The following is a 57,671-nucleotide window of genomic DNA, read 5'->3' as shown; positions in this document are numbered from 1 at the left end:
TAAACCACCTTCCGGATGCCTGCCGGGAAAACAAAAAACGGTATGACCCGATCCCAGGCCCGACGCCAGGCAGCTACCACGGTCGGGTACTGCTTGCCCCAAGGCCCTGCCTCAAAAGCGTTCAGCTCTTGTTCGGCTGCATCGGCATTGATCGCCTGATAGATCGGCTTCAGTGCCTTTGCCAGCGCTCGACGTTTGTCCCAAGCCGCGTAGTCCAGGCTGTTGCGGATCAAATGCACGATGCAGGTTTGCAGCGTCGTGTCAGGAAAAACCGCTGCCAAGGCCTCGGGTATCCCTTTCAAGCCATCTGTCACTGCGATCAGCACGTCTTCGACGCCTCGAGTTTTAAGGTCATTGAACACTTTCATCCAGAACTTGGCACCTTCGGTGCTCTCGATCCAGATACCCAAAATGTCGCGCGATCCGTCAGGCAATACCCCCAACGCCAAATAGATGGCCCTGTTGGAGACCAATCCCTCGTCGCGAATCTTGACCCGCAGTGCATCGAAGAAAATGACTGGATACATGGGCTCAAGAGGGCGTTGTTGCCAGGCACCCACCTCCTCCAGCACGGCGTCGGTGACCGAACTGATGAAATCATGCGACACATCGGTTCCATACTGCTCGGCAAGGAAGGCACGAATTTCGCGCACGGTCATGCCACGGGCGTACATGGCAATGATCTTGTCATCAAAGCCAGTAAAGCGGCGTTCATGTTTGGGAATCAGGATCGGCGCGAAACTGCCGTCACGGTCTCTGGGGATTTCCAGGCGAAGCGGGCCATTGTCGGTGAGTACCGTCTTGCCGCTTTTGCCGTTGCGCTGGTTGGTTGAATCCTCAGGGCGCTCCGCGCCCTGAGGATAGCCAAGGTGGTGACCCAGCTCGGCACCCAATGCACGCTCGATCAGCGCCTTCTTGAATGCCATCGAAGCGTCCTGAATGGCTTCGGCGCTCATCGGGCCCTTGACGAACTGATCAATCAGATCCTGAGGAATTGAGGGTAGCTCCCTCGATGTTGCACTGGCAGCTTTCTTCTTGGTCGGCATACATGCACCTCTAGCGACATGTTATGCCCGAACACAAAATTTCTGACAGTCTCCATGGGCGATTCAGAAGTCCTGCTGCAAAGCACTTCGATTTCGACGAGGTACATTTCCGACGCTCAGCAGCGCGAGATTGAAAGGCTGCGCAACCGAACAATGAAAGAAACCAAGAGAGCACTAGCAGGCAAGCTGAACCTCCGCCCTGCAGGACTTCTTGAGCTCGCCATCGCAGAGAAAATATCCGCCAGTTGCAAGAAGGAGGCGGTAACGAAAGGCAGCGAAAGATTGGCCGTAACCTACGCTCAACGAGAGCCCACATTCCAGCAAGCCGATAATCAATGTTCACCCGTGGACGATAAGTCGTTCAGGCTCGAATCCCACCAGGGACACCACGGTCGTAATCAAATCAATTGAGCCGATACGGCAACCACTAGGACATGATAGGAACAACGGTATTCCAAATGGTATTCCAAGACAAAAAACAAACTGAAAATACCTTTTAAAATCAAAATATTATTAAATTGATTCAGATTACCCCGGCCCACCAAATACGAAGCACCACCAAAACCCGCCTCGTGCGGGTTTTGCTGTTCTGGGCTCCTGAAAACACACCGCCGATGGAACCTTCGGATTTTTCCCGCAAGACATCGCGCCCTTGGTGAACTGGTGCTCATCAATCGACACGACTAGCCTTGAAACGTCGCTGCAAAATCAGCGACCGGGTTTAGCAGCTCGGTTAATATCAAGGCATGCAATGCCACCATCCGTTCAAGCGAGCATCCGCGTTCGCTAGTCCGCGTTATGGCGGCTGTGCGTGGGGCACTTTCGAGTGCGCTGGGTTCCTTGATTCCTGGTCTGCTAACCCGCGTACAGTCGCCACCCTTTTCGTTTAGCAGCGATGTCTGGCGACTCCACCAATCAAGGAGTTGCAGTCATGAAAAAGCACAGCCCCAACCCTCCATGCCCCAGCCAATCCGGCACGGATATCTTCTGTATCGCCCAAAACATCGACCCCGAAACCCTGCTCGTACAGGCCTGCGAAACCCTCGCCTCACTGAACGCGCTCACTACCGACCTGGCTTTCGAGTTCGATGGCGCCTTTCGCCATAAACTCCTCGCCTCCCAGCAATTGAGCGTCCTCGGTGAGTTGCTGGTGACGCGCGCATTGGACATTCTTGTGCCAACGGCAGATTCAGAAGCTACGGGAAGGTCCGTTTCCTGACAGGAAACATGACGATCCGTTTGAGCGCCCCAAAAGTAAGAAAAAGGTGAGGGTCTATTTTCTTTTAAGATAAACCCCACCTTTGTTGAAACATAAGGATGTGTGCCGCAGTGAACAAGAATTCCTACGCCTACCTGATACCTGTCGTGCTGGGCGTACAGCTTCTGTTGGCCGTGCTGTTTATATGGCAGTTCACCATCTCACCCGCCATCCACTTCAAACCGGTCGCGGAGAAAGCCTGTGTATCCGTATCTCTCGTCCTGACCCTGGCTGCGTCCGTGATTGTCTGGCGGGTAAGAAAACCTCAGCTGCGGCTCGAAAAAAAATGGACCCTGCTTAAGGCGTTTGCCGGGATGTTCATCCTATGCACGCTGTTCTCGGTGACGCTGTTTTCGTTGGCCATATTATGTTCGGGCGGCACCCGCAGCAGCTATACGGCTCACTACGAATATTCGTCGGGCGGCAGTAAAAGCTGCAGCGGAATCACGGTCTTCGATGCTGAGCTGAATAATACGATTAAAATCTGCCGCCCCACGTGGATCGGTTATCGCGATGAAGTGAGGGTGGTGAAAGTCAGCAATGACCTGGGGATCGTTGTGAAAGAGGCCGTTATCCTTTGAGCGAGAAAGCCCTCCAGACCCTGATCAGCAGCGATGCCCAACGCTGGCACCTACTGGACATCGTCCGCTCCCTCGCCCTCCCCGACTGCTGGATCGGCGCCGGCTTCGTACGTAACGCCGTATGGGATCACCTCCACGGTCGCCCCCAATCACCACTGACCGGTGACGTCGACGTACTGTGGTTCGACGCCACCTGCACCAGCCCCGACGAAGATCGCCGCCTCGAAGCCCTCTTACACGCAGCCGAACCCTTCATCGACTGGTCCGTCAAAAACCAGGCCCGCATGCACCTGCGCAACGGCGACGCGCCTTACCGCAACGCCAGCGACGCCATGCGCTTCTGGCCCGAAACCGCCACCGCAGTAGCCGTCAGAAGAACCGCAGTGGACGTATGCGAAGTTTCAGCCCCTCTCGGCCTGGAAGACCTGTTCAATCTCCAACTCAAACCCACGCCCCGCTTCACCCAGGAAAAACACGCCATCTACCAACAACGCATCACCTCCAAACGCTGGCTAACCCAATGGCCACTGCTGAAACAATCCTGACCCTACAAAAACCTCACATTCATTCACGAATTATTAAGAATCGCCCTCGTATACTCACCGATCGCCCGGACTGTTCCCCCGAACGGCCCCCTGCCCCGGTAGCCAGAATCCATGACGCGTTCCGCTCCTCTGCTGCTCCTGCTCGCTGCGCTGTTGTTTTTCTTTGCCCTTGGCAATCACGAGTTGCAAGGCTCGACCGAGGCCCGTGTGGCCGGGATCGCCATGGCCATGCACCTGGATAACGATTGGGTGGTGCCGCGATTGTTCCGTGAACCCTTCCTGGAGAAACCGCCGCTGAGCCTGTGGCTCGACGCCGGGGCGATTCGCCTGTTTGGCGGTACCACTTGGGCAGTGCGCCTGGCGTCGGCGTTTGCCGGGCTGTTCAGCGTGATGCTGCTGTACGGAATGCTGCGCAAGTTTGGCCGGCCCAAGACGCTGGCGTTTGTCGCGGGCCTGATGCTGGCGACCATGGCCAGTTACTGGAGCAATGTGCGCGGCGTCGGTGAGGATTCGCTGCTCACCCTCGGGGTTACCATGGCGCTGCTGGCGTTCTATCAGGCCGCTCGGCCCGCGTCGGAGCGTGACAGTTCCAACCTGGGCACCTGGTTACTGTTCACCCTCGGGATGGTGATCGCCACCTTGAGCAAAGGGGTTCTGGGCCTGGCCATGCCTGGCGTGGTGATCTTCGTCTATCTGGCCAGCACCAGCCTGATGGATAAACGCTTCAAGCTCGGCGATTGGGTCAAGCCAGGGCTGTTCACGCTGCTGGCGCTAGTGCCGCTGATGATCTGGCTGGGTTTCCTGTACCAGCGCGACGGGTTGCAGGGGGTACGTGAAGTGCTGCTGACCAACAGCGTCGGGCGCTTCAGCGGTTCGTTTGTCGAAGCCGGTCACTACGAGCCGTTCTATTACTACATCGTCAAACTGCCCGAAGCCTTTTTGCCCTGGAATATCCTGGTGTACCTGGGGCTGTGGCACTTCCGCAAGAGCCTGGTGCGCAACCGCTACCGGCTGTTTTTCAGCGTGTGGCTGGTGGCGCAGTTCACCCTGCTGACGTTTGCCTCCAGCAAGCGCACGGTTTATCTGATGGCCTTGACGCCCGCCGCAGCAGTGCTGGCCGCCGAGTATGGCGGCGTGCTGCTGGGCTGGCTGAAAAGTCGCGGACAGGTTTCCAACATTGCCGAACACGTTTATGCACATCGCCGTGGCCTGTTGGGTGGCTTCTTTACCGTGGTGGTGGCCTGCTACCTGATTGCCGCCTTTTGGTTCGCGCCCAAGGCCGATTTGCGCCAGTCGTTTGTGCCGGTGATCAGCCAGATCCAGGCGATGCAGGCGCAGGGCAAGGAAGTGGTGCTGTATCAGGCCAACGAGCGAATCGCCGGCGCCGGGGTGTTCTACATGCAGGCCTATTTGACGATTCTGCAAACGCCGGAGGAACTCAAGAGTTACCTCGCCGCCAAGCCCGGCAACGTAGCCCTGGTGGACAATACTGACCGGCTGAACGTCCCGGTGACGGTGGTCAAGGAGATGGCGATCAACCGTCAGCCGTACTATTTCGTCGAGCAGTAGGGCCTGTCACCACAGCGCCAGGTCGTACGTGAGGTAGACCCGGTAGTTGTCACGATCGCTCGCATAGGTCGAGCGATACGTGGCCTTGCGCAACTCGATGCCTACGCCTTTGAAGGTGCTGTCCTGGATCACGTAGCGCAGGTTGGTGTCCGACTCCCACTCGCGGGCTTCGCGGCCCTTGAAGTCACCGTTCTGGCCCTTGTAGTAACGGGTCATGAAGGTCAGGCCCGGCAGCACGGCGGCAAAGTCGTAGTCATAACGCAGCATCCAGGTTTGCTCACCGGCCTGGATGAATTTGCCGACGCCGGCGTTGCTGAAGGAATACACGGTCGACACGCTGGCGTAGGGCAACGCGGTATCGCCGGTGACTTTCTGATAACCCACGCCCAGCGCCTGCGGCCCTAGCCGGTAGGTGAACAACCCGCTGAACATGTCGCTGTCGACCTTGCCATTGCGTGCCTCGCCCGCTTCGTTGCTGATGAAGTAACGCAAGTCGCTGGTGAGGCTGCCGGCACCCACTGGCTGTTTATGCACCAGGCCAAAGAACTGCTGGCGATAGAATTCACGCATTTCGCCGTAGTACCAGGTACCGCTCAGCTTGGGCGTGAAGGCGTAGGTAGCGCCGGCAAAATCAAAGTCGCTGCCCTTTTTGCCGCTGTAGCCCTGGGGATAAATATCCACGCTGTCGGTCGAGTTTCGCAGCTTGAACTTGTCCAGATGCCCGGCGTGCACGTACAGGTTACGGACGCCGCTGTACTCGACTTGAGTGCCCTGGAATGTTTGTGGCAACAGCCGGCCATCGTTGTACACCAGCACTGGAATCTTCGGCAGCAGCGTGCCGGTTTTCACCACGGCTTCACCGATGCGCATCTTCGCGGTCACGCCCAGGCTTGAGAATTCGCTGGCCGCGCGGCCATCGTCGTGCACCGGCAATAGCCCGGTGCCAGCATGGGCGCGGCTGGAGTCGAGCCGGATCCCCGACAACCCCAGCGCATCGAGGCCGAAACCCACCGTGCCTTCGGTATAACCCGATTGCAGGTTGAGCAAAAAGCCCTGGGCCCACTCCTTGCGGTCCTCGCCGCCGTCGCGGTAACCGTCGTTGAAATAGTAATTGCGCAAGGTCAATTTGCCGTGGGAATCCTCCCAGAAACCCTGGGCCATCAATGCCGGTGACAGGCTCGCCAGCAAGCCCGTGCACACCACTCCTCCCCTCGTGAAAAGCTCACGCATAACCGTCTCCCGAATGCCGTATTGTGATTTTTTATGGGCAGTTGCTGCCTGCGATACGCTGGACGGCGCGTCGCATTGCGGCGGACACTAACGGCTCCTCGAACGCCCGGCAACGTTATGCGAGAAGCGCATCAGGCTATGCGCAAAGCCCTCAAACCACAGGAAAATCACGGTGAATCTCAAGCAGCTCGAAGCCTTCAAGGCGATCATGTCCACCGGTTCGACCATCGGTGCGGCGACCCGCATGGGCCTGTCGCAATCCGCGGTCAGCCGGTTGTTGAGCCAGTTGGAAGAAGCATTGGGTTTCGCGTTGTTCCTGCGCAAAAAAGGCCGCTTGATGGCGACCCCGGAGGCTGAAGAACTGCTCGCCGAAGTGGCCGGCCTGGTCGACGGCATGCAGCGTATCCAGCGCCTGGCAGATGAGATGCGCGTGGGCCGTTCGCGCAAGAGCCTGATCAAGGTCGGGGTGCCCACCAGCATGACCCAGGAGCTGCTGCCGCGGATCGTCGCCGAGTTTCTCAAGGGCCGGGAAGACATCGTCGTCGAGCTGCTGACCGGTTCCTACGACATGATCGAACGGGCCGTGCTCGACCGTTCCGCCGACCTCGGTTTTGTGCGCTTGCCTACCGAGATTCCCGACTTCGAGATTGAACCGGTGCTGGAAACCGAAGGCGTGTGCGTGATGCCCGCTGACCATCCGCTGACCCGCCACGCCTGCATCGAAGTGCAACACTTGCGGGACGTGCCGCTGGTAATGCTGGGCCGGCAACGGGCCCTGCGGGCGGAGTTGAACCAGGTGTTTCGCGCAGCCAACCTGACGCCACAGGTGCGGGTGGAAGTGCACTCGGTGGGCGCCGCGTGCAGCTTTGTCGCCGAGGGGCTGGGGGTGTCGATCGTCAATGGTTTGCTGGCCAGCCACTTCATGCATTTGCCGATTGTGGTCCGTCCGTTTCGACCGGCATTGCCCTATGCATTCGGCCTGGCGTTTCGCGCGGATGAACCCAGGTCCAAGGTGGTGACGGCGTTTGCCGAGCACCTCAAGCACCGCCTGGCCGCACAAAACGCATAGCCCAACCCAGCCCGCGCATAACGTTGTCGCCGTTAAAACTTTGCCCTAGTGTCCGCTCCACAAGTGTCACCCGACACAACAATAACAGCGCACACCGGGGCAACCAGCATGACCGAACCGCAGATCGTCCGTACCCACTCGCCCACTGAAACGCCGGTGGAAAAACCCGCGCAGCGCAAGCAGATCAACCCGGCCATCATTCTGTTGAGCATCGTGCTGCTGGCTGTCGCCTTCACCTACGCGGTGAACTCGGGCAAGTTCCAGCGCCAGAACGGCCTGGTGGTTCCGGGCTCCTATCAGGTGCTGGAAAAGCACGACTCCCTGGGCCAACTGTTCTCCCTCGAACCGCGCAAGGCCAGCGATATGGTCGCTCGGCCGGTATCGTTGGTCGAGGGCTTCATGGCCATTCCCCAAGGCATCGAAAAACGCGCCGCGCTGATTTTCATGGTGCTGTTCATCGGTGGGATGTTCGGCGTGTTGAACAAGGCCGGTGTGATTGATGCCGGTCTTGAACGCCTGCTGGGGCTGACCCGGGGCAATATCTACGTGCTGGTGCCCAGCCTGATGCTGGTGTTTTCCGCCGGCAGCACCTTCATGGGCCTGGCCAAGGAATTCATCCTGATCGTGCCGTTGATGGTGGCCATGGCCAACCGCCTGGGGCTGTCGAACCTGATCGGCCTGGCCATCGTGACCATCTCGGTGAAGATCGGCTACCTGGCCTCCATCTCCAACCCGGTGGCGCTGTCCGTGGCACAGCCGATGGTGGGGCTGCCGATTTTCAGCGGCCTGAGCATGCGCGTCCTGGCCTACTGCACGTTCCTGCTGGTGGGCATCGCGTTCGTACTGTGGAGTATCCGCAAGCACGGGTTTGATGCCAGCGCGCAGATCACCTTCGAACGCAAACCGCTGCCCCTGCGCCACCTGCTGAACCTGATCGTGCTGGGGGCCGGCATTAGTTTCCTGGTATACGCCTCGAACCGCTGGGAGTGGAAATACCACGAGCTGTCGGCGTTCTACCTGCTGCTGACCGTGGCGTTCAGCGTAATCGCCGGCCTGGGTGCCAGCACCGCCGCCAGCGCCTTTGTCGACGGCATGAAAAAGGTGCTGATCGCCGGTGTGTTGATCGGCCTGGCGACCGCCGTGGAAATCATCCTCAGCACCGGCCAGGTGCTCGACACCATCGTCAACAACCTCGCCAACCTGGTGGGCGATCATGGCCCGGTGGTCTCGGCCTACGGCATGTTCTTCGCACAGCTGGGCCTGGATGTACTGATCCCGTCCACCTCGGGGCAGGCGGCGGTGACCATGCCGATCTTCGGGCCGCTGGGACAGCTCTCCGGCGTCAGCCCGCAAACCACGGTGTTCGCGTTTTTGATGGGCAACGGCCTGACCAACATGATCACCCCGACCTCCAGCGGCCTATTGGTATTGCTGGCCACCGCCAACGTCGGCTGGGGCCAGTGGGCACGCTACATCCTGCCGCTGTTTCTGATCTATGCGGTGCTGGCGATGGTGTTGTTGGCCATTGCCGTAGGCACCGGGTACTGAACCCATGAGTGTTTTTCCCATGCAGACGTTGCACAACCAGATGATCGCCATGCGCGACGGCATCCACCTGGCCACCGATATCTACTTGCCCCACGGTCCAGGCCCTTTTCCGGTGGTGATCGAACGCACCCCGTACGACAAGAGCAAACCATCGCGCTCGGAAATCCAGCTCGACGGCCAGCACATCTCCCGCGAGCAAATGGCCGCGCGGTTCACGGCCCAGGGCTTTGTCGCGATCTTCCAGGATTGCCGCGGGCGCTATGCCTCCGAAGGCGTGTTCACCAAATACACCGCCGAGGGCGAAGACGGTTGCGACACCCTGGCCTGGATCGTCGAGCAGCCGTGGTGCAACGGCAAGATTGGCAGCATGGGCCTGTCCTACGCCGCCCACACGCAACTGGCGATGGCCTGCCTGCATCCGCCGGGCCTCGCCAGCATGGTGCTGGACAGCGGCGGCTTCGCCAACGCCTACCAATGCGGGATTCGCCAGGGCGGCGCGCTGGAGCTCAAGCAGGCCACCTGGGCGTTTCGCCAGGCCAAGGAAAGCCCGGCGGCACTGGCGGATCCGAAGATCCTCGAAGCCCTGGAACAGGAAGACATCCACCAGTGGTTCAAGCGCATGCCGTGGCACGCCGGGCAATCGCCCCTGCGGCATGTGCCGGAGTACGAAGCCTATCTGCTGGAGCAGTGGGCCCAGGGCGACTTCGGCCCGTACTGGCAAGCGCCGGGCATCTACGCCGAGGGGCATTACCACGATCTGCCGGATATCCCGGTGCTGTTCATGTCCAGTTGGTACGATGCCTATGTCAGTTCGACCCTCGCCAACTACGCGGCGTTTTGCGCCGGCAGTACGGCGCAGCATCAGTTGATCATGGGCCCCTGGCTGCATGGTGATCGCAATATCACTCACAGTGGCGATGCGCAATTTGGTGCACCAGCGGCTTTCGACGGGCAGGTGGCGAAAGACTGGTTGAGCTGCCGCCTGGACTGGTTTGAACGCACCCTCAAGGGTTCGCCGCTGCCTGCACCCGCGGCGGTGAAGGTGTTCTTGATGGGCGGTGGCACCGGTGAGCGCGATCAACAGGGGCGCTTGCAACATGGCGGGCACTGGATCGACAGTCATCAATGGCCGCTACCGGATAGCCGGCAACTCACCCTGCACCTCACCGCACAACGCCACCTGCAACCTGAACCACCGACCACCGAGGGCCAGCTCAGCTACTGCGCCGACCCGGCCGATCCGGTGCCGACCATCGGTGGCGCCCTGACCTCCGGCGCGCCGATTTTTGTCGGCGGCGCTTTCGACCAACGCGAGCGGGCGGACTTCTTCGGTACCCGTGGCGACCAGCGCCCCCTGGCCGAGCGCAGCGATGTCTTAAGCTTCCAGACCGAGCCACTCAGCCACGACCTGATCGTCGCAGGCCCGCTGCGCGTGGAACTGTGGATCGACAGCGATGCGCCCGACACCGACTTCACCGCCAAACTGGTCGACGTCTACCCGGACGGCTACGCCATGAACCTCACCGACGGCATCCTGCGGGCCCGCTACCGAAACACCTGGGAGCACCCCACCCTGCTGACCCCAGGTGAGCGGGTCAAGGTGGTGATCGAACCCTTCGCCACCTGCAATCTGTTCCAGCGCGGCCACCGGTTGCGCCTGGATATCGCCAGCAGCAACTTCCCGCGCTTTGACGTCAACCCCAACAGCGGCGAAGCACCCGGCCAGGCAAAACATCCCAGGGTGGCGCGCAACACGCTACACCTGAGTACCGATTGCCCGTCACGCCTGATACTGACCGTGGTCGAGGCCTTGAGTAACTAACTACCGCCATCCACACGCCGAGACTGCGCACCCTCAGGGACCATTGACTCCCTGAGGACCGGCCATGCCCGCCCAGCCCCCGAACACATCACCACTTACCACCGAACAACTGAACGGCTACCTGCTGCAAATCGGTCATCGTCTACAGATTTTCCCCAACGGCCACGCACCGGCAGCGCAGTCTTCTGCCGAGTTGCTGGAGGTGCAGGCATTGCACACCGCCCTGGCAGAAGAAAGCCGCTGGAGCCTGCAGAACGCACAAGTGCATTACACCGTCCCCGGCGACTGGGTGATCCAGGGCGAGCCCGGCCGGTTGAACCGCACGCGCATCAGCCAGGCATTGCACAAGAAGCTGGCCGCCCTGGAAATCGAACGGCGGCCCAACGGCCATCTACGCAAGAACTGGATACTCGACAGCCACCAGCCGATGCTGGAGGCCGAGGCCAGGCTGAAGGTCAAGGATCGCCTGCTCAGCCCTGCCGACCAGCTGCTGGTGACGAATATCGTCAGCGGCCCCGAGCTGCGCCCGGGTATCCATCGCCTGACGTTTCGCTACCGCCAGCAGGCCATCGAGTTCGCCGGGGTGTTCATACTCACCCGCAGCCAAACACCGGTAACCCACCTGGAGATCGAGGACGGCGATGTGTTGCTGTTCACCCCTTCCAGAGGCCTGGAGGCTTTCACCTCGCTCAAACACCTGGATCGCACGCTGCAAGAGCGCATGAAGCAGTCGGCCTGGCGCCAGGAACTGCTGCAACACTTGCCGCGCCGTTACCAGCACTTGCGCGCGGCAAGTATCTGGCCGCTGGTGCCAGAGCCTATCGACAGCCTCCCGCTGAACGAACACACCTACAACGCCCTGCAGGACAAACAACATCAGGACATCGCGTTTGCCCTTGGCCTGGACGGCCACCCCGCGCCAACAGACGTCGCCAGAATGACCCTCGAACTGGACCAGGCGCTGCGCTGCTCGCCTTGGGACTTGTCCTCGCGCCTGGAACTGCGCGCGCAACAGCTACTGGAAAAACTGCTCCACGAATCCGCTCCCGACTGGTACCGCAGCGCCAATGAGGCCCAGCGCAAAACCCTCGCCGAACACCTGCGCACCTATGAACACCTCAGCCTGCAAGTGCTGGCGCTGCTCGGCCCGGCGGCCTCGCCGGAGGCCATGGCGCGCCTGCAATTGCTTGAGCACCTGGACGACGACCTGGATATCCAGGGCCTGATCCCCGAGCAACTGCAGATCAGCACTGAGCGCACCCTTAAGTCGGGCAACTCGTACAACCAGCACAACAACCTGGTGCAACTGGCGGTACGTGGCTTGCACCGTGGCGATGAACACGCCGGTTCCGAGTTTCTCGAGCACACCCAACTGACCTACGCCCAGCAGCCATTGCCGCCCGAGTTCCAGGACGTCACCCCGGCTTACCTCGCCGAGCTGCTGGCCAAGGTTCAACCAAGCCTGACCTTCGCCGAAGAACAAAAGCGCGCCCACAGTTTGCCCGCCGTACAGGAAGCCATGCAGCAGATGCTCGACAGCCGCCTGCACGCGCTGGCCTACAGTGCATCGTTGCAAAACCATATCAGCGCGGACGACTACGCACTGCTGCAAACCCTGAGTGAAGGCCCCTCGCCCACACTCACTGCCTGCTGCCTGTTCCTGCACAAGGCTCCGCTCAAGGACCTGTGGGTGCTGCGCCAGACCGATGCAACGGGCGCGGTCAAACGCTTGCTGCTGTGCACGCCTCACGCGCCACGCGCCGAACAGTTCCAGGCCTTTGGCAGCGAGCGGGAATTGCAGGCGCATATCCTCGGCTGGAGCCAGGAGATAGCGTTCGCTCCCGGTTCGCGCAGCATGAAAGACTACCTGCTTGAACAGTTGGTCAGCCGGATCCGGCCCAAATACAGCGCGATGCTTTCCGCCCTGGGTTTTACCCCGGCCAGCCTTGAGTATTTGATGATCAGTTTCGGCGCGCCCTCCACCTATGAGGCCTGCCTGGTGGAAATGAGTACCACGACGCTGGCCATGCAGGCCGATGAATACCAGTATCAGATGCCCAAGTGGCTGAGCCAGGCATCGGCAGCCGACCGACAGAAACTCGCCGATCTCAAGGAACAGGCACTGGGCGCGGCACAGGCCTACGCCGCAAGCCCGGGTAGCCCACAACAGTTTCCCGACTTCGACAGTTACTTGCACAAGGCGGCAAAAGCCGCCCTCAACCAACTGCTCGGCAACCCGATCCCGGCGGTAGACCCAAACCTCGTGGGCGTGATCACCCCGCGCGAACGCGTCAGCTACACCACGCTGTACCGCAATGGCTACGACGCCAGCCTGGGCTTTATCAACCCCGACGCCAGCACCACCGCGCAGTTCAAGGGACCGCCCGGCGTCGACCTGAGTCGACTCACCGCGCAAACGGTGAGCAACTCGGTCAGAGGCACCTGGATCGGTGATCGCTATGTCGCCGAGGTCGAGAAAACCCTGCTGGACCCGCAAGGCCCCCACTATGCATGGCGCCGCAACATGGCCCTGGAGGTTGCCCAACTGCACATGCGCGTCGCCGCACTCGAGTGCTGCCTGCAAGGCTGCCTGGCAACAGGCGACCTGGCCTGGCTGGAAAAAAGCATCGACAGCCTGGCCGATAACAGCGATGCCGTGCGCAATCGGTATCGGCTCTATCCCCTGCACATCAGCGGGCAAGTGATCGATGGCTGCTACCTGTTCCACCACGCCAACGACCTGCCCCTGCTCTACACCCCGCACGCACCGGATGGCATCGCCTTCAGGCCGCAACGGGAATTCAACGAGCGCCTGAAAAACCTTGAAGGCATGGACACCTACTACATCAGCCGGGTCGCCAGCGTTGAGCGCGCGGCGTTCGAGCCGAGGTTGCATGCGTTGGTGGCCGGCCTACCGGCACAGCTCAAGGGGGTGTATTCCAAGCCGGTGTTCGACGAAGTGCCTCGCACCGCACTGCCGCTCAAGAACCTGCATTACCACACCTACGACAAAAAGCTGCGTCACCGTATCGACGAAGTCAAAAGCACCACCACCGGGCGCTTGCAGATGATCATGGAACTGGTCAGCGTGATCGGCGAAATCACCATTGCCGTGCTGACCGCGCCCTTCCCGGCACTGAGCCTGGCCTTGGGCGGCTTGCTGGTGTTCAAGGATTCGATGCTCGCCCTGCATGCCTACAGCCGCAACGACACCGCCGCCGCGCTGGGACACTATCTGGGTGCGCTGCTCAATGCCGGCGGGACGTTGTTGACCGACCTGCGGCCCCTGCTGTTCGCCCCCGTCAAGCTCGCCCGTCCGCCGTTGCGCCATATTGCCCGGGTGACCAAGGACCAACAGGCCATGAGCTTGATCAAGCAACTACAACCGCAACCCCCATTGCCCCAGGGCATGCAGCCCGTGCTGTTTGCCGGCGACAGCCTGTGGGCCTCGCACACCCCGGACAGCCTGGGGCGATTCCTGTTGTTTCGCTACGACAACACCAGCGGGCAATTGCGCTCCACCGGCAAGCTGGTGAACCAGACGGTGGACGGCCAGTGGCAGCGCTCCGGTGTCATCGGTGGCATGCCTGGCCCGGAAAGGCTCGGGCAGCCCTATGAATTGTCGGAAAAGTTTCGCCGGGACGTAGCGGCCGTCATCGCCCCCGAGGACAGGTCGGCGCTGTTCCTGCAGATCGCCTACCTGGATCGAGACCTCAATACCCACAGCATCTGGATCTCGCGTCGGCAACTCGCCCCGGCACTCAAACAGCACCTGGACAATGTCAGGGCCCTGACGGATGACGCCGACGCGTTTTTTGCACGGTTGCCCGCCGTGGTTCCCCGGGCCGAAACCCTGAACCCGGCGCCAGACATTGCCCTGCGTGATTTGCTCAAGCTGCTGATCGATGACGCGCACAACCTGGTGGTAGGCGAGGCACCGTTTTCCACCGCAGCTAAACAGGTGCTGATCGAAAACATGCAATACCTGCGCGAACTGAACGTGACGGTTCTCTATATCGAGCCGCTGTGGCGCGACATTCATCACCTGAAAACCCACTCACGGTTTTCCAGTGGTTTCTCCAAACGGGCCGAGGGCCAGCTCAAATCCATCGACAAGGAAAATTACCGCGACCCCGAAGGGTTGTACGGCCACTGGATGCTGGTAAACACCGCGCAACAGCACGGGATTGAGGTTCGGCCGTTGAACGCCTCAAGCTCCTACGACCTGGAAAACACCCTGTGCCTGTTTGATTCACGCCCGGCCCCGATTCGCGCCAACCGGCTGACCAACTTTTACTCCCACACCCTCATCAACGATGACCAGGCGAAAAAACCGGGCGAGCGCTGGATAGCGTTGGTTGATCAAAAACGCATGAGCACCTATCGCGGCACGCCGGGCCTGGCCGACCTGCAAAAGAGCATTGCCCTGCGGGTCGACGACGCCTTCGACCAACCCACCCGAGTCATCGCGGATGTGGCCGGCGGCATTCCCGGCGATGCCCTGGCCAAGGGCGACCTGAAGCTGTCGTTGCACACGGCACGCCAACCGGCGCCGCACCCGGGCCCCTCGGTGGAGCGCTCACATGCGCTACGGCCAACGCGCCCTCTGCCTGTTGAGGCGCCGCGCCACTTCAGCACCTTTGACCTGCCCCATGAACACCTGGGCCTGATCAGCGAGGAAATCACCTTGCCGATAGGCACGCGTGAAGCGCTCTTCGCCACCGCCTACAGGGAGACCGCCAGCAGCCGTCGCGCGGCGCAAACCACGTTCGACCAGACCCGCAAAAAACTTCAGGATCAGGCCCAGGCGTTTTTTACCGAACACACACCGCCTGCTCGAGGAGCACTGCCTGCGGTCGACCCGGCCCTGGATGAGGCGAAATTTATCGATCAACTGCTGGACACCGCCGATGGCCTGGTAGTCGGCGAAGCCCACGCCGGTACGTCGAGCAAAGGCTTCCTCAGCCGGCACATGGAATACCTGAAGGGCCCGCGAGAAGTGAAAACCCTGTACATGGAGCAACTCACCACCGAGCTGCATCAGGCCGACCTGGATATCGTCCACAGCCTGGGCTTTATGCCAGATGAACTGTGGAGCTACCTCAACGCATTGGACAAAGGCCACGGCGTACCGGCCGACAGCCCCTACGGTTTTGTCAGCCTGGTGCAGGTGGCGATGAAGCATAACGTGCGGATCCGCGCACTCGACTGTGTCGCCAGCTTGCGGGTGGACGGCATGCCCGCCTCCAGGACATCAATGTTCAACTACTTTGCGACCCAGGTGATCCGCGCCGATCAGCTTCAACAGGGGCCACACAAGTGGGTCGCACTGGTGGGCGAAACGCACGCCAATACCCATCGCGGCGTGCCGGGCATTGCCGAGCTCAACAACGGCATCAGTCTGCTGCTGGACGATGTGCCTCCCGGCTCGGCCAGCGGCTTTGTGCGTGAGCCCGCCAGCGTCCAGGCGCTGCCGCGCGAGCAGCAATGGCCACTGGTGCGCTACGACTTCAAGAAAAACGTCGAAGTCGCCGGTGCGCCATTGCCGCTACCTGCCACGCCCGCACCCCCCCTCAGCCTCGAACAACGCCTGCGGCGCAAAGGCGACTACCTGCTTCAGCGCACCCTGGACGACGGGTTGGAGATGGTCCATAAAAGCCGCGACGGCGTACTGGTCCACACCGCGTTGCAGCAGGATGCCAGGGGGCACTTCGTCAATCGCTGGAACCTGGATGACCGCCGTTTCAGCAGCAGGGAAGCGTTGATCGACATCATCACCACCAGCAAAAGAATGCGCCAAGTCCACTGATCCTCGCACCGCCCTCTGCATGAGGGCGGTGCGACCGCTCGTCGCTCACGTTCCATAAATCCTGCCCTCACGAAAAAACCGTTTCAGCTCTCGCCAGGGCTGCCGATACCTCCTGACTACCCATCGGCTGGTCGCTACTTCCAGCAACCGGATGTACCCGCAAATCTGTTCCTGGAGGAATGCGATGAATAGTTGGTTCGGCAACATCAGCGTCAATATGAAACTGGGCCTGGGCTTCGGCCTGGTACTGGTCCTCACCTCGATCCTCGCGCTCACCGGCTGGACCAGCCTGGGCGGCCTGATCGACCGCAGCAACTGGATGAGCGACATCACCCAGCTCAACGCTTCGCTGACCAAACTGCGCATCGTGCGCCTGCAATACATGTTGGCCAACGGCGACGAAGCCGTGGCGCAAAACGTGCAGACCAACCTCGACAGTTTTGTGGCCCAGCAACAGAAGCTGCTGGACAGCTTCAAGAGCCCGGACAACCTCAAGCTGCTCAATGAGCAAAAAGCGATCATCACCGCTTACCAGCAGTCCTTGAACAAAATGCGCGAGGCCTACCGCAACGGTAACGCCGCGCGCCAGGTCATGGGCGACAAGGCTGACATCGCCAATGCGCAGATCAGTGCCTTGGACGCCAGCGTGCGGCAGATGCCCGAGAGCACCGAGCGCTTTGCCCAGTTCGAGGCCGTGACCAGCGCCAAGGAACAGTTCCAGTTGGCCCGCTACGAAGTGCGCGGCTACACCGGTAACGTCAACGCCGAGACTGAAGCCCGCGCCGCCGCGCAGATCGAGAAAGCCATCGACGGTCTGAAAGGCCTGCACGCAGCGTTTGGCGCCAGCCAACAGCCTGCACTGACCGCCCTGGAAACCGCCCTCGGCGCCTATCGCAGCGCGGTGCAGAACTACAAGGCGGCCAACGCCAACATCGTCTCGGCCCGGGCAGAAATGACCACCCAGGGCACCGACATTGTCACCATCAGCGACAAGCTGTACGACATCCAGCTGCAACGCCGCGACGCCGAAAGCGCCCAGGCCCGCAGCCTGCAACTGATCAGCACATTGCTGGCCTTGCTGGTGGGCATCGTGGCTGCGGTGATCATCACCCGCCAGATCACCCGCCCACTGCGCGAGACCCTCGCCGTGGTGGAGCGCATCGCTTCCGGCGACCTGAGCCACAACATCCAGGTGACCCGCCGCGACGAACTCGGCGTGTTGCAGCAAGGCATCCAGCGCATGGGCACCACCCTGCGTGAACTGATCAGCGGCATCCGCGACGGCGTGACCCAGATCGCCAGCGCCGCCGAAGAGCTGTCGGCCGTGACCGAACAGACCAGTGCCGGGGTCAACAGCCAGAAGATCGAGACCGATCAAGTGGCCACCGCCATGCACGAAATGACTGCCACCGTGCAGGAAGTCGCACGCAACGCCGAACAAGCGTCCCAGGCTGCCTCGGCCGCCGACGGTGAAGCCCGTGCCGGTGACAAGGTGGTGGCCGAAGCCATCGCCCAGATCGAACGCCTGGCAGCTGAAGTGGCACGCTCCACCGACGCCATGACGCACCTGCAACAAGAGAGCAACAAGATCGGCAGCGTGATGGACGTGATCAAGGCCGTGGCCGAGCAGACCAACCTGCTGGCGCTCAACGCCGCCATCGAAGCCGCCCGTGCCGGTGAAGCCGGTCGCGGTTTTGCGGTGGTCGCCGATGAGGTGCGCGGCCTGGCCCAGCGCACCCAGAAATCCACCGAAGAAATCGAAGGCCTGGTGGCCGGTTTGCAGAACGGCACCCAGCAAGTGGCCGCCGTGATGAACAACAGCCGCAGCCTCACCGACAGCAGCGTCGAACTGACGCGCAAGGCCGGTGTGTCACTGGAAAACATCACCCGTACGGTGTCGAATATCCAGTCGATGAACCAGCAGATCGCCGCAGCCGCCGAGCAGCAGAGTGCCGTGGCGGAAGAGATCAGCCGCAGCATCGTGAATGTGCGGGACGTGTCGGAGCAGACTGCAGCGGCCAGTGACGAGACGGCCAAGTCGAGTGTGGAACTGGCGCGTTTGGGCGGGCAGTTGCAGCAGATGGTCAGCCATTTCCGGGTGTAAATCCCAGGTACAAAAAAGCCGCCCCGGTCGAAACCGGGGCGGCCCACTTCTCAGACCTTAACGGTCATCAAAGCTGTCCCGCAGGAATTTCCACACGTGATAAACACGCAGGGAGTTCACTACGAGGTCCCACGTACGTCGTGCAAACTTGGACATACTCGGCCCTCCATCAGTTGGGCCTACCTCCAGCGCACTTACCGGAACACGTGAGCCTTCGGACGCAGGTCAATGCTTCCAGTGAGGCGGCCGGGCTTTGGGTCCTCCCGCATGAATCCGGCACGGATTACTAGCCCGTGGCGTTCGGTCCATAAATTCGCGCGCGTACCCAGCCCACCTACAAACGACATACACAGAACGGGGGCGATACTAACCAACATCCCGCTCAAAGGTGTGACCTGGGAGAACTAATCCACCGGTAACGCTCCAAGAATTTATTGCCAGTTTTTGCAGTCGTCCTTAAATAGCGTAGATCTCAAAGAACTGAAAACACCGAGTGTCACCAGGCCTTGCGTGATGCCTGAACCGACAGTAGTATCCGGTCAGCAGGTCAATGCTTCCGGTGAGGCGCAACCCCAGCCGCGAACTGGGATTGCAATAAAAAACCGCCCTACTAAGGCGGTTTTTTATTGCCTGCGATTTATGCGCGCAGCCTCAGCTGCTGACTTCTTCAACAAACACCAACCGGTTCCCAGACGGGTCGCTGATGCTCATCTCGCGGCTGCCCCACGGCGTGTCTTCAATACCGGGCTTGGCGTTGCGGTAATTCCTGGCCAGCAATTGTTGCTGGTACGCTTCCAACCCTTGAGCCTGAATCCGCACCGCCGCACCTGGCGTGCAATCGCCATGGTGCTCGGACAAGTGCAGCACGCAGTCCCCCAGCGACACCTGCAGGTACAGCGGAAAGTTGTCTTCAAACCGGTGCTGCCAATCGACCTTGAACCCCAGGAAGTCGACGTAGAACTCCAACGTTTTGGCCTCGTCGAAACTGCGCAAGATGGGGGTGACTTTTCCTAAGTGCATGGCGATTGCTCCGTATTTGAGAGCGGCCACTATACGGCCGCAAATCCCTTTCGCAAATCCCCACTGCGCGCCAGGAATCGTCCGGACCGCTGCCCATTGGCCTGCCCGTCTCTGTAGCTGAGCACGCCGTTGACCCACACACCGTCAATCCCTTCCGCCGCGCGCTGCGGCTCTTTGAAGTCCGCCACATCCCGCACCCGCAACGGGTCAAACAGCACCAGGTCGGCCCAATGCCCTTCACGGATTTCACCGCGCTCGGCCAAGCCAAAGCGCGCTGCCGACAAGCCAGTCATCTTGTGCACGGCGGTGTGCAGCGGGAACAAGCCAAGGTCCCGGCTGAAATGCCCCAGTACCCGGGGAAACGCGCCCCACAGACGTGGATGAGGAAACGGATCTTCCGGCAAACCATCCGAGCCAATCATCGACAGCGGATGTGCCAGGATGCGCTGCACGTCGGTCTCGTCCATCCCGTAATACACCGCCCCGGCGGGTTGCAGGCGGCGGGCGGCGTCCATCAGCGGCACCGCCCACTCGGCGGCGATATCCTGCAGATCCCGCCCGCCCATTTCCGGATGCGGCGTAGACCAGGTGATGGTGATGCGAAAGGCATCGGTGACTTGCTTGAGGTCCAGGGTCGAAGAGCTGGCCGCATACGGGTAGCAATCGCAGCCCACCGGATGGGTCTTCGCCGCGTGTTCCAGCGAGGCCAACAACTGCGGACTGCGCCCCCAGTTACCGGCGCCCGCGCACTTGAGGTGGGAAATGATCACCGGCGCCTTGGCATGCCGGCCGATCAGAAAAGCCTCGTCCATCGCCTCCAGCACCGGTTCGAATTCGCTGCGCAAATGGGTGGTGTACACCGCGCCATACGCCGTCAGTTCTTCACTCAACTGCAGCACTTCATCGGTCTCGGCGTTGAAGGCGCTGGCGTATGCAAGCCCGGTGGATAAACCCAGGGCACCGTCCGCCAGACTCTCCTGCAACTGCGCGCGCATCGCGGTGATTTCACCCGGCGTGGCGGTACGGTGCAGGTCGTCCATATGGTTGCTGCGCAGCGCGGTGTGGCCGATCAGCGCCGCCACATTGACGGCCGGGTGGGCGTTTTCCACCGCCGCGCGGTAATCGCTGAACCGTGGGTAGGCAAAGGCCTCGGCGGTGCCCAGCAGGTTCATCGGGTCCGGCGGATCAGCCTGCAAGCTCACGGGCGAGGCGCTGATGCCGCAGTTGCCGACAATCACCGTGGTCACGCCCTGGCTCAGCTTGGGCAGCATCTGCGGGTGACGGATCACCACCGTGTCGTCGTGGGTGTGCACGTCGATAAACCCAGGCGCCAATACGCGCCCGGTGGCGTCGATTTCATGCTCGGCGCTGTCTCGGGACAGGTCGCCGATCTTCTCGATACGCCCCTCGTGCACCGCCACATCGGCGACATAGCCGGGGGTGTTGCTGCCATCAATGATCAGCGCCTGGCGGATCAGCGTGTGGTACTTCATTTCAATCTCCAAGCGGCAGGCTGTCAGGGCCGCCGCGATAATCGTCCAGGGCCAGCTTGATCCGTCGCAGGCGTTCCTGGTTGTCGTCCGGCATGGCCAAGGCCAGCTCGGTAGCGAGCACATCGATGGCCAACAGCATTCCGTAGCGCGCCGCCGTTGGCTTGTAGATAAAACTGGTTTCGGCCGGTTGCAGCGGCAGCAGCACGTCGGCCAACTGCGCCAGCGGGGAGTCCGGCAGGGTGATGGCGATGATTTTTGCGCCGTAGTTGCGCGCCAGCGCCACCACGCCCAATACCTCCGGGGTGATGCCGGTCAGCGAGCAGACGATCAGCGCATGCTCCGGCCCCAGGGTGGCGGCGGTCACGCGCATCATCACCGGGTCGTGGCAGGCGTTGATCGAGTAGCCCAGGCGCACCAGGCGCACTTGCAACTCGTCGCTGCACAGGCTCGACGGCCCGCCCATGCCGAACGCGTGGATCATCCGCGCATTGCCCAGCAGGCTCACGGCGTCGACAAAGCTGCGCTGGTTGAAACCGGACAGGTGCCGGCGCAACGTCGCCTCGATATCGCTGAGAATCTGCCGGTGAAACGCCGACTGCTCCGGCAGGCCCGCCGGGTCGAGGAACCGGCTGCCAACGCCGCTGGCCTGGGCCAGTTGCAGGCGCAGGTCACGCAGGTCGCGGCAGCCGACGCTGCGGGCAAAACGCGACAAGGTGGCGGTGCTGACCTCGGCCCGTTGGGACAATTCTTCCAGGCTAGCGGACGCTGCAAAGCCGACATCATCGAGCATCAGCTTGGCGATACGCCCTTCGCCGGCGCTGAAGGAATCCTGGCGGGCGCGGATCTGGTAGAGGATGTCCATCGGTTCGGCTCCGGGTTACAAGATGCAGGACAAACCATAAGTCAGACCGAAGGCGACCACCGAAATCAGGGTCTCCAGCACGGTCCAGGTCTTGAAGGTCTGGATCACCGTCATATTGAAGTATTCCTTGATCAGCCAGAAGCCGCCGTCGTTCACGTGGGAAAAGATTACCGAACCCGCGCCGGTGGCCAGCACCAGCAATTCCGGGTGTGGATAACCCAGGCCCATCGCAACCGGTGCGACCACGCCTGAGGCCGTGGTCATGGCCACGGTGGCCGAGCCGGTGGCGATGCGCATCAGCGCGGCGAACAGCCAGCCCATCACCAAAGGCGACAGGTTGAAGGCGTGGGCCAGGCCGAGGATTTCATTGGTGACCCCGGCGTCCACCAGAATCCGGTTCAAACCACCGCCCGCACCCACCAGCAAGGTGATGCTGGCCGTTGGTGCCAGGCACTCGTTGGTGAACTTGAGGATCGATTCGCGGTTGAAACCCTGGGCCAGGCCGAGGGTCCAGAAGCTCACCAAGGTCGCCACCAGCAGCGCAATCACCGAGTTACCGATAAACAACAGGAACTGGTTAAAGGCGGTGCCCGGTGTGGAAATCAGGTTGGCCCAGCCGCCGATCATCATCAGCACCACCGGTAACAGGATGGTGCCCATGGTCAGGGCGAAACTCGGCAGGCGGGAGCGCGGCTCGCGGTCGATGAACTGGCGCTCCAGCGGGTTTTCCGCGGGCAGGTGAATGTGCGGCACGATAAATTTGGCGTACAGCGGGCCGGCAATGATCGCGGTGGGTATGCCGATCAAAATTGCATACAGCACCGTCTGCCCGACCGAGGCGTTATAGGCCAGCACCGCCATCATCGCCGCCGGATGCGGCGGCACCAGCGCATGCACCACCGACAAGCCCGCCACCATCGGCAGGCCGACCATCAGGATCGACACGCCCACCCGCCGCGCCACGGTAAACGCGATCGGCACCAGCAACACAAAACCGACCTCGAAAAACAGCGGCAGCCCCACCAGGAACGCGATACACACCATTGCCCAGTGCGCGTTACGCTCGCCGAACCGGTTGATCAGCGTACGCGCCACCTGCTCGGCGCCACCGGACTCGGCCATCATCTTGCCGAGCATGGTGCCCAGCGCGACCACCAGCGCAATATGCCCCAGCGTCTTGCCGACCCCCGCCTCGTAGGAGCCCATTATCGTGTCCGCCGGCATCCCGGCCAACAGCGCCAGGCCGATAGACACCAGGGTGATGACGATAAACGGGTTGAGCCGGTAACGCGCGATCAATACGATCAATGCAATGATGGCGATGGCGGCGTAGATCAACAGCCAATACCCCGGTGATGCGGCCATGCGGTACTCCTCGGAAAGGGTCACGTCGAATAGGTTGTGAAAGTCATAAATCATTACCGAGGTGGATTTTCAATTTTTATGAAAGTAATTTTCGCCCACAGACACGCCCTGTCGCACAGGGATATGCCCTGGGTCAGTGGATGAAAATTCGGGGGGCGTTCTTACATGAAGATCGCCGGGCTGGAAACTCAACTGCGCAGGCCGAGTCTTAGACTGCACACCGACTCATGACCAGGAAAACCCAGAATGAATCGTAACCACCTGCTTGTCCCTTTCGCCGCCGGCGCGCTGTTGCTGGCCTTGGGCGGCACGGCTTCGGCCGATGAGAACGCGGCGCTGAAAAAATGCATGGACGGCGCCAACACCACCGCCGACATGGTCGATTGCAACGCCAAGGAAACCAAGGTGCAGGACGCGCGCCTGAATACCGCCTACAAAACCGCGATGACGGCGATGGAAGGCAACCGCAAGCAGCAATTGCAGGACGTACAGCGCCAGTGGCTCAAGTTTCGCGATGCCAATTGCGGCTTCATCGGCTCGGCCACCGGCGGCACCATTGATCAGGTCAACGGCTCCGGCTGCGTGCTGGACATGACCCAGACCCGCGCCCAGGAATTGGAAAACCTGGTCGGACCATGATCGTTCCCACGCTCTGCGTGGGAATGCATCCTGTGACGCTCCGCGTCACGATTTTAAGAGCGGATGCGGAGCGTCCAAAGCGGCGTTCCCACGCAGAGCGTGGGAACGATCATTGCGCTTCAACAACGGTCAGTCGTGCTGCACCCGCGCACGCTTGAGCAGTTTGCGGCAGCGCTCGGACAGGTGCAGCACCCGCAAATGCTTACCGGCCTTGGCGTAGCGCTCCCGCAAGGTCATCAACGCGGCAATCGCCGAATAGTCGACGAAGCTCAAGTGACGACAATCCAGCGTCACCTGGGCCGGGTCGTTGGCCGGATCGAACCGGTTCAGGAACGGCGTGGTCGAGGCAAAAAACAGCGTGCCGTGCACCCGATAGAGTTTGCTGCCGTCCGCTTCCATATGCTCGTCCGCGTACAGCTCACGCGCTTGCTGCCAGGCGAAGTTCAGCGCCGCAATCACAATCCCGCACAGCACTGCGGTCGCCAGGTCGGTGAACACGGTAATCACCGTCACCGCCATGATCACCAACACATCGTTCAGCGGCACCTTGTTGATCACCCGCAACGAAGCCCAGGCAAACGTCTGCTGAGACACCACGAACATCACGCCTACCAGCGCCGCCAGCGGAATGCGCTCGATCAGCGGTGACAGAAACAGAATGAACAACAGGATCATCACCCCGGCAAACACACCGGAGAAGCGCCCGCGCCCGCCGGAGCTGAGGTTGATCACGGTTTGACCGATCATCGCGCAGCCGCCCATGCCGCCAAATAAGCCCGAGACCATGTTGGCTGCGCCCAGGGCCACGCTTTCGCGGTCGGGGTAGCCGCGGGTTTCAGTGATTTCGTCGGTGAGGTTGAGGGTCAGCAGGGTTTCCAGCAGGCCGACCATGGCCATCAGGATCGCGTAGGGCGCGATGATGTGCAGGGTTTCGAGGGTCCAGGGAATCTGTGGCAGCGCGAAGGTCGGCAGGCCGCCGGCGATGTGGGCCATGTCGCCCAGGGTGCGGGTCGGCAGGCCGAGCAGGTACACCGCCAGACCTACGCCGAGGATCGCCACCAGGGCTGGCGGTACGGCGCGGGTCAGGCGCGGCAGCAGGTAGACGATGGCCATGGTTGCCGCGACCAGCCCGGTCATCACGTACAGCGGCGTGCCGCTGAGCCAGGTGTCACCGCTTTTGAAATGCTCCAGCTGCGCCAGGGCAATGATGATCGCCAGGCCGTTGACGAACCCGAGCATCACCGGGTGCGGCACCATGCGCACCAGCTTGCCCAGGCGCAACAGGCCGAAGGCGACCATGATCAACCCGCCCAGTAATACCGTGGCCAACAGATACTGCACGCCGTGCTGCACCACCAGCGCGACGATCACCACCGCCATCGAGCCGGCGGCCCCGGAGACCATGCCAGGCCGGCCGCCGAACAGCGCGGTGAGGGTGCAGATGATGAATGCGCCGTAAAGGCCCATCAGCGGGTTGAGATGAGCCACCAGGGCAAAGGCGATGCATTCGGGCAGCAAGGCAAAAGACGTGGTGAGTCCGGCCAGGGCGTCGGCGCGCAGACGGGTGAGGTTCATTGAAGTACCGGGGAGTTGCGGGGGATAAGGCTGGGGATGGTACGGAATTGGGCGGGGTGGGGCTAGTGTTGGGTAAGACCGTTGGACCGTGTCGCCCCTTTCGCGAGCAAGCCCGCTCCCACATTTGACCGCATTCCAAAGTTGGAACTCGGTCAAATGTGGGAGCGGGCTTGCTCGCGAAAGGGCTAGCCTCGGTCTCAAGCGAACATCAAACCATCTCGTTGCGAATCCACTCAACTACGGAGGTCCGCTTCGGCGCCCACCCCAGCAATTCCCGCGCATGCTTGCCGCGCACCCGGCTGTTGGAGCCCAGGCCATAGTTGGCCATTTCATAACCCCACTCGGCCTCGGCATCCGCCAATGGCCAATCCTGTGGTTTACCCAGCTTCAGCGCTTCGGCAATCGCGGTGGTCATGTCGACAAACGCCGCTTCGCCACTCTCCACAAAGTAGAAAGTGCCCGGCACATTCTTTTCCAGCGCCAGCAGGTACAACGCAACCACGTCTTCAATGTGCACGTTGGACCAGATGTTCTGCCCGGTGCTCACATGCCGCACTACACCGCTTTTGCGTGCCTGCTTGAGCAAGCGTGGCAACTGCACGCTGTCGCGCTTGACGCCCAGGCTGTGACCGTAGATCAGGGTGTTGCAGATCACTGCCGAGTTCACGCCATCTTTGGCGGCAGCCAGGATCAGGTTGTCGATGGCCACGCGAGCAGCCTTGTCGACAGTCGGAGCCGGCAGGTTGTCTTCAAAGTAGATGACATCGCTGGACTTACCGCCCGACGCATCGCCGACGATGCTCGAACCGCTGGTGTGCAGGAAGGTTTTGTTGGAGCCGCGCAACGCGGCCAGCAAGGTTTCCACGGCGCCGCGATGGTCACTGCTGGCGGCGTTGATCACCGCGTCAGCTTTCTTCGCCTGCTCGGTCAACAGCGCGCTGTCATCCAGCGTACCGATTACCGGCGTGATGCCCAGTGCAGTCATTTCCGCAGCCTGTTCGGTGCTGCGCACCAGGCCGGTGACGTTATGGCCGGCCTTGACCAGGCCAGTAGCGATGGAACCGCCGATAAAACCGGCAGCGCCGGTGATGAATACGTTCATGGAGGTGTCTCCCTGCGTGAGTAATTGATGGCGTCAGTATTGCGGACCTATCCATTCCGAATAAGTCCGCATTGCCCAATTCACTCTTGCGCAGGGGTCACGAATCAACGGGCGTAGCTGGACAGCTTGCCTTGGATAAAGTCCAGGAAGCACTGGATGCGCAAGGCCAATTGCGAGTTGCGGTAGTACACGGCATTGATCGGCTGGCGATAGCCGCTGTTGAACTCTGCCAGCACCGGTATCAGGCGCCCGCTTTTGATGTCCTGGGCGGTCATGAAGTCCGAGAGACAGGTGATGCCCTGCCCTTCCAGCGCCAGTTGGCGCAAGGTTTCACCGCTGGAGGCGGCGACGCCCGGCTGGATCTGCCAGCGATCGCCGTGCACATGGCGCAGCGGCCAGTGGTTCAGGGTTTCGGTCTGGGTGAAACCGAGCAAGGTGTGTTCGGCCAGTTCGGCAACGGTGCTGGGCGTACCGTGCTGTTCCAGATACGCCGGGCTGGCGAGGATATGCAGCGGGCTGCATCCCAGTGAGCGGGCGTGAAGGGTCGAGTCGGCCAGGGCACCGATGCGAATCGCGATGTCGGTGCTTTGCTCCAGCAGGTCGATGATCAGGTCGTTGCTGTTCAGCTCCAGCTGGATGTCCGGGTACAGGCCACGAAACTCGGCGATGTACGGCACGATCGCATGCAGCATGAACGGCGACGCCGCGTTGATCCGCAGGCGCCCCGACGGAGTTTGCTGGCGCGACGACAGGCGTTCTTCCAGGTCGTCCATCTGCTCGAGGATCACCTTGGCCCGCTCAAAGAAATACTTGCCCTCTTCGGTCAGGTCCATGCGCCGGGTGGTGCGGTTGATCAGGGTGGTGTCGAGCTTGGCTTCCAGGCGCGACAAGGTGCGGCTGACCGCCGACGGCGTCTGCCCGACCTGTTCGGCTGCGGCGGAAATCGACCCGCATTCAATCACGCAGACGAAGATCTGTAGCTCATCGGATCGGGCTTTCAACGTGAATCCTCTTTATAGCGGCTGCACGGATACTAGCCGCATTACAGACTCAGGTTAAACACCTGTGCCAGATGCTGTTCATAACGCGCCACGTCGGCTTCGATGGCCGGGCGTTTCATCACGTCCACACAGAGGAAGGTCGGCAGGCCGATCATGCCGAGGAACTCGTTGGCCTTGTGGAACGGGAAATACACCGCGTCCACGCCCTTGGCTTCGAAGAAGTCGGTGGGGTCGTCGAACGCTTGCTGAGGAGCGTTCCAGGTCAGGGACAGCATGTATTGCTTGCCCTGGATCAGGCCACCGCTGCCGTATTTCTGCGACGAGTCGGAGCGGGTGCGGCCGTCGCTGGCGTACAGGCTGCCATGGCCTTCGGTGAAGACTTCATCGATGTACTTCTTGACGATCCACGGAGCGCCCATCCACCAGCCGGGCATCTGGTAGATGATCACGTCGGCCCAGAGGAATTTGGCGACTTCTTCGGCCACGTCGTAGCCGGCGTCGATGTGGGTTTCCTTGACGTCGATGCCGCCACGGTCCAGTACCGCCAGGGCGGCTTCATGCAGGGTGCTGTTGTAGCGACCGTCGGAATGGGCGAATTTCTTACCGCCGTTGAGCAGGAGTACTTTTTTCATAGGGGGTGCCTAAAGATTAAAAATGTCTGAAGGCAGGGTAACGGGGTCGGTGCTTTGGAATAAGCGTCCCGGCGGCAAAATACATTTGACCAAGGCGCACGAATCAACGGCATATTGTTAACCACTGATCAGCAGATGACCTCCCAGCGCGGCCATGCCGATAAAGAACACCCGCTTGAACAGCACGGCACTGATGCGCTGGCGCAGGGCCTGGCCCAGCCACATCCCGAGCAGCGCGGGAACCAGCGCCAGCAACGAGGCGTTCAATTCGCCGCCGCCCAGGCTGCCACGCCAGAACAGCCCGGCTGCCAGCGCCAGGGTCGACACGGTGAACGATAGCCCCAACGCTTGCACCAGCTGATCGCGGTTCAAGCCCAACGCTTGCAGATACGGCACCGCCGGTATCACGAACACCCCAGTGGCCGAGGTGATGACCCCGGTCAGCACGCCGCACAGCGGGCCCAGCCAACGCTCGGTGGCCGGGCTTACCTTGAACGTCGGCAGCAACAGCCCGCTCAAGGCATACACCAGCAGCGCGCCGCCCAACGCCCGCACCACCCAATGCCCGCCATCCATGCCCAGCCACACCGAGCCCAGCCCGGTGCCGAGGAAAATCAGCAGGAGCATCGGCCACAGGCGTTTGATCAACGCGCTCAGGTGACCGCCGAAGGCCAGTTGCCAGAGGTTGGTGACGGTGGACGGGATGATCAGCAACGCCGCAGCCTGCGCCGGTAACATAGCCAGGCCGAGCATGCCCATGGCGACGGTGGGCAGGCCCAGGCCGATGACGCCCTTGACCGTACCGGCCAGCAGGAAGGTGCCGACCACCAGCAATGTCAGGGCCGGGCCGAGGTTTTGGTAGAACGCGAGTAAGGTATTCATGGGTCGATTTTGCAGGTTTGGGTGATGTCTGAAAATTCGCCATATACTGAGGCAGCCTCTTGTTTTGCATGAGGCAGATGGCCTCTTCGCGAGCAAGCCCGCTCCCACATTTTGAAAGGGTTCACAGATCTAAATGTGGGAGCGGGCTTGCTCGCGAAGAGGCCCGTACAGACACTGAGATCCCCAGCACATGCACTTTGACCTGATCGACCTGCGCCTGTACCTGCACATCCTCGACACCGGCAATATCACCGCCGGCGCCGGCCGCAGCCATTTGTCCCTGGCGGCGGCGAGTGCGCGGATCCGGGCGATGGAGGCCTCGCTGGGTATCGAGTTCCTGGAACGTGGCCGCCGTGGCGTCACCCCGACTGCTGCGGGCAAAGCCCTCGCCCGTCACGCCCGCCTGCTGTTGCAGCAAGCCGATCACCTGCAGCAAGACCTCGCGGGATACGCCAACGGCGTCAAAGGCCAGGTGCGCCTGCTGTGCAACACCACCGCCCTGAGCGAATACCTGCCGGAACTGTTGGCGGACTTTCTGCACGAGCACCCCAACCTCGACATCGACCTGCAGGAACTGCCAAGCCTGCGCATCACCCACGCCTTGCGCCAGGGCGCGGCAGACCTGGGGATTATTTCCGACGCAGTAGATACCCACGGCCTGCAAACCCTGCCCTTTCGCGACGACCCGCTGGTGCTGATCATGCCGCTGGATCACCCGCTGGCCGGGCGCACCGTGAGTTTTATCGACAGCTTGCAGTATGACTACGTGGGCCTGGCCGCCGACAGCGCGCTGGCGGTGTACCTGGAGGAACAGGCATTGCACGCAGGCTTTCGCTTGCAGACACGCATCCGTGCAGATGGGTTTGACGGGCTGATTCGCATGGTCGCCCGGGGCGCCGGGCTGGGGATCGTGCCCCTGGCGGCGCTGGAACGCTGGCCGTTGGAGCGGCGCTTCAAGGCCCAACCCCTGAGCGAGGATTGGGCCTGTCGCAAACTGCTGTTATGCGCCCGCGAGTTCGAGCAATTGCCCGGTTACGCCGCCCAACTGCTAAACGCCCTCTCCCCCTGTAGGAGCGAGCTTGCTCGCGAAGCACGTCAACGATAACGCGGGCTTTCTGATTTAACCCGGCGCCCTCGGGTTTTTCGCGAGCAAGCTCGCTCCTACAAGGTTTTGGCGACCCTTGCGGAAGAACACGTAGTACACCGCCGACAGAATCAGCAGGAACGGCACCCCGAACACCAGCGTCATCTTGAACGCATCGGTGAAAAACGTGGTGATCATCACCGCGCCCATCAGCACCAGGCCCAGCAGCGTGCTGTAGGGAAACAGCGCCAGCTGGAACGACAGCTTCGCCCCGCCGTGACGCTTGCGGTAGCGGCGGAAAAACAGGTGCGTGAGGAAGATCATGAACCAGGTGAAGATCGCGCCAAACATCGAGATCGCCATCATCAGGGTGAACGAGCTTTCCGGGTACACCACGTTCAGCAGGGTCGCCAGGGCAATGCCCGAGCTGGACAGCAACAAGGCGTTCAACGGGATCCCGCTCTTGCTCAAGGCGCCCATGGACTTGGGCGCAAAACCGGCGCGCGACAGGCTGAACATCATGCGGGTGGTGATGTAGAGCTGGCTGTTCATCGCCGACAGCGCAGCGATCAGGATCACGAAGTTCATCACCCCGGTGGCGCCGGGAATGCCGATGGTCTGCATCACCGTGACGAACGGGCTCTGGGCGTGGCCAGCCTGGTTCCACGGCACGATGGCCAACATCAGCGCCAGGGTCAGCAGGTAGAACACCACCAGCCGTACGATGGTCGCGCGGAAGGCTTTTTTCACCGCCTGCTCCGGGTCGGCCGCTTCACCGGCGGCCACCGCGATCATTTCCACGCTCAGGTAACTGAAGATCGAGACGATCACCGCAATCCACATGCCGCTCAACCCGTTCGGGAAAAAGCCGCCGTGGGCCGCGTAGTTCTGCACACCGTAATCCGGATTGCCGGAGCCGAACACCACGTACACCGCGAGGATGATGAAGCCAACGATGGCGCTGATCTTGATCGTGGAGAACCAGTACTCAAAGTTGCCGAAGGTCTTGACGCTGATGGCGTTGAGTACGATCAGCACGCTGGAAAACGAGACAATCCACACCCATTCCGGCACGTTGGCAAACCAGTACTTCATGTACATCGCCACCGCCGTGACCTCGGCGCCCACCGCCAGCACAATCGCCGCCCAGTACGCATAGCGCACCAGGAAACCGGCCAGCGGGCTGACGTAAAATTCGGCATACGCGCCGAAGGAGCCCGAGGTGGAATGCGCCACGGTCATCTCCGCCAGGCAGCCCATCAACAGCAAAGTGATCAGCGCACCGATGGCATAGCTCACCAGCACGCTGGGCCCGGCATAGCCGATGGCGTAGGCGCTGCCCATGAACAGCCCGGTGCCGATGGCGCCACCGATGGCGATCATGCTCATCTGGCCGGAAGTGAGCTGGCGCCTGAGGCCCAGTTCGCGATTGGTGATTTCGGCAAAGCCTTGGTCTGGCGTGGTCACGTGGCGTGCCCCTTTATTATTGTGATTGCACTGCTTTTCTGGATGAAACACTGTCCCCTGTGGGAGCGGGCTTGCTCGCGAATGCGGTGTGCCAGTCAATACATCAGGGACTGATGGACCGCATTCGCGAGCAAGCCCGCTCCCACATTTTTTGCTCTGCGTTTACTCAGGTGACGCTGTGGCGAACCTTGAACTGCGGCTGGTCCCAGGTTCTCTGATCGAGAATCTCACCCAGGATTTCCACCGCATCCCACACTTCAGCAAAGCTGGTGTACAGCGGGGTAAACCCGAACCGCATGATCCGCGGCTCACGATAATCACCAATCACGCCACGAGCGATCAAGGCCTGGATAACCGCATAGCCTTCCGGGTGTTCGAAGCTGACATGGCTACCCCGTCGGGCATGCTCACGCGGGGTGATCAGGGTCAGGTCGTGGGCGGCGCAACGGCTTTCCACCAACTCGATAAACAGGTCGGTCAACGCCAGGGATTTAGAGCGCAAGCTGGCCATATCGGTCTGGGCGAAAATATCCAGGCCACACTCCACCATCGCCAGCGAGGTAATCGGCTGGGTGCCGCACAGGTAGCGGGCGATGCCCTGGCTCGGGGCATAACGCGATTCCATGGCGAACTGTCGGGTATGCCCGAACCAGCCCGACAGCGGCTGCGTAACCACATCCACCAGCGCCGGGTTGACCCACACAAACGCCTGGGAGCCGGGCCCGCCGTTGAGGTATTTGTAAGTGCAACCAATCGCATAATCGGCACCGGCCTGATGCAGGTCGATCGGCACCGCGCCCGCCGAATGCGCCAGGTCCCAGATCGCCAGCGCGCCACATTCATGGCTCAAGGCAGTCTGGGCCTGCATGTCGTACATGTAGCCGGTCTTGTAGTTGACGTGGGTGAGCATCACCACGGCCGTGTCCTGGTCGATGGCTTTCGGCAGTTCGTCCGGGCTGTTGACCAGGCGCAGGGAGTAGCCCTGTTGCAGCAGTTCGGTGAGGCCTTCGGCGATGTACAGGTCGGTGGGGAAATTGCTCGCTTCGCTGACGATCACCTTGCGGCTTGGCGCGCGTTCGCGTTGCACGGTCAGCGCGGCGCTGAGCACTTTGAACAGGTTGATGGAGGTGGTATCGGTGATCACCACTTCACCGTCGCGGGCACCGATCAGCGGTGCCAGGCGATTGCCCAGGCGCTGGGACAGGTCGGCCCAGCCGGCACTGTTCCAACTGCGAATCAGCCCATTGCCCCACTCCTCGGCGATCACCGCTTGCGCCCGTTCCAGTGCCGCTACCGGGCGCGCACCGAGGGAGTTGCCGTCGAGGTAGATGACCCCGGCCGGCAAGGCGAATTGGTTGCGCAATGGCGCCAGCGGATCCTGGGCGTCGAGGGTCAGGCAATGGGTGCGGGTGGTCATGGTCAGTCCTGTTGTTGTAGTAACAATGAGCCAAATAATGAACGAAGCTTTAGAGAATTTTCGTGCAAAGTGGTGGGCAACAGGTTAATTAAGCTGTAGGAAATTCGAATTTAACCCCCAAACACGCGGATTTATTCTAACCATGATTCTCGACGCCACCGACCTGCGCCTTCTGCATTTCCTGCAACAGGATGGCCGTATCAGTAACCAGGAACTGGCGGAGAAAGTCGCCCTGTCGCCGTCGGCCTGCCTGCGGCGTTTGCGCCTGCTGGAAAGCGAGGGAATCATCAGTGGTTATCGGGCGGTGTTGAACGCCGAGCAGTTGGGGATTGAGCTGGAGGCCATCGTCCACCTGTCGTTACGCCAGGATGTGGAGGATTGGCACGAGACGTTTATCAAGAAGGTACAGGGGTGGCCGGAGGTGGCCAGTGCGTACGTGATTACCGGGGCGAGCAATTATGTGCTGCGGGTGCAGGCGCGCAACCTCAAGCACTTTTCGGATTTCATTGTGAACCACCTGAACCGCACGGCGGGGGTGATGGATATTCGCTCGGAGATCGTGTTGCAGAAGATCAAGGATCGGGATGATCTGCTCGACCTGGTTGTTCGCAAATAGGCCAAACGATACAGAGCCAATGTGGGAGCGGGCTTGCTCGCGAAGGCGGAGTGTCAGTCACCGGAAATATTGACTGATCCACCGCATTCGCGAGCAAGCCCGCTCCCACATTTTTTTACCGCGTTCAGTCTTCGAGGGCGCGCACTCGCTGCATGCGCTTTTGTTCTACCGGCGCCGCCGCAGGCTGCAACTCAAAGTCAAAATCAATCTGCGCAAACTGCCCTTCCACACCAAATTCCTTCGCCAGGTTCGCGTCCTCGCTGAAGCGAATTTCGGCGATCAACTCATCCCGCGTCGCATAGGCAAAATCATCATGCAGGTACGGATCATCCGACAGGTTGATCTGCGTGGTCAGGTGCCGATGGCCCGGCGCCGAGATGAAGAAGTGGATATGCGCCGGCCGCTGGCCATGGCGCCCCAACTGGTCCAGCAACTGCTGGGTCGGGCCGGTCGGCGGGCAGCCATACCCCGACGGCACGATGCTGCGAAAACGGTAGTTGCCCTGGGCATCGGTCTCGATTCGCCGACGCAGGTTGAACTCCGACTGCGTGCTGTCAAACCACGAATACGTACCACCGGTATTGGCCTGCCATACATCGACAATCGCCCCCGCCAACGGCTTGCCATTGGTGTCGCGCACCTGGCCCTGCATGAACAGCGGCACGCCCGGGTCCTGCCCGTCGTCCAGCCGCGCCTCGAACTTGGACAGCGGCGCACCGGCCACATACAGCGGGCCTTCGATGGTGCGCGGGGTACCGCCGGATTTGCCGGCTTCCTCGTCCGCCGCGTCCATCAGCATGTCCAGGTAATGCTCCAGGCCCAACCCTGCCGCGAGCAAGCCGGCTTCCTGGTTCTTGCCCAGTTCGTTGAGGTAGTTGACCGCCTTCCAGAACTCTTCCGGGGTCACTTCCAGGTCTTCGATGATGTTCACCGTGTCCCGCAGGATCCGGTAGATCAGCGCCTTGGCCCGTGGGTTGCCGCCGTCGTTAAGGTTGCCGCTGGCTTCTTCGAGAAACTGTTGGGCGTGAGCAGTCTGAGAAAGTCGGATGGACATGGTGCAATCCTCATCTTGTAATTATTAGGTGAAAAAACAGACTCAGCGATCATCCTCACGGATCGACGATGGATGCCGGCACAGGGCATTCACTTCGATGGCCATGTAAGGATAAAGCGGCAGTTGCATCAACAGGTCATGCAGTTCCTGCACGCTGTCGACATCGAACACGCTGTAGTTGGCGTACAGCCCGGCGATGCGCCACAGGTGGCGCCATTTGCCTTGCTCCTGCAGCCGCTGGGAGAAGGCTTTTTCTTCAGCCTTGAGGCCGGCAGCGCACTCGGGGTTCATGTCGACGGGCAGGTTCACGGTCATTTTTACGTGGAACAACATCGCAGGTGTCCTCTTGTTAGTTATCGCGACGGAAGAACGCCAGGCGCTCTTCATCGATGGCCAGGCCCAGGCCCGGAGCGGTGGAGACATGCAGGTGGAAATCGCGGTACACCAGCGGCTCGGCGAGGATGTCTTCGGTGAGCAGCAGCGGGCCGAACAGCTCGGTGTCCCACGCCAGTTTGTTCAAGGTGAGAAAGGCATGGGCCGAGGCCAGGGTGCCGATACCGCCTTCAAGCATGGTGCCGCCGTACAGGCCGATACCCGCCGCTTCGGCAATCGCTGCGGTGCGCAATACCGCACGCGGCCCGCCGTTTTTGGCGATCTTCAGGGCGAACACCGAGGCCGCGCCTTCGCGGGCCAGGTTGAAGGCATCTTCCACGCATTCGATGGACTCGTCGGCCATGATCGGCGCCGGGCTCGACAGGTTGAGCCGCACCATGCCGCCGCGGTTGTTGCGCGAGATCGGTTGTTCGATCAGGTCGATACCGTTGTCCCCCAGCACCTTGCAGGCGCGCAGGGCCACGGCTTCGTCCCAGGCCTGGTTGACGTCGACCCGCACACTGGCGCGGTCGCCCAGGGCTTTTTTGATCGCGATGACGTGGGCCAGGTCCTGGCTGACTTCACCGGCGCCGATCTTCAATTTGAAAATGCGGTGGCGGCGCAGGTCGAGCATCTTCTCGGCCTCGGCGATGTCTTTTTCGGTGTTGCCGCTGGCCAGGGTCCAGGCCACCGGCAAGGCGTCCCGCACGCGGCCGCCGAGCAATTCGCTGACCGGCAGGTTCAGGCGTTTGCCGAGGGCATCGAGCAAGGCGCTTTCGATACCCGACTTGGCAAAGGTGTTGCCCCGGATGCTGCGCTCCAGGCGCAACATGGCGGCATTGATGTTGCTCGCGTCCTGGCCGAGCAGCAGCGGCGCGAAGTGCCGGTCGATGTTGATCTTGATGCTGTCGGGGCTTTCATTGCCGTAGCTCAGGCCACCGATGGTGGTGGATTCACCAATGCCTTCGATACCGTCGGCGCAGCGCACGCGGATGATCACCAGGGTCTGGTTCTGCATCGTGTGCATCGCCAGTTTGTGCGGGCGGATGGTAGGGAGATCGACGATGATGGTCTCGATCGACTCGATGGCGCAAATCGGCATGGCAATACCCGTTGGGTTCTTTATAGATTTGGCCTGATTCTGTTCCGGATCTCTGCTGGCTTCCAATATAGAATGAGTCTCGAACAATACCCTTAAGGTATGAATGGAGTCTTTATGGAACTGCGCCATCTGCGTTACTTCCAGGTGCTGGGGGAAACCCTCAACTTCACCCGCGCCGCCGAACGCCTGCACATTGCCCAGCCGCCGCTGAGCCGGCAGATCCAGCAATTGGAGGACGAACTGGGTGTGGTGCTGCTGGAGCGCGGGCGCCCGTTGCGCCTGACCGAAGCCGGGCGGTTTTTCTATGAGCACGCCAATGTGCTGCTGGAGCAACTGGGCAAGGTGTGTGACAACACCCGGCGCATCGGCCTTGGGCAGAAAACCTGGCTGGGCATCGGTTTTGCGCCGTCGACGCTGTACGGCGTGCTGCCGGAGTTGATTCGCCGGCTGCGCAGCCACGATGGCCTGGAGCTGGAGTTGGGCCTGTCGGAGATGACCACGCTGCAACAGGTTGAAGCTCTCAAGGCCGGGCGGATTGACGTGGGCTTCGGGCGGATTCGCATCGACGACCCGGCCATTGTGCAGCGGGTGTTGGTGGAGGACCGGTTGGTGGCGGTGTTGCCCGCCGGACATCCCCTGCTGGGTGCCCCGGCCACCCTGGCGCAATTGGCCGCTGAACCCTTCGTGCTGTATCCCGGCAACCCGCGGCCGAGCTACGCCGACCATGTGATCGCGCTGTTCGATGCCCATGGCTTGAGCCTGAAGGTTTCGCAGTGGACCAACGAATTGCAGACCGCCATTGGTCTGGTCGGCGCAGGCATGGGCGTGACCCTGGTACCCGCCTCGGTGCAGGTGCTGCACCGCGCAGACATTGGCTACACGCCGGTGGTGGAGGCCACCGCCACTTCGCCGATCATTCTCAGCCGGCGGATCAATGACCAGTCGCCGGGGCTCAGTCATTGCCTGCAACTGGTGGAAGAGTTGATTTAAAAGAACACCACACATCCAATGTGGGACCGGGCTTGCTCGCGAATGCGCAGTGTCAGTCACCGAATGAGTTGGCTGATGCACCGCATTCGCGAGCAAGCCCGCTCCCACAGTTGATCTCCGTTGTTTTTGCGTAAGGTGTTCATCCACGCATACGCCGGGCGTCGTTGCGTTGCAGGGTCTGGCTGGGGGATTCGTCGAACAGCTTGCGGTATTCGGCCGAGAATCGCCCCAGATGAGTAAAGCCCCAGCCCAGGGCGATTTCGGAGATGGTGCGCGTGGAGCCATGTTCGAGGATTTGCTGGCGCACGGCACCCAGGCGGTATTTCTTCAGATAGGCCATGGGTGACAGGGCGAAGTATTTGCGAAAGGCATCGAACAGCTTGAAGCGCGACACGCCCGCCGCCGCCTCCAGATCCTCCAGGTGCACCGCTTCCCGGGCGTTGTCGTGGATGTACTGTCGGGCACGAATCAAATAGTGCGGCAGCTTCACCCCCAGCACGTCCCGCAGCTCTTCGGAATAGTTGTTCGGCTGGGCCAGGATCAGGCCCTTGATCAGCGAGCTTTCCAGGTCCCGGGTAAACGCCACCTGGTCATACAGCTCGCTGCTGCGCTCCAGTTCGGCGATGAAATACCGCGCCATGCGCCACCACGACGCGGAAGCGCCGTCCACCGCGTCCATCGCCGACTCGAAGCGCAGCGGCGCTTCAATCGGCCGCTGCAGCAGGCCCTCCAGGGATTCGCTCATCGCCGCGCGGGTGATCACCACCTGCAACTTGCGGCAGTCGCCGGAGATCTCCAGCACCTGATGTTCGTTGGGCGAGATGATCACGCCCTGGTCACGGTTGGAGCTGAGCCGCACGCCGTTCTTGCTCAGTTCCTGCTCGCCCACCAGCGGCAGGGTCAGGCTGTAGCTGCTGAAGTGCTCGGCGTCTTCGATGTCGATGGTGACGTCGGTGCCGTATTCGATAATCCCCAGCGTCGTGGCGCGGGACTTGAACACATTGGCGCTGTGGTGAAAGCGGATGCGCTCCGGCGTCGCGGTTTGCAGGCGGTGCGGCCCGCAAATGCCGGACATCCAGCTGCAGGCGCCTTCAAGGTCGAAGCGCTCGATACGTATATCGCGTGTATTGCTACTCATCACGGGGCACCCACGGCAATTGTGGCCGGCGCGCTCTGACGGCGCGTCCTGGTAGATCGACAGCAAGTTTTGCGCCACGCCAGCGGGATCGCCACTGGGTGGATAGCAACCGTCGACTAAGTGGATAACAAGCAGACTTTTCCGACAATCGCCTTGCAAGACAGTAGCGCATTCCGCCACCGCCCTGCACCGCCGTGGGTATTTCGTGCCCAACTAAGTGGCCCACCTTCCCCCATTAACCGGATAGCCCGGTGCCCCGCCGCAGCCTCTTAATGGCTTACCCGTTTAGCCATTATCAAAAAAGGTGCCTCCCATGAGTGGTGCAAGAAGCGTCGAGCAGTGGAAAAGCTTTATCGAAGGCTGCCTGGACTTCCGTCCGGTGGATGAGGTGTTCCGCATCGCCCGGGACATGTTCACCGAGCCGGAGTTGTTCGAGCTGGAAATGGAGCTGATCTTCGAAAAAAACTGGATCTATGCCTGTCACGAGAGCGAACTGGCCAACAAGCACGACTTCGTGACGATGCGCGCCGGGCGCCAGCCGATGATCATCACCCGCGACGGCGAAGGCCAGCTCAACGCGCTGATCAACGCCTGCCAGCACCGGGGCACCACCCTGACCCGAGTCGGCAAGGGCAACCAGTCCACCTTCACCTGCCCGTTCCATGCCTGGTGCTACAAGAGCGATGGCCGGCTGGTGAAGGTCAAGGCGCCGGGGGAATACCCGGAAGGCTTCGACAAGGCCACTCGCGGCCTGAAAAAAGCGCGGATCGAGAGCTACAAGGGCTTCGTCTTCATCAGCCTCGACGTGAACGGCACCAACAGCCTGGAAGACTTCCTCGGCGACGCCAAAGTGTTCTTCGACATGATGGTCGCCCAATCGGCCACCGGTGAGCTGGAAGTGCTGCCGGGCAAGTCCGCCTACACCTACGACGGTAACTGGAAACTGCAAAACGAGAACGGCCTGGACGGTTATCACGTCAGCACCGTGCACTACAACTACGTGGCCACGGTGCAGCATCGCCAGCAGGTCAATACGGAAAACGGCACCGGCTCGGGCACGACACTGGACTACAGCAAACTCGGCGCCGGCGACGCGAACACCGATGACGGCTGGTTCGCCTTCAACAATGGCCACAGCCTGTTGTTCAGCGACATGCCCAACCCCACCGTGCGTTCGGGCTACGCCACCATCATGCCGCGCCTGATCGAAGAACACGGCCAGCAAAAAGCCGAATGGATGATGCACCGCCTGCGCAACCTGAACATCTACCCGAGCCTGTTCTTCCTCGACCAGATCAGCTCGCAGCTGCGGATCATCCGCCCTATCGCATGGAACAAGACCGAAATCATCAGCCAGTGCCTGGGGGTGAAGAACGAGTCTGGCGCCGACCGTGAAAACCGTATTCGCCAGTTCGAGGATTTCTTCAACGTCTCGGGCATGGGCACGCCGGATGACCTGGTGGAGTTCCGCGAAGCCCAGCGCGGCTTCCAGGGCCGTCTGGAACGCTGGAGCGATATTTCCCGCGGCAGCCATCGCTGGGAAACCGGGCCGACACCCAACAGCGAATCCATCGGTATCCAGCCGGCGATGACCGGCACCGAATTCACCCACGAAGGGCTGTACGTCAACCAGCACCGCAACTGGCAGAAATTCCTGCTGGACGGGCTCGACCAGCAAGCCCTGAAACTGCGGGAGGTGGAATGATGAATGCGCAACTGCAGTACCGGATCGAGCAGTTTTTTTACCGTAAATCCGAGCTGTGCGATGCCCAGGATTGGGACGCCTACGTGCAGTTGTTCGACCCGCAGAGTGAATTCCACCTGCCGCAGTGGGATTCGGAACATGTCTACACCCGCGACCCGAAGCGCGAAATGTCGTTGATCTACTACGCCAACCGCTCGGGGCTGGAGGATCGGGTGTTTCGCCTGCGCACGGGCAAGGCCGCGTCGGCCACGCCGATGCCGAGGACGCTGCATTTGATCAACAACGTGCGGATTGCCGAGCAACCGGACGGGCTGCTGGAGGTGAAGTTGAACTGGCATACGTTGTTCTATCGGCTGGCGACGTCGGAGCAGTTCTACGGCAGCGCCACTTACAGCCTCAAGCCCGATGGCGACAGTTGGTTGATCACCCGCAAGCATGCGCTGCTGCTCAACGACACCATCAACTCGGTGCTGGATTTCTATCACCTGTGACCTGATGCATTACACCTGTGGCGAGGGAGCTTGCTCCCGCTGGACCGGGTTGGCGCTCCAGTGCGTAGCGCTCCCGGCTTTTTGGGGCTGCTGCGCAGCCCAGCGGGAGCAAGCTCCCTCGCCACAGGTAAATCGCAGGCATAGAAAATCAAACTCGCGGAGTTCTGCGAATGAATCACAAAGTGGCCTTCAGTTTTGCCGACGGCAAGACCCTGTTTTTCCCGGTGGGCGCCAATGAGATCCTGTTGGATGCAGCCTTGCGCAACGGCATCAAGATCCCGCTCGACTGCCGCGAAGGCGTATGCGGCACCTGCCAGGGCCGCTGCGAGTCCGGCGATTTCACCCAGGACTACGTAGACGAGGAAGCCCTCTCCAGCCTCGATCTGCAACAACGCAAAATGCTCAGCTGCCAGACCCGGGTCCAATCCGATGCGGCGTTCTACTTCGATTTTGATTCCAGCCTGTGCAACGCGCCGGGGCCGGTCCAGATCCGCAGCACGGTGAGCAATGTGCAGCAGGTGTCGCCCAGCACGGCGATCCTGCACCTGCAGCTTGAAGCGCCATTGGATTTCCTGCCCGGCCAATACGCCCGCCTGTCGATTCCCGGCACCGACAGTTGGCGCTCCTACTCTTTCGCCAACCGCCCGGGCAATCAGTTGCAGTTCCTGATCCGCCTGCTGCCCGATGGCGTGATGAGCAACTACATTCGCGAACGCTGCCAGGTCGGTGATGAGTTGCTGCTGGAAGCGCCATTGGGTGCCTTCTACCTTCGGCATGTCACCCGACCGCTGGTGTTGGTGGCCGGTGGCACTGGTTTATCGGCGCTGCTGGGCATGCTTGACGACCTGGCCGCCAGCACCTGCCAACAGCCGGTGCACCTGTATTACGGCGTGCGGGGTGCGGCCGATTTATGCGAGGCAACACGCATAAAAGCCTACGCCGATACGATCCCGGGGTTTCGCTACACCGAGGTACTCAGCGACCCACCTTCGGACTGGGCCGGCAAACGCGGCTACCTCACTGAGCATTTCGACCTGGCCGAATTGCGGGATCAATCGGCAGATATGTACGTCTGCGGCCCCCCTCCGATGGTCGAATCCATCAAACAATGGCTGCTGGATCAGGCACTTGATGGCGTTCAGCTGTATTACGAAAAGTTTACCGAGAGTAATATCTGACCCCTCAGCGGTTTGAGGGGCTGGTTCGGTGTGCGATCAACCCTGAAAAAAACAAGTAGAAGGGAATGTTAATGGCGGATGACATGGTTAACCCGGTGGGCCTCAAGCGTGGCCTGAAGAACCGGCATATTCAGCTGATTGCCTTGGGAGGGGCGATCGGGACCGGGCTGTTCCTAGGCTCGGCGGGCGTGCTCAAGTCGGCGGGGCCGTCGATGATCCTGGGCTATGCGGTAGCCGGGTTCATCGCGTTCCTGATCATGCGCCAGCTGGGCGAAATGATCGTCGAGGAACCGGTGGCCGGCTCCTTCAGCCACTTCGCCCACAAGTACTGGGGCGGTTACGCAGGCTTCCTCGCCGGCTGGAACTACTGGGTACTCTACGTGCTGGTGGGCATGGCCGAGCTGACAGCGGTGGGCAAGTACATCCAGTTCTGGTGGCCGGAAATTCCGACCTGGGTCAGTGCGGTGGTGTTCTTTGTGCTGGTCAACCTGATCAACACCCTCAACGTGAAGTTCTTCGGTGAGACCGAGTTCTGGTTCGCGATCATCAAGGTGGTGGCGATTGTCGGCATGATCGTGCTCGGCTGCTACCTGCTGTTCAGCGGCACCGGCGGCCCGCAGGCCTCGGTGAGCAACCTGTGGAGCCACGGCGGGTTCTTCCCGAATGGCGGCATGGGGCTGTTGATGTCCATGGCGTTCATCATGTTCTCGTTCGGCGGCCTGGAGCTGGTGGGTATTACCGCCGCCGAAGCCAGCGAACCCCGCAAGGTGATCCCGAAGGCGATCAACCAGGTGGTGTACCGGATCCTGATTTTCTACGTCGGCGCCCTTACCGTGCTGCTGTCGTTGTACCCATGGGATCAACTGCTGCAAACCCTCGGCGCGTCGGGCGATGCCTACAGCGGCAGTCCGTTCGTGCAGATCTTTTCCTTGATCGGTAACGACACCGCCGCCCACATCCTCAACTTCGTGGTCCTGACCGCGGCACTGTCGGTGTACAACAGCGGCGTGTACTGCAACAGCCGCATGCTGTTCGGCCTGGCCGAGCAAGGCGACGCGCCGAAAGCGCTGATGAAGTTGAACAAGCAAGGCGTGCCGCTGCGTGCCCTGGGCATCTCGGCCCTGGTGACGCTGCTGTGTGTGGTGATCAACTACGTCGCGCCGCATGACGCACTGGAGCTGTTGTTTGCGCTGGTGGTTGCCTCGTTGATGATCAACTGGGCGCTGATCAGCCTGACCCACATCAAGTTCCGCAAGGCCATGGGCGAGCAAGGCGTGGTGCCGTCGTTCAAGACCTTCTGGTTCCCGTTCAGCAACTACCTGTGCCTGGCGTTCATGCTGATGATCATCTGCGTGATGCTGGCGATTCCGGGCGTACGGGCGTCGGTGTATGCGATTCCGGTCTGGGTCGGGATTATCTATGTGGCGTACCGGTTGCGGTTGAATAACGCGAAGGCAGTAACAGCGCAATAACCCATGTGGGAGCGGGCTTGTGTGGGAGCGGGCTTGCTCGCGAAGGCGTCGTGTCAGTCACCTGATGTATTGACTGACACACCGCTTTCGCGAGCAAGCCCGCTCCCACATTTTGATCGTATTCCAAATGAAAAGCCCCGGTACTGATGAGTACCGGGGCTTTTTGTTGGGCCTTGATTACAGCGTGGAACGCACTCGCCACAGCTCGGGGAACAATACGGTGTCGAGCATCTTGCGCAGGTAACCCACGCCTTCGGTGCCGCCCGTACCAGGCTGGAAGCCAATGATCCGCTCCACGGTGGTGACATGGCGGAAGCGCCACTGGCGGAAGGAATCTTCCAGGTCGATAAACTTTTCGGCCAATTGGTACAGGTCCCAATACCGGCTCGGATCGCGATAAACCTCGCGCCACGCCGCCTCCACGGAATCATCGTGAACCGTTGGCGCCGTCGGGTCGCGTTCGGCGCGCTTGGGGTCGATCGCCAGCCCGGCCTTGGTCATCAGGTTGATCGCCTCGTCATACAGCGACGGCGTGGCAATCGCCACCTGCAGCTCCTTCAACAACTCCGGCCGGTGGGCGTGAGGCCGCAACAGCGCCGCGCTTTTGTTGCCGAGGATGAATTCGATTTCCCGGTACTGGAACGACTGGAAACCCGACGACTGCCCCAGGTACGGGCGGATCGACTTGTACTCCGACGGCGTCATGGTCGCCAGTACCGCCCAGGCGTGCACCAGTTGGTCAAAGATCCGCGACACCCGCGCCAGCATCTTGAACGCCGGCGGCAGCTCACCCAGGCGCACGTGTTCGCGGGCGGCCTTGAGTTCGTGGAGCATCAACTTCATCCACAGCTCCGAGGTCTGGTGCTGGATGATGAACAGCATCTCGTTGTGGTCCGGCGACAGCGGGTGCTGGGCGCTGAGCACTTTGCCCAGGTCCAGGTAGTCGCCGTAGCTCATGGACTCGGAAAAATTCAGCTCGGCGTTATGCCATTCTTCCGGCGGCTGGTAGTCAGGGGAGAAAGGACACTGGCTCATCGCGTGGGCTCCTTGAGCGGGCGGAGAATGGCTCGTACCGGGCTGGCATCGAGGTTGGCAAAACGCAGCGGCAGCGCGATCAACTCGTAATCGCCCTCCGGCACGTCGTCGAGGACGATGCCTTCGAGAATCGCCATGCCATGCCGGGCGACGGCGTTGTGGGAGTCCATGGTCTTGGACTGCTGCGGGTCCAGGGACGGTGTGTCGATACCGATCAGGCGCACACCGAGGCTGAACAGCAACTCGACCGTTTGCGGGGCGACGGCGGTGAAATTCGAATCCCAGGCATCCACCGGCGCCTGTTGATAAGTGCGCAACAGTACACGCTCCGGGAGGTTTTCCAGGCGGCCTTCCAACTGATACGGCTGCACCAGCGCGCCGCTGCCCAGGCAATGCAGCACCCGGCACGGGCCCATGTACACATCCAGAGACACTTCGCCAATCGGCGCGCCGTCCGCGCTGTAGTGCAACGGCGCGTCCACATGGGCGCCGGTGTGGGGCGACAGGGTGATGCGTCCGACATTCACCGGGCACTCGGGGCCGAACTGCCAGACCCGCTCTTCCTGAAACGGCGTATCACCCGGCCAGGTCGGGGTCGCGGTGCTCAAGGGCGGGCTGATGTCCCACCACGTTTTTATTGGATTCATTTCAAGGCTCTCGGTCGTTACTGGGGTGAATGATACGAGGGCCGGCTGTAAATATTCTTGCGAATTCCAGCGCAAAGCGGGAAATCTTTCGCACTTACTGCGAGGAAATGGCTGATTGGCGCACAGATATTTCGTACCGACTCAATCCTTCAAACAACAAATATCCCCTGTGGGAGCCGGGCTTGCCCGCGATGAGGTCGGCACAGCTTGCCCTTCCATCGCCTGACACTCCGCCACCGCGGGCAAGCCCGGCTCCCACAGGGGTTGGCGGTGACTCACGGATGTGCAAATGACTGCGCTTCTGGGCATCCCGATGTCGAGTCCAGACCACTGGCGGGCCGCCCAAGGCGATAGGGTTCGGACTTCCCTTCCACTGCCTCGGAATCATCATGTCCAAGCCAATCACCGTACTGCGCGACACCCATCCACTGCCGGTGCTGGACGCCTGCAAATGGGAAAAACTCGAAGGCGACCCGCACACCGTCAACCTCAACGCCTACACCAGCGAAGACGGCAGCAAGATCATGGGCACCTGGATCTGCACCCCCGGCAAATGGCGGGTGGAGTATGTGAAGTGGGAATACTGTCACTTCCAGGAAGGCTACTGCGTGATCACCCCGGACGGCCTGGAGCCGATCCATTTGCGGGCTGGGGATATCTTTGTGGTGGAGCCGGGGATGAAGGGGACATGGGAAGTGGTCGAGACGGTGCGTAAGTATTTTGTGTTTGCCTGATCCCACCTCCTGGAAAGGGGTCGCCCTGGCCCCTTTTACCTCAACGACGACCGTCGCGCCCTTCTGATAAAAGCAGCACCTCCCTGCCCCTCTTCAAATAACAATCGCTGTTATTCGTAACAGCAACCCTTGATATTCGAAAACAATCAATTAGTATTTTGTGACAGAATATTGTGAGCACCAAGTTCTTGAAAAAATCTCATGACGTAATGCGCAAAATACATAATCAAACTCACCAAACAGTACAACCACTACTTTAGTTATAGATAAGATTGACTTTTGACACCCCCTACACTTTGAGATAGCTTTCTTGCAACCGGTCTATACTCGAATCTCATAGCATTATAACCCGATGATAATAAGAGGTACGGAGAAGGTGCAGAACTTCACATAATCGCAACCTTCACTGCACATTGATGGAAAACGCGCAGCGATTTGAATTAGACTCCAATGAATCAGTTGATTACCCCATTGGTTTGTTCTAAGGACTCCACACGTCTTCCAGCACTTACTGCACGCGGCAGTCGAGACCGCGCTTTTGTAAAAGGATCAAGAAAATGCCTGAAAAAACAACACGTCTGACCATTCTCATCGACTTCCCGACCAAGCAGCGTCTGGAGTCGCTGTCCGAGGAAGTTGACCTTACTATTTCTCAGGTTATTCGCAAGCTGATTCGTGACCATCTCCAGCAATACGAGAGCCAAGTCCCGCCCTCCGTGCTGGAGCCGGAGAAAGAGGATTCATCGCTCTGCTCTTGATATATAAGCCTGGGTAATTTGCCTTTATAAAACTGTGCGGCATAACTTTCTGCTTATTTATCAGCTGGCGCGCAGTTTAATCATGAACACTGCGCGCCACCCCTCTCCAAGTTAAAAACTGGTGATGAACTATGCCTGTGAAACAGCAATGGCTTGCTTGTTATGCTCATCTAAGCAAAGAAATGAATAGGCCTGCTGTATCATCAGACACCGCGCAGCCCTGTACCTTGTTTTTCTCCATGAGCGACGGCACCCAGCGCGCGCATGTTTTTCATATCACGGCAGATAACTTCGAAGCCGCCTGGCAAACCGGTGTGCAGCGCTTGCAGGGAGCCTACGAACGAGACCGTGCGCAGTCAGGCAACATCGTCGAACGTTCATGGATACGCGTCGAATGCGCGATCAACGTAACCGCCATCACCTGGGCCGAACTCAATGCGCGCTTCAAGCGCCACAAGCGTAATTACTTCCGGCGCGGCATCGCCTTCGATGCGGCGCTGCACATCGCGATCACCGAACAGGAACTGAACGCCAACGCGATCCTGTATGGCGGCAACGCTATCAATCACGCGAGCTTCAATGCCGGCAATTTTTCGGTGTACGCCAGGCGCCGTTTTACCGGGCTCAATACAGCCGACCTGATCGCCACACTTGAACCCGAGACCCCCGTGTTCCTGTTCGACACCAAGGGCGTTTTTTGTGCCGAAGACGGCGTGCCCCACCCGCTGAACCCTGGCCCGACAGAAACCGGCTGGCGCACCCTCGCAGCGCTGGAGCCCGGCATGGTAAAGGCGAGCATCATCAGCGCCGCAAGCTACCTGAGCACTCAGGTGCAGGACAGCGGCCAGTTCGTCTACGGCTACTTCCCGTGCTTTGACCGGGCGATAAAAAACTACAACACCCTGCGCCACGCCAGTACCACCTATTCGATGATCGAGGCCTGGGCACTGACCGGCGATGAGGCGCTTAAATCCGCCATCGACCGCTCGCTGGCCTACCTTACCCAGGAACTGATCAAGTCCTACGTGCTGCCCGACGGCAGTGTGGCGGCGTATCTGCTGGACACCGGTGACGAGATCAAACTGGGCGGCAATGCCGTGTGTTTGTTGGCGCTGGTCAAATACAGCGAAGTCACCGGCACCCGCCACTATCTACCCGTGCTGGAAGCCCTGGCCAATGGCATGGCCTGGATGCAGGACGCGACCACCGGCGCCTTCGTGCACGTCTTGCATGGCCGTGACCTTACCGTCAAAGAGGCGTTCCGGATCATCTACTATGACGGCGAGGCCGCGTTCGGGTTGATCCGCCTCTACGGCCTCACCGGCGATAAGCGCTGGTTAACCGTGGTGGAAAAAGCCTTCGACTACTTCATCGAAAAACAGCACTGGCGCGAGCACGATCACTGGCTCAGCTATTGCGTGAACGAACTGACCCGCTACCGACCTGACGAAAAGTATTTCCGCTTCGGCCTGAATAACGTCGCCGGTTATCTGGGGTTCGTGCAACAGCGCATCACCACCTTTCCGACGCTACTGGAATTGATGATGGCTGCGCAGCAGATGCTCGAACGCATCGCCCAGCAAGCGCAATTGCGCCACCTGCTCACCGAGATCGACCTGCACGCGTTTTACCGCGCCCTGCATCATCGTGCGCGCTATTTGTTCAACGGGTATTTCTGGCCGGAAACGGCGATGTATTTCGCCAATCCTGCGCGCATTGCCGGCTCGTTTTTTATCCGTCACCACGCGTTCAGGGTGCGCATCGACGACGTGGAGCATTACCTCTCGGGGCTGATTGCCTACCACCGCTACCTGCTCGACGGCGCGCCGCAAGTGAGCCTGGCCCAGGACGCAGCGCCCCTCGGCTGGGTCTGGGACGCCAACACCCTGGCTCGGGTGACACACGGCACCTGGGCCAAACAGCCACCGCCCGGTTGGTACACGTCGGGTTTGACGCCGTCCATGCAGTTTTTCAAACCCCAGCGCATGCTCAATCGGCACCCCAGCAAGGTGGGTCCGAACGAAGTGCAGTCGGCGCTGCGCTGGGCCCAGGCCAGTCCTGAGCGGCGCCCCTCGGCGTTCTTGTGTGTAGACCCGACGCCCTACCTGGACAGCGGCCTGCCGGTGTTACAGGTCGCCGATACCAGCGAGGCCATGCTGCAAATGGGTCGATACGCCAGGCAGCAATTCACTGGCCAGGTGTTCGGCGTCACCGGCAGCTTCGGTAAAACCACCGTGGTCGCCATGCTCGGCCACGCCCTGAAACACTGGGGCGAAGTGGGCCACACCGAGGCCAACGCCAACCTGCCCCATGGGATCGCCTGGAACCTGGCGAGCATGCCCCGTCCGGCCAAATTCTGGGTACTGGAAATGGCCGTGGGCCGCATGCCGATTAACTCGGAGCTGGTGCGCCCACACATTGCTATCGTGACCGGGCTGGCTCCGGCGCACCTGGAATACCATGGCACCCTGGAAAACCTGGCGCGTAAAAAGAGCGCGATCTTCCGCTCGATGGCACCGGGTGGGCACGCGGTGCTGTGCCGCGATATGCCGCACTACGAGGTGTTCGCCCAGGCCGCCGAAGTCGCGCGCTTGCACGTGACCAGCTATGGCGAACACGCTGATGCCGATGTGCGCCTGCTCGACGTGTGCAGCGAGGCCGACCGGGTCTACGTCACCGCGCAACGTGACACGCAACGGCTGGATTTCAGCCTGAGTGCTCGCGGCCGACACATGGTGCTCAACGCACTGGGGGTGCTGGCGTCGCTGTTCGCCGCCGGGCTTGACGCCGACCAGGCACTGGAAGTGCTGACCGGCTTCCAACCGGTGGAAGGTCGCGGCAATATCCGCTCGATCAAATGCACCGACGGGCATTTCCAGCTGATCAACGATGCGTACAACGCCAACCCCGGCTCGATGGCTGCGGCCTTGCGCTCGATGGCCGACCTACCCGTGGCCTCGCGACACCGGGTAGTAGTGTTGGGCGACATGCTGGAGCTGGGCCCCGACGCCCAGCGCTACCACCTGGAACTGGCTGACTCGCTGCGCGCGGCGGCGCCCCGGCATTTGGTGCTGTGCGGACCGCTGATGCGTGAGGTGTACCGGGTGCTGCGCAGTGAGCTGTCAGTGCAGTGGTTCGAGGATGCCACGGCATTAGGCCAGGCGTTGGCGCGCCACCCCGGCCAGTGGTTCCAGGCGGGGGATTGGGTACTGGTGAAAAGCTCCGGTGGTACCGGGTTGTCGCAGATCTGTGATTGGCTGAACACGACCGAACAGGCGGTGCCGGCGGGTTAGCCCGCGCAGCCCGCTGCTGTCTTCAGGCCAATGTCATTGCGCAGTTGGTGAAACATCGCAGGCACACCCTGCGCCTTGACCAACTGCGCCTGATGCCCGGCGCGAATCAACGCCTGGTAAAAACGCTCCTGCAACACAAATGGGGTTACCTGGTCGTCCACGCTGCCAATCACGAACAACTGCCGCGCAGGCGCAACGGCAATGCCGGCCAGGTGCTCCAGGGGATCGTAGGGGTGCAATAAACCATTGGTGTCGCGTCCCGGACGCGAAGGCAGGCCTTTGCTTTGACGCAACATCTGCGCGCGCTGCACCAGGGCAAACGCGCCGGAAGTCATCACTGCACACTTCACATCGGTACGCCCCAAGGTCAACAACGCCGCGGCCACCGTGGCGCCGCCGCTGTGCCCCAGCAACACAAACTGCCCGATGCCGTAACGCTTGCGCAGCTCGTTGAGCGCAGCGTCCAGCACAATGAATTCCCGCGCCTGGCGCCGCTGCCCATGGTTGCCGCTGGAACCGTAGGTGCCAGGTCGCGCCACAATCACCACCGGTACGCCCGCACGCCGGCTCAGGGCCTTGGCCTGCCTGGCCTTGGCGGCCAGGGTATTGCCACGGATCGACTCGGGCGAGCGGTGCATTTCCACGTTGCGGTCGCCATGAAACATCACGATCACCACGGGCGCATGGCTCAGCACCGCCCCGGAAAAATAGCGAATGCACTCATCGCCCCCGGCCAACTCGACCCAGAGTGCAGAGTCGACCTGGTTGCAGGTCGACTGGTTGGCCGGGGTGTTCCAAAGCAACGGTGTCGAACCCTCACTCAGGGCCCACGCGCCCGGCACGCCGGCCCACAACAGCATCCACCACAACGCAAACCTGGCCACAGCCACCTCGCCTAACGCTCGCGCAAGGCCTCCCGCGCACGGTTCATGGGCTTGATCAAATAGTCGAGCACGGTTTTCTGGCCGGTCTTGATATCCACCGAGGCAATCATCCCAGGCACAATCGAAAACGACTTGCCGGCCTTGTTTTTCAAGGTGTCAGCGTCGGTGCGAATGAACACTCGGTAGTAAAAAACTTCTGGCTTGACCTCGTCCTGGATAGTGTCCGGAGAAATGGTCACGACCTTGCCGTCCATGCCGCCATAAATGGCGTAGTCGTAGGCGGTGATCTTGACCTTGGCCACCTGGTCGGGATGGATAAAGGCGATGTCTCGCGGGGAGATACGCGCCTCGATCAACAACTGCTCATCCAGGGGCACAATCTGCATCAAGCGCCCGTTGGGCGGGATAACCCCGCCGATGGTGGTGACCTCGATCCCCTTGACGATACCGCGCACCGGCGAGCGCAGGGTCAGGCGGGTCACCGAGTCGGAGCGCCCGCGCATGACTGACGACAGCGTCTCGACGTCGGCATTGACCTTCGCCAGGTCCTCACCGGCCCGCACCATATACTCGGAGCGGGCCTGGGTCAGTTTCAACTCCAGCTCGGCCTTTTGGCGCTTGAGGCGCAACACCTCAACGTTGCTGGCGGCGCCGACCTTGGCCAGGTTTTCGGTGATTTCCAGCTCGCTACGCACCAGCCCGAGCGACGATCGCACGCCGGCCAACGATTCTTCGAGGCCCTTGCGCCGAGTGTTGAACAGGTCGGTTTCGGCGCGCACCAGTGCGGGGTAACGCTCAAGTTCCGGGGGGAACAGTAACGGTTTGCCGTCTACCTCGGCCTGCAAACGCGCGACGCTGGCCAGCGATGCCCGGTACTTGGCGGCACTTTCATCAAAGTTGGATTCGGTCTTGGTCGGGTCAAGCCTGGCCAACGTCTGGCCATTTTTGACGATATCGCCCTCCCCCACATTCAACTCCGTGACGATGCCGCCTTCCAGCGACTGGATGATTTGCTCACGCGAGGTCGGGATGACTTTGCCGCTGCCCGTCGAGACTTCGTCCACTTCAAAAAAGTAGGCCCAGGCACCAAACGCAATCAGCATGACAAACACCCAGCCCACCACGCGCGTGGCGCGCACCACGGTGCGTTCATCCACGCCGTCGTGGGTATGCCGGGCGCCTTCGTCTTCGGTGGCGAGCAGGGGTATGGTTTTCGGCGCAGGGCTTTTCACTGGGTTTTCCCCTTCGGTTTGGACAGGCGCGCAATCGCGTTGGCTTTGCTGTCATCGACGATGATCTGGCCGTTGTCGACCACGATCACCCGATTCACCAGGCTCAATACACTCATGCGGTGCGTGGCGATAATCAGCGTGCGATGGGCCGCCCAGCGGTCGAGGTTGTGGATCAACTGGCGCTCGGTCGCTTCATCCAGGGACGCGGTGGGCTCGTCGAGCAACACGATATGCGGCTGGCGAATCATCAGCCGCGACAGCAGCAGCGACTGACGCTGCCCGCCCGACAGGCCCAGGCCACCTTCCAGGATCATGTGGTCCAGGCCGTCGGCGAACTTGCCGATGAAGTCGCCCGCACCGGTCAGCGCCAGGGCCTGGAGGATTTCCTGATCGCTGGCATGCGGCGCCCCCATGATCAGGTTGTCGCGCAGCGTGCCGTGAAACAGCCGCGAGTTTTGTGTCATCAGCCCCACGTCGCGGCGCACGTCGGCGGGGTCGATGTGGCTGAGGGCAACGCTATCCAGGCTGATGGTGCCGGCCTTGAGGTCGAGCATCCCGGCCAATGCCTGCAACAGCGTGGATTTACCCGCGCCGTTACGCCCCAGAATCGCGATGCGCTCGCCCGGCTGGATCTTCAGGTCGGCCACACGCAGCGCCGGCACGGGGGCATCGTCGGAATACTGGAATGTGGCCTGGCTCAGCGCGTATTGGCCTTTGATCACCGGCAGGTGCACGCGCTTGCTGCCCTCGGGATGGTCCACCGGCAATTCCATGATCCGGTTCAGGCCTTGCAGCGCAACCTTGGCCTGCTGCCAGCGCGTCAGCACCTGGGTGATCTGGGACATCGGCGCCATCATCCGCGACGCCAGGATCGACGCCGCGACAAGGCTACCGGTGGTCATGTCGCTGGCCATGACCATGGGCGCACCGAACACCACCACCACGGCAAACACCGAGCCCTGCACATTGTTGCTCCAGGCCACCAGTTTGTTGGTGAGCAGGCGCAGGCGCAGGCTGGCGTCGCCGCAGGTGGCGTTGTAGTGATTCCATTGTTGCTGGAAGCGCTGTTCGGCCTGCAACGCCTTGATGTCGTCCAGGCCTTGTATGGTCTCCACCAGCATGGCGCTGCGCAACGAGCTTTCACGCATCGACTCATTCGCCAGTGCCGCGAGTTTTTTCTGCGCCAACAGCCCGGGCACTATCAGGAACAGCACAGCCACCGTTGGCACCGCCACCAGCGGGCCGGCGATCAACCAGTAGATCACCAGAAACAGCAGGAAGAACGGCAGATCGGCCAGCGCCGTGGCGGTGCTGGAGGTGATCAGCTCACGCAGTTGTTCCAGTTCCTTGAGCTGCGAAATGAACGAGCCGGTGGACTTCGGCCGGGCGCTGTTACGCAAGCGAATGGCATGCCCGAACACCAGGTCGGAAACGCGCAGATCCGCGCGTTTGCCGAGCATGTCGGTGATGCGCACACGGGTGATGCGCATGATGAAATCAAACACCAGCGCCAGCATCACCCCGCCAAACAGCACATACAGGGTGGGCATGGATTCGGCCGGGATCACCCGGTCGTACACCTGCATCGAAAACAGTACCCCGGCCAACCCCAGCACGCTGGTGACCAGCGACGCGAGCATCACATAGCCATAGGGCCGCAGGTCGCGCAGCACGATGTTTTTGAACCACGCCTTCTCGTAAGGCTTGATGTAGTCGTCGACACGCCGGTCACGCACTGCCGCCATGGGTCGCAGAATCACGCTCTTGCGCGCTTGCTCCAACAGGTCCTGGCGGGTGAGCCGGCTTTGCAGGCCGCCGTCGCCGCTGTAGGCGATGCCCAGGTTGTCGCCGTCGCCGAGGGTTTCGAGCACACCCACCTGGCCGTCGGCAAATTGCAGCACCACCGGTAATTGGCGCTGCATCAGCGTGGTTTCGCTGAAGTCGGCAATCACGCAGTTCAACCCCGCCTGGCGGGCCATCTGCCGTACCACCTCTTCCACCGAAGCGCCTTCGGTCCATTGTGCAGCGATGCGCACGCTTTGGGCCGAGCATTCCAGGCGGTAATGCCGGGCCACGCTCAGGACGGCCTCCAGCCACACTTCATAATCCACTGCGGGCGCCGGGTTCAGCGGTGTTTGTACTGCGTTGGTTTCGTCCGCAAGCATCACAGCATCATTCATGGCCGAATCTCCACACCTTGCAGGGTGCTGTTGTCCAGGTGGAACGCCGTGCGCAGTGCGCCCGTGTTGTAGAGGCAATCGATTTTCAGGCGGCGCAGGTCAGCGGCGGTGTTTTCCCGGTCCATGCGTGCCTGGTGAATTTCCTGCTCGGCATTCAGCAGGTCGAGCAACGGCCGTGTGCCCAGTTCGAGGTACTGCTGGCGATACAGGTCGCGGGTTTCGGAGATGCTGCGCTCACGAAAATCCAGGGTGGATAGCCGCTGGCTGAGGCTTGAGATTTGATCCCGCGCCTCCAGCAACCCCTGGCGAACCGCAAGGCGCGCGGCGTCGTTGGCGGCATCGGCGGAACGCAGGGCCTGTTGCGCGGCGGATTTGCGAGCGGTGATTGCGCCGCCCTGGTACAGCGGCATTTTCACGTTGAGAAGTACGCCATAACGGGTACGGTCGCGGCCGCCGGGGACGTTGCTGTCGTCGTTGTTGTCCAGGTAGTGCGTGATGGACGGGTCCAGCGACACGGTCGGCAACGCCTCGGCACGGGCTTGTGCAATCAGCGCCAGCGCATCGACACGCTGCGCCTGGGCGATCAGCAGGGTCGGCGTGACTGCCGTATCGGGTACCACGCCCACGCAGGATTGCTCCAGGCTTGCCGGAAAACCATTCGCCACGCTCACTGGCGCCTGCGACCCAAGCAGGCTGCTCAACGTGCTGCGCCAGCGATTGAATTGCGCGGTGAATTGCAATTGCGTCGCCACCGAGGCCTCGACCCGCGAGCGGGCCTGGATCAGGTCCGAACGGGTGCTGGCGCCCATGTCGCTGCGCTTTTTGGCCAGCTCTGCAATCGCCGAAATGCCGTCGATTTGCTCGCGAGCCAGTTGCACCAGCAACTGCGAGCGCTGCAGTTCGATCACGGCGAACGAGGTATCGCGCGCCACCTGATCGATCGACAGCAATACCGACGCCTGGCTGGCACTGACCCGTGCCAGCGCACTGTCGACAGAACTTGAGACCTTGCCGAAGTCATAGAGCATCTGCGACGCCGACAACGAAAACGCACGGCTCTGGCCGTTGCCCCTCAGGCCGCTGTCGTAGCCGGAGTTGAAGCCGCCGCTGACTTGCGGGTAATAACCGGAACGGGCGATGTTCACGTTCTCGTTTTGTTGGTACAGCTGGCCGATCGCCTCGGAAATTGCCGGGTGCCATTCCACCGCCAGTTGAATGGCGCGTGTCAGGTCAAGGTTGCTCGGTATGACATGCTCGGGTGCCACCGGTGCGCTGACGCCCGTTGGCCCACCGGGTAAATGTGTGCCCAGGTTGCTCGGGCTGATGATGTTGACGCGTTCTTCATCGTCGATATACGACGCTGCCATGACCGGCGCACGCTCGGGCGCGATCATTGCGACTGCCAGAATTACGGCAGACAGCTGCTTGGCCAAACTCTTTTGCCTCACTGCTAGTCACCTGACTGTTGTCAAACCTGATGAGTACAACAACGGACCGTGACTGACGTCACGGCCCATCGCTGCATTACCGTTGGTAGGGAAAACCGGGCCTTGCGGCCCGGCCGGCAAGGGTGGCGTTACACCACGCTGATGCCGCTCTGTACCCAGAGCTGATGGGTTTCATCTTCCGGACTGGTGTAGATCACGTACTCAAGACCGTTCTCTACCTGGGTCGCACCGGCGCTCCAGTCACCTGTCAGGTGCACGCTGTCCTGATCGTCGCCCTGGATCATCAAGCGATCCGACTCAGGCCCGGTGATGGACACCAGGTCTTCGAGGCTCAGGGTCAGGTCGACGGCGCTGACATCGTTCAGGTCGATGCTGTGCACCCCGCTGACTGTGCCAATCAGGTCGGTGAGGTTGATGGCTGCATCGCCGCCTTCCCACAACAACCCGTCTGCACCCGCGCCAGCATCGACATGGGTGAAGTCGGTGTCGTCGGCCACCACGGCATCGTGGTGATCGCCGTCAACGTTGGCGCCGTCATCCGCCGCCTGGTCCACCGCACTGTGGGCAGCGGCAATGCCGGCACCTTCAGTGGCTGGCGCACCCGGGTTGGCGTCGTCCCAGACCAGGTCGCGATCCGGCGAGTCGATGCGCACGTAGAGGTCGGCGGTGTCTTCCTGGCCGGTTGGCGTGGTGAGCTTGTAGGTGAATTTATCCACCTGGCCAATCTCGTCCAGCGTCAGCCCGGCATGCGGGGTGTAGACGTACTTACCATCGGCAAACACGGTCAATGTGCCGTGGTCACCGTTGATTTTCGTCCCCGTTTGCCCAGGAATCACATAGACCCCGTTGACCAGCACACTGAGTACCGTCAGCGGCGAACCGAGGACATCCGGCCCGGACAAGCTGTCGGACAGCAGGTTGCCAGTCGCATTGCTCATTGCACCGGTCACGAACTCCGTGAGGGAGGTGGTAGTGAGCTTCTGCGCAATGTGCAGTGCACTCAGCGACAGCACGGCACCGGTCGTCCCGGTCACGCGATAGGTCCCGGCATCCAACCCTTGGAACGTGTGGTTCGCCTGGGTAGTGGTCTGCTGCGTGACCCATTCGTTACCGATGAACTTCTGCAGATTGACGGTCGTGCCTGGCAACAACGCAATGCCGGTGACGGTGACGTTGATCGCAAGCTCTGCGGTCGTGCCCGTGGCAACGTTGATCTCGGCACCCGTACCCGTACTGCTGCCGAGCAGTGCCAAGTTGTAGCTCAGGGTCGCCAGGTCGGCCTGGGTGACCAGGTTGACGATGTCGATCTGCGCCGAACCCAGGTCATCATTGGCAACCGTGTTGATCACGCCGGGCGCAGATGGATCGGTAGCGCTCCAGTCCACGTTGACACTCGGGCTGTCGATACGCACATACAAGGTTGCCGAGGCCGAAGCACCGGCACCATTGACCAGGTGATACTCGAAGGCATCCACCTTGCCGATGCTGGCGACATCGCCGTTCGGGGTGTACTTGTACTCGCCGTTGGCGAAGATGGTCAGCTGACCATATTGGCCCTGCAGCACCGTGCCGGTGGTGGCGTCGGCATCGACGAATTCGCCGTTGACCTCGACCTGCACCTTCACTGGCCCGCCGGTTCCCGGTTCATCCGGTTTACCGCCAATGCCCGGGTCGGTGATGACGTTGCCGGTGACATCCGGCCCTGCTTCCCCGGTGAAGTCGGTGAGGCTGTCATTGGTGACGCTCAACTTGGCCGTGGCCCCTGCACCAACGCTGACCAGGTTGGGGTCGAGCTTGAGGGTAAAGCGATACTGCCCGGCTTCCAGGCCTTCGATTTTGGCGCTGGAGCTTTGTCCGAACAGCCCCAACAGGTCGAGCAAGCCCGAACCGTTGCTGCCTTGCTGCACCGGCAACCATCCACCGGCACCGTCGCTCACTTCCAGCGTGGCAGTGAAGCCACCGCCCAACAGCGAGACCAGGTCGGCCTGGGCAAACTGTAGGTTCAGCGTTCCGCTGGAACCCTCAGCAACCGAGAACTCCTGCTGCTTGGTGTGATCGCCCAGAATGATGCCGCCGACACCCAACAGGGTGAACACGCGCATATCGGCCAGGCCGGTGTTGGATGTTACGGGTTTGATGGTTACTTCGCCGGTGGCGAGGTCGTCGAAGGCTTCGAGGTCGGCGTCGGCGTCCGCATCAGCATCAGCATCCGCATCCGCATC

At 61.2% G+C, this 57,671-nt stretch carries 45 protein-coding genes and 1 pseudogene (1 of these 46 running past the window's edge); 22 read left to right on the top strand and 24 right to left on the bottom strand.

Features of this window, described 5'->3' with window-relative positions:
* Positions 1–1,046, bottom strand: the 5' portion of a protein-coding gene (locus HYE77_RS24740; protein ID WP_177069657.1) for an IS256 family transposase. Its footprint begins 214 nt before the window's first position; the window shows 1,046 of its 1,260 coding nt (coding positions 1–1,046); its start codon is at positions 1,044–1,046; its stop codon lies beyond the left edge, outside the window.
* A gap of 54 nt (positions 1,047–1,100) precedes the next feature.
* Here HYE77_RS24740 and HYE77_RS24735 point away from each other — a divergent pair, with 54 nt between their 5' ends.
* The 5 genes from HYE77_RS24735 (at position 1,101) to HYE77_RS24715 (ending at position 4,999) form a co-directional block, all read left to right on the top strand.
* On the top strand, positions 1,101–1,457 hold the full coding sequence (locus HYE77_RS24735; RefSeq protein WP_177069655.1) for a hypothetical protein: 357 nt from the start codon (positions 1,101–1,103) through the stop codon (positions 1,455–1,457).
* Positions 1,458–1,977: 520 nt separating this feature from the next.
* Entirely contained in the window at positions 1,978–2,265 is a 288-nt protein-coding gene (locus HYE77_RS24730) for a DUF6124 family protein (protein ID WP_177069653.1), read from the top strand.
* Positions 2,266–2,375: 110 nt separating this feature from the next.
* Entirely contained in the window at positions 2,376–2,885 is a 510-nt protein-coding gene (locus tag HYE77_RS24725; RefSeq protein WP_177069651.1) for a hypothetical protein, read from the top strand.
* Entirely contained in the window at positions 2,882–3,430 is a 549-nt protein-coding gene (locus HYE77_RS24720; protein ID WP_177069649.1) for a nucleotidyltransferase family protein, read from the top strand. Before HYE77_RS24725 ends, HYE77_RS24720 begins: the two co-directional genes overlap by 4 nt.
* A gap of 111 nt (positions 3,431–3,541) precedes the next feature.
* Positions 3,542–4,999: a glycosyltransferase family 39 protein gene (locus HYE77_RS24715; protein ID WP_134325696.1), complete on the top strand. Its 1,458-nt coding sequence runs from the start codon at positions 3,542–3,544 to the stop codon at positions 4,997–4,999.
* Positions 5,000–5,005: 6 nt separating this feature from the next.
* Here the strand turns inward: HYE77_RS24715 and HYE77_RS24710 are convergent, their stop codons facing one another.
* Positions 5,006–6,229, bottom strand: a complete 1,224-nt coding sequence (locus HYE77_RS24710) for an OprD family porin (protein ID WP_177069647.1) — start codon at positions 6,227–6,229, stop codon at positions 5,006–5,008.
* 172 nt (positions 6,230–6,401) lie between these two features.
* Here HYE77_RS24710 and HYE77_RS24705 point away from each other — a divergent pair, with 172 nt between their 5' ends.
* The 6 genes and pseudogenes from HYE77_RS24705 to HYE77_RS33020 all read left to right on the top strand — a co-directional run bounded on the left by HYE77_RS24705 (position 6,402) and on the right by HYE77_RS33020 (position 18,581).
* Positions 6,402–7,298 carry a LysR family transcriptional regulator gene (locus HYE77_RS24705; protein ID WP_003212270.1) on the top strand — a complete coding sequence of 299 codons (897 nt, stop codon included), beginning with the start codon at positions 6,402–6,404 and terminating at the stop codon, positions 7,296–7,298.
* Between the two features lie 108 nt (positions 7,299–7,406).
* A complete protein-coding gene (locus tag HYE77_RS24700) occupies positions 7,407–8,846 on the top strand; it encodes a YfcC family protein (protein WP_177069645.1) in 1,440 nt (479 codons plus the stop codon).
* Positions 8,847–8,865: 19 nt separating this feature from the next.
* Positions 8,866–10,668, top strand: a complete 1,803-nt coding sequence (locus HYE77_RS24695) for a CocE/NonD family hydrolase (RefSeq protein WP_177069661.1) — start codon at positions 8,866–8,868, stop codon at positions 10,666–10,668.
* 64 nt (positions 10,669–10,732) lie between these two features.
* Positions 10,733–16,477: a membrane-targeted effector domain-containing toxin gene (locus tag HYE77_RS24690; RefSeq protein ID WP_177069643.1), complete on the top strand. Its 5,745-nt coding sequence runs from the start codon at positions 10,733–10,735 to the stop codon at positions 16,475–16,477.
* 151 nt (positions 16,478–16,628) lie between these two features.
* Positions 16,629–17,726 (top strand): annotated as a pseudogene (locus HYE77_RS33025) (methyl-accepting chemotaxis protein); the annotation flags it as partial.
* Positions 17,718–18,581 (top strand): methyl-accepting chemotaxis protein, encoded by an 864-nt coding sequence (locus tag HYE77_RS33020; RefSeq protein ID WP_371132985.1) that lies wholly within the window; start codon positions 17,718–17,720, stop codon positions 18,579–18,581. The pseudogene HYE77_RS33025 and the gene HYE77_RS33020, both read left to right, overlap by 9 nt.
* Positions 18,582–19,232: 651 nt before the next feature.
* Here the strand turns inward: HYE77_RS33020 and HYE77_RS24680 are convergent.
* Genes HYE77_RS24680 through HYE77_RS24665 form a run of 4 tightly spaced genes read right to left on the bottom strand, consistent with a single transcriptional unit; the run spans position 19,233 to position 23,375 of the window.
* Positions 19,233–19,601 carry a glyoxalase superfamily protein gene (locus HYE77_RS24680; protein ID WP_177021603.1) on the bottom strand — a complete coding sequence of 123 codons (369 nt, stop codon included), beginning with the start codon at positions 19,599–19,601 and terminating at the stop codon, positions 19,233–19,235.
* 29 nt (positions 19,602–19,630) lie between these two features.
* A complete protein-coding gene (locus HYE77_RS24675; RefSeq protein ID WP_177021604.1) occupies positions 19,631–21,094 on the bottom strand; it encodes an amidohydrolase family protein in 1,464 nt (487 codons plus the stop codon).
* Between the two features lies 1 nt (position 21,095).
* A complete protein-coding gene (locus tag HYE77_RS24670; RefSeq protein ID WP_102368042.1) occupies positions 21,096–21,956 on the bottom strand; it encodes a MurR/RpiR family transcriptional regulator in 861 nt (286 codons plus the stop codon).
* 15 nt (positions 21,957–21,971) lie between these two features.
* Positions 21,972–23,375 carry a gluconate:H+ symporter gene (locus HYE77_RS24665; protein WP_177021605.1) on the bottom strand — a complete coding sequence of 468 codons (1,404 nt, stop codon included), beginning with the start codon at positions 23,373–23,375 and terminating at the stop codon, positions 21,972–21,974.
* A gap of 192 nt (positions 23,376–23,567) precedes the next feature.
* Here HYE77_RS24665 and HYE77_RS24660 point away from each other — a divergent pair, with 192 nt between their 5' ends.
* Positions 23,568–23,960, top strand: a complete 393-nt coding sequence (locus HYE77_RS24660) for a lysozyme inhibitor LprI family protein (protein WP_177069641.1) — start codon at positions 23,568–23,570, stop codon at positions 23,958–23,960.
* A gap of 129 nt (positions 23,961–24,089) precedes the next feature.
* Here the strand turns inward: HYE77_RS24660 and HYE77_RS24655 are convergent, their stop codons facing one another.
* The 5 genes from HYE77_RS24655 to HYE77_RS24635 form a co-directional block, all read right to left on the bottom strand.
* Positions 24,090–25,535, bottom strand: a complete 1,446-nt coding sequence (locus tag HYE77_RS24655; RefSeq protein ID WP_008436699.1) for a SulP family inorganic anion transporter — start codon at positions 25,533–25,535, stop codon at positions 24,090–24,092.
* Between the two features lie 208 nt (positions 25,536–25,743).
* Positions 25,744–26,637, bottom strand: a complete 894-nt coding sequence (locus HYE77_RS24650) for an NAD-dependent epimerase/dehydratase family protein (protein ID WP_177028360.1) — start codon at positions 26,635–26,637, stop codon at positions 25,744–25,746.
* A 104-nt stretch (positions 26,638–26,741) separates the two neighbouring features.
* Positions 26,742–27,638: a LysR family transcriptional regulator gene (locus HYE77_RS24645; protein ID WP_008436694.1), complete on the bottom strand. Its 897-nt coding sequence runs from the start codon at positions 27,636–27,638 to the stop codon at positions 26,742–26,744.
* Between the two features lie 41 nt (positions 27,639–27,679).
* The gene (locus HYE77_RS24640) at positions 27,680–28,270 is read right to left on the bottom strand and encodes an NAD(P)H-dependent oxidoreductase (RefSeq protein ID WP_177028359.1); all 591 of its coding nucleotides are present in this window, start codon (positions 28,268–28,270) and stop codon (positions 27,680–27,682) included.
* A gap of 117 nt (positions 28,271–28,387) precedes the next feature.
* Positions 28,388–29,152: a sulfite exporter TauE/SafE family protein gene (locus HYE77_RS24635; protein WP_177009239.1), complete on the bottom strand. Its 765-nt coding sequence runs from the start codon at positions 29,150–29,152 to the stop codon at positions 28,388–28,390.
* A gap of 190 nt (positions 29,153–29,342) precedes the next feature.
* Between HYE77_RS24635 and HYE77_RS24630 the strand changes: the two genes are divergently transcribed.
* The gene (locus HYE77_RS24630) at positions 29,343–30,257 is read left to right on the top strand and encodes a LysR substrate-binding domain-containing protein (RefSeq protein ID WP_177028358.1); all 915 of its coding nucleotides are present in this window, start codon (positions 29,343–29,345) and stop codon (positions 30,255–30,257) included.
* A 15-nt stretch (positions 30,258–30,272) separates the two neighbouring features.
* Here HYE77_RS24630 and HYE77_RS24625 read toward each other — a convergent pair whose 3' ends face one another.
* Positions 30,273–31,703 (bottom strand): amino acid permease, encoded by a 1,431-nt coding sequence (locus tag HYE77_RS24625; RefSeq protein ID WP_134325690.1) that lies wholly within the window; start codon positions 31,701–31,703, stop codon positions 30,273–30,275.
* A 166-nt stretch (positions 31,704–31,869) separates the two neighbouring features.
* Complete coding sequence (gene kynU, locus HYE77_RS24620) at positions 31,870–33,120, bottom strand: kynureninase (RefSeq protein WP_003212302.1); 1,251 nt, start codon at positions 33,118–33,120, stop codon at positions 31,870–31,872.
* Positions 33,121–33,262: 142 nt separating this feature from the next.
* Between kynU and HYE77_RS24615 the strand changes: the two genes are divergently transcribed.
* Positions 33,263–33,736 carry an Lrp/AsnC family transcriptional regulator gene (locus HYE77_RS24615; protein WP_003212305.1) on the top strand — a complete coding sequence of 158 codons (474 nt, stop codon included), beginning with the start codon at positions 33,263–33,265 and terminating at the stop codon, positions 33,734–33,736.
* Between the two features lie 124 nt (positions 33,737–33,860).
* Here the strand turns inward: HYE77_RS24615 and catA are convergent, their stop codons facing one another.
* From catA to HYE77_RS24600, 3 genes are read right to left on the bottom strand one after another with little or no spacing between them, the layout of a single operon-like run.
* Complete coding sequence (gene catA / locus HYE77_RS24610; protein ID WP_003212307.1) at positions 33,861–34,790, bottom strand: catechol 1,2-dioxygenase; 930 nt, start codon at positions 34,788–34,790, stop codon at positions 33,861–33,863.
* 42 nt (positions 34,791–34,832) lie between these two features.
* The gene (gene catC / locus HYE77_RS24605) at positions 34,833–35,123 is read right to left on the bottom strand and encodes a muconolactone Delta-isomerase (protein WP_177069639.1); all 291 of its coding nucleotides are present in this window, start codon (positions 35,121–35,123) and stop codon (positions 34,833–34,835) included.
* Between the two features lie 16 nt (positions 35,124–35,139).
* Positions 35,140–36,264, bottom strand: a complete 1,125-nt coding sequence (locus HYE77_RS24600) for a muconate cycloisomerase family protein (protein ID WP_003212312.1) — start codon at positions 36,262–36,264, stop codon at positions 35,140–35,142.
* A 114-nt stretch (positions 36,265–36,378) separates the two neighbouring features.
* On the opposite strand from HYE77_RS24600, the gene HYE77_RS24595 reads away from it, so the two are divergent.
* On the top strand, positions 36,379–37,254 hold the full coding sequence (locus HYE77_RS24595; RefSeq protein ID WP_003212314.1) for a LysR family transcriptional regulator: 876 nt from the start codon (positions 36,379–36,381) through the stop codon (positions 37,252–37,254).
* Between the two features lie 139 nt (positions 37,255–37,393).
* Here HYE77_RS24595 and HYE77_RS24590 read toward each other — a convergent pair whose 3' ends face one another.
* Positions 37,394–38,392 carry a helix-turn-helix domain-containing protein gene (locus tag HYE77_RS24590; protein WP_008436676.1) on the bottom strand — a complete coding sequence of 333 codons (999 nt, stop codon included), beginning with the start codon at positions 38,390–38,392 and terminating at the stop codon, positions 37,394–37,396.
* 313 nt (positions 38,393–38,705) lie between these two features.
* Here HYE77_RS24590 and antA point away from each other — a divergent pair, with 313 nt between their 5' ends.
* From antA to HYE77_RS24570, 4 genes are all read left to right on the top strand, one after another.
* The gene (gene antA / locus HYE77_RS24585; RefSeq protein WP_134325687.1) at positions 38,706–40,097 is read left to right on the top strand and encodes an anthranilate 1,2-dioxygenase large subunit; all 1,392 of its coding nucleotides are present in this window, start codon (positions 38,706–38,708) and stop codon (positions 40,095–40,097) included.
* Positions 40,097–40,588, top strand: a complete 492-nt coding sequence (antB, locus tag HYE77_RS24580; RefSeq protein WP_003212320.1) for an anthranilate 1,2-dioxygenase small subunit — start codon at positions 40,097–40,099, stop codon at positions 40,586–40,588. Before antA ends, antB begins: the two co-directional genes overlap by 1 nt.
* Positions 40,589–40,758: 170 nt before the next feature.
* The gene (antC, locus tag HYE77_RS24575) at positions 40,759–41,766 is read left to right on the top strand and encodes an anthranilate 1,2-dioxygenase electron transfer component AntC (RefSeq protein ID WP_177069638.1); all 1,008 of its coding nucleotides are present in this window, start codon (positions 40,759–40,761) and stop codon (positions 41,764–41,766) included.
* Between the two features lie 71 nt (positions 41,767–41,837).
* On the top strand, positions 41,838–43,238 hold the full coding sequence (locus HYE77_RS24570) for an amino acid permease (RefSeq protein WP_003212324.1): 1,401 nt from the start codon (positions 41,838–41,840) through the stop codon (positions 43,236–43,238).
* Positions 43,239–43,415: 177 nt separating this feature from the next.
* On the opposite strand, the gene kynA is transcribed toward HYE77_RS24570, so the two are convergent.
* A complete protein-coding gene (kynA, locus tag HYE77_RS24565; protein ID WP_008436669.1) occupies positions 43,416–44,273 on the bottom strand; it encodes a tryptophan 2,3-dioxygenase in 858 nt (285 codons plus the stop codon).
* On the bottom strand, positions 44,270–44,920 hold the full coding sequence (gene kynB / locus HYE77_RS24560) for an arylformamidase (protein WP_177069637.1): 651 nt from the start codon (positions 44,918–44,920) through the stop codon (positions 44,270–44,272). The genes kynA and kynB overlap by 4 nt, the downstream gene beginning before the upstream one ends.
* Positions 44,921–45,309: 389 nt before the next feature.
* Between kynB and HYE77_RS24555 the strand changes: the two genes are divergently transcribed.
* From HYE77_RS24555 to HYE77_RS24545, 3 genes are all read left to right on the top strand, one after another.
* On the top strand, positions 45,310–45,654 hold the full coding sequence (locus tag HYE77_RS24555; protein ID WP_003212331.1) for a cupin domain-containing protein: 345 nt from the start codon (positions 45,310–45,312) through the stop codon (positions 45,652–45,654).
* A gap of 557 nt (positions 45,655–46,211) precedes the next feature.
* Positions 46,212–46,412: a hypothetical protein gene (locus HYE77_RS24550; protein ID WP_003212332.1), complete on the top strand. Its 201-nt coding sequence runs from the start codon at positions 46,212–46,214 to the stop codon at positions 46,410–46,412.
* Between the two features lie 239 nt (positions 46,413–46,651).
* Entirely contained in the window at positions 46,652–49,705 is a 3,054-nt protein-coding gene (locus HYE77_RS24545; protein WP_177069636.1) for a UDP-N-acetylmuramoyl-tripeptide--D-alanyl-D-alanine ligase, read from the top strand.
* Here HYE77_RS24545 and HYE77_RS24540 read toward each other — a convergent pair.
* The 5 genes from HYE77_RS24540 to HYE77_RS24520 all read right to left on the bottom strand — a co-directional run.
* Positions 49,702–50,565 carry a S9 family peptidase gene (locus HYE77_RS24540; RefSeq protein WP_102605610.1) on the bottom strand — a complete coding sequence of 288 codons (864 nt, stop codon included), beginning with the start codon at positions 50,563–50,565 and terminating at the stop codon, positions 49,702–49,704. The genes HYE77_RS24545 and HYE77_RS24540 overlap by 4 nt on opposite strands.
* Positions 50,566–50,600: 35 nt before the next feature.
* A complete protein-coding gene (locus tag HYE77_RS24535; protein WP_087693464.1) occupies positions 50,601–51,791 on the bottom strand; it encodes an HlyD family efflux transporter periplasmic adaptor subunit in 1,191 nt (396 codons plus the stop codon).
* Positions 51,792–51,817: 26 nt separating this feature from the next.
* Entirely contained in the window at positions 51,818–54,001 is a 2,184-nt protein-coding gene (locus tag HYE77_RS24530; protein WP_177069635.1) for a type I secretion system permease/ATPase, read from the bottom strand.
* A complete protein-coding gene (locus HYE77_RS24525) occupies positions 53,998–55,395 on the bottom strand; it encodes a TolC family outer membrane protein (protein ID WP_177069634.1) in 1,398 nt (465 codons plus the stop codon). Before HYE77_RS24525 ends, HYE77_RS24530 begins: the two co-directional genes overlap by 4 nt.
* A gap of 182 nt (positions 55,396–55,577) precedes the next feature.
* On the bottom strand, positions 55,578–57,671 hold a 2,094-nt coding region (locus tag HYE77_RS24520; RefSeq protein WP_256347477.1), incomplete at its 5' end, for a BapA/Bap/LapF family large adhesin.

This window comes from Pseudomonas sp. IPO3774 (assembly GCF_013386835.1).
Classification (GTDB): Bacteria; Pseudomonadota; Gammaproteobacteria; order Pseudomonadales; family Pseudomonadaceae; genus Aquipseudomonas.
This window is presented reverse-complemented; position numbering and strand designations above follow the sequence as displayed.

Excerpts from the sequence above, each read along its gene's own strand:
- HYE77_RS24570 (WP_003212324.1), top strand. The coding sequence starts at position 41,838 with ATGGCGGATGACATGGTTAACCCGGTGGGCCTCAAGCGTGGCCTGAAG.
- catC (WP_177069639.1), bottom strand. The coding sequence starts at position 35,123 with ATGTTGTTCCACGTAAAAATGACCGTGAACCTGCCCGTCGACATGAAC.
- kynB (WP_177069637.1), bottom strand. The coding sequence starts at position 44,920 with ATGAATCCAATAAAAACGTGGTGGGACATCAGCCCGCCCTTGAGCACC.
- HYE77_RS24595 (WP_003212314.1), top strand. The coding sequence starts at position 36,379 with ATGGAACTGCGCCATCTGCGTTACTTCCAGGTGCTGGGGGAAACCCTC.
- HYE77_RS24650 (WP_177028360.1), bottom strand. The coding sequence starts at position 26,637 with ATGAACGTATTCATCACCGGCGCTGCCGGTTTTATCGGCGGTTCCATC.
- HYE77_RS24635 (WP_177009239.1), bottom strand. The coding sequence starts at position 29,152 with ATGAATACCTTACTCGCGTTCTACCAAAACCTCGGCCCGGCCCTGACA.
- HYE77_RS24545 (WP_177069636.1), top strand. The coding sequence starts at position 46,652 with ATGAGCGACGGCACCCAGCGCGCGCATGTTTTTCATATCACGGCAGAT.
- HYE77_RS24715 (WP_134325696.1), top strand. The coding sequence starts at position 3,542 with ATGACGCGTTCCGCTCCTCTGCTGCTCCTGCTCGCTGCGCTGTTGTTT.
- HYE77_RS24730 (WP_177069653.1), top strand. The coding sequence starts at position 1,978 with ATGAAAAAGCACAGCCCCAACCCTCCATGCCCCAGCCAATCCGGCACG.
- HYE77_RS24590 (WP_008436676.1), bottom strand. The coding sequence starts at position 38,392 with ATGAGTAGCAATACACGCGATATACGTATCGAGCGCTTCGACCTTGAA.
- HYE77_RS24540 (WP_102605610.1), bottom strand. The coding sequence starts at position 50,565 with ATGCTGTTGTGGGCCGGCGTGCCGGGCGCGTGGGCCCTGAGTGAGGGT.
- HYE77_RS24670 (WP_102368042.1), bottom strand. The coding sequence starts at position 21,956 with ATGGACATCCTCTACCAGATCCGCGCCCGCCAGGATTCCTTCAGCGCC.
- catA (WP_003212307.1), bottom strand. The coding sequence starts at position 34,790 with ATGTCCATCCGACTTTCTCAGACTGCTCACGCCCAACAGTTTCTCGAA.
- HYE77_RS33020 (WP_371132985.1), top strand. The coding sequence starts at position 17,718 with ATGGGCACCACCCTGCGTGAACTGATCAGCGGCATCCGCGACGGCGTG.
- HYE77_RS24665 (WP_177021605.1), bottom strand. The coding sequence starts at position 23,375 with ATGATTTATGACTTTCACAACCTATTCGACGTGACCCTTTCCGAGGAG.
- HYE77_RS24525 (WP_177069634.1), bottom strand. The coding sequence starts at position 55,395 with ATGATCGCGCCCGAGCGTGCGCCGGTCATGGCAGCGTCGTATATCGAC.
- HYE77_RS24555 (WP_003212331.1), top strand. The coding sequence starts at position 45,310 with ATGTCCAAGCCAATCACCGTACTGCGCGACACCCATCCACTGCCGGTG.
- kynU (WP_003212302.1), bottom strand. The coding sequence starts at position 33,120 with ATGACCACCCGCACCCATTGCCTGACCCTCGACGCCCAGGATCCGCTG.
- HYE77_RS24710 (WP_177069647.1), bottom strand. The coding sequence starts at position 6,229 with ATGCGTGAGCTTTTCACGAGGGGAGGAGTGGTGTGCACGGGCTTGCTG.
- HYE77_RS24600 (WP_003212312.1), bottom strand. The coding sequence starts at position 36,264 with ATGCCGATTTGCGCCATCGAGTCGATCGAGACCATCATCGTCGATCTC.
- antA (WP_134325687.1), top strand. The coding sequence starts at position 38,706 with ATGAGTGGTGCAAGAAGCGTCGAGCAGTGGAAAAGCTTTATCGAAGGC.
- HYE77_RS24615 (WP_003212305.1), top strand. The coding sequence starts at position 33,263 with ATGATTCTCGACGCCACCGACCTGCGCCTTCTGCATTTCCTGCAACAG.
- antC (WP_177069638.1), top strand. The coding sequence starts at position 40,759 with ATGAATCACAAAGTGGCCTTCAGTTTTGCCGACGGCAAGACCCTGTTT.
- HYE77_RS24735 (WP_177069655.1), top strand. The coding sequence starts at position 1,101 with ATGGGCGATTCAGAAGTCCTGCTGCAAAGCACTTCGATTTCGACGAGG.
- HYE77_RS24530 (WP_177069635.1), bottom strand. The coding sequence starts at position 54,001 with ATGAATGATGCTGTGATGCTTGCGGACGAAACCAACGCAGTACAAACA.
- HYE77_RS24700 (WP_177069645.1), top strand. The coding sequence starts at position 7,407 with ATGACCGAACCGCAGATCGTCCGTACCCACTCGCCCACTGAAACGCCG.
- HYE77_RS24660 (WP_177069641.1), top strand. The coding sequence starts at position 23,568 with ATGAATCGTAACCACCTGCTTGTCCCTTTCGCCGCCGGCGCGCTGTTG.
- HYE77_RS24550 (WP_003212332.1), top strand. The coding sequence starts at position 46,212 with ATGCCTGAAAAAACAACACGTCTGACCATTCTCATCGACTTCCCGACC.
- HYE77_RS24640 (WP_177028359.1), bottom strand. The coding sequence starts at position 28,270 with ATGAAAAAAGTACTCCTGCTCAACGGCGGTAAGAAATTCGCCCATTCC.
- antB (WP_003212320.1), top strand. The coding sequence starts at position 40,097 with ATGAATGCGCAACTGCAGTACCGGATCGAGCAGTTTTTTTACCGTAAA.
- HYE77_RS24680 (WP_177021603.1), bottom strand. The coding sequence starts at position 19,601 with ATGCACTTAGGAAAAGTCACCCCCATCTTGCGCAGTTTCGACGAGGCC.
- HYE77_RS24675 (WP_177021604.1), bottom strand. The coding sequence starts at position 21,094 with ATGAAGTACCACACGCTGATCCGCCAGGCGCTGATCATTGATGGCAGC.
- HYE77_RS24695 (WP_177069661.1), top strand. The coding sequence starts at position 8,866 with ATGCAGACGTTGCACAACCAGATGATCGCCATGCGCGACGGCATCCAC.
- HYE77_RS24690 (WP_177069643.1), top strand. The coding sequence starts at position 10,733 with ATGCCCGCCCAGCCCCCGAACACATCACCACTTACCACCGAACAACTG.
- HYE77_RS24630 (WP_177028358.1), top strand. The coding sequence starts at position 29,343 with ATGCACTTTGACCTGATCGACCTGCGCCTGTACCTGCACATCCTCGAC.
- HYE77_RS24655 (WP_008436699.1), bottom strand. The coding sequence starts at position 25,535 with ATGAACCTCACCCGTCTGCGCGCCGACGCCCTGGCCGGACTCACCACG.
- kynA (WP_008436669.1), bottom strand. The coding sequence starts at position 44,273 with ATGAGCCAGTGTCCTTTCTCCCCTGACTACCAGCCGCCGGAAGAATGG.